Source organism: Desulfobacterales bacterium (assembly GCA_029211065.1).
Lineage (GTDB): Bacteria > Desulfobacterota > Desulfobacteria > Desulfobacterales > JARGFK01 > JARGFK01.
In genome coordinates, this window is record JARGFK010000016.1 from 1 (window position 1) to 57,671 (window position 57,671).

The 57,671-nt window shown below is 51.5% G+C and carries 49 protein-coding genes; 23 read left to right on the forward strand and 26 right to left on the reverse strand.

Going from position 1 to position 57,671, the window contains the following annotated elements; all coding sequences use genetic code 11:
* Positions 1 to 421: 421 nt before the first annotated feature.
* From P1P89_05365 to P1P89_05375, 3 genes are all read left to right on the forward strand, one after another.
* A complete protein-coding gene (locus P1P89_05365) occupies positions 422 to 946 on the forward strand; it encodes a pyruvate kinase alpha/beta domain-containing protein (GenBank protein MDF1590926.1) in 525 nt (174 codons plus the stop codon).
* Positions 947 to 987: 41 nt separating this feature from the next.
* On the forward strand, positions 988 to 2,175 hold the full coding sequence (locus P1P89_05370; protein MDF1590927.1) for an MFS transporter: 1,188 nt from the start codon (positions 988 to 990) through the stop codon (positions 2,173 to 2,175).
* 70 nt (positions 2,176 to 2,245) lie between these two features.
* Positions 2,246 to 3,892, forward strand: a complete 1,647-nt coding sequence (locus P1P89_05375; GenBank protein ID MDF1590928.1) for a UbiD family decarboxylase — start codon at positions 2,246 to 2,248, stop codon at positions 3,890 to 3,892.
* A gap of 151 nt (positions 3,893 to 4,043) precedes the next feature.
* Here the strand turns inward: P1P89_05375 and P1P89_05380 are convergent, their stop codons facing one another.
* Positions 4,044 to 4,733, reverse strand: coding sequence for a class II aldolase/adducin family protein (locus tag P1P89_05380; protein ID MDF1590929.1), 690 nt, complete (start codon positions 4,731 to 4,733; stop codon positions 4,044 to 4,046).
* Between the two features lie 421 nt (positions 4,734 to 5,154).
* Here P1P89_05380 and P1P89_05385 point away from each other — a divergent pair, with 421 nt between their 5' ends.
* The 13 genes from P1P89_05385 to P1P89_05445 all read left to right on the forward strand — a co-directional run bounded on the left by P1P89_05385 (position 5,155) and on the right by P1P89_05445 (position 21,144).
* Positions 5,155 to 6,699 (forward strand): UbiD family decarboxylase, encoded by a 1,545-nt coding sequence (locus P1P89_05385; protein MDF1590930.1) that lies wholly within the window; start codon positions 5,155 to 5,157, stop codon positions 6,697 to 6,699.
* 351 nt (positions 6,700 to 7,050) lie between these two features.
* On the forward strand, positions 7,051 to 8,304 hold the full coding sequence (locus P1P89_05390) for a CoA transferase (GenBank protein MDF1590931.1): 1,254 nt from the start codon (positions 7,051 to 7,053) through the stop codon (positions 8,302 to 8,304).
* A gap of 208 nt (positions 8,305 to 8,512) precedes the next feature.
* On the forward strand, positions 8,513 to 9,739 hold the full coding sequence (locus P1P89_05395; GenBank protein ID MDF1590932.1) for a CoA transferase: 1,227 nt from the start codon (positions 8,513 to 8,515) through the stop codon (positions 9,737 to 9,739).
* A gap of 159 nt (positions 9,740 to 9,898) precedes the next feature.
* A complete protein-coding gene (sucC, locus tag P1P89_05400) occupies positions 9,899 to 11,062 on the forward strand; it encodes an ADP-forming succinate--CoA ligase subunit beta (GenBank protein ID MDF1590933.1) in 1,164 nt (387 codons plus the stop codon).
* 263 nt (positions 11,063 to 11,325) lie between these two features.
* Positions 11,326 to 12,198 (forward strand): succinate--CoA ligase subunit alpha, encoded by an 873-nt coding sequence (sucD, locus tag P1P89_05405; GenBank protein ID MDF1590934.1) that lies wholly within the window; start codon positions 11,326 to 11,328, stop codon positions 12,196 to 12,198.
* A gap of 175 nt (positions 12,199 to 12,373) precedes the next feature.
* Positions 12,374 to 12,943: a UbiX family flavin prenyltransferase gene (locus tag P1P89_05410; GenBank protein MDF1590935.1), complete on the forward strand. Its 570-nt coding sequence runs from the start codon at positions 12,374 to 12,376 to the stop codon at positions 12,941 to 12,943.
* Between the two features lie 11 nt (positions 12,944 to 12,954).
* The gene (locus tag P1P89_05415; GenBank protein ID MDF1590936.1) at positions 12,955 to 14,415 is read left to right on the forward strand and encodes a UbiD family decarboxylase; all 1,461 of its coding nucleotides are present in this window, start codon (positions 12,955 to 12,957) and stop codon (positions 14,413 to 14,415) included.
* Between the two features lie 110 nt (positions 14,416 to 14,525).
* Positions 14,526 to 15,962 carry a UbiD family decarboxylase gene (locus P1P89_05420; GenBank protein ID MDF1590937.1) on the forward strand — a complete coding sequence of 479 codons (1,437 nt, stop codon included), beginning with the start codon at positions 14,526 to 14,528 and terminating at the stop codon, positions 15,960 to 15,962.
* A 200-nt stretch (positions 15,963 to 16,162) separates the two neighbouring features.
* Positions 16,163 to 16,732 carry a cupin domain-containing protein gene (locus tag P1P89_05425; GenBank protein MDF1590938.1) on the forward strand — a complete coding sequence of 190 codons (570 nt, stop codon included), beginning with the start codon at positions 16,163 to 16,165 and terminating at the stop codon, positions 16,730 to 16,732.
* A 33-nt stretch (positions 16,733 to 16,765) separates the two neighbouring features.
* On the forward strand, positions 16,766 to 17,317 hold the full coding sequence (locus P1P89_05430) for a cupin domain-containing protein (GenBank protein MDF1590939.1): 552 nt from the start codon (positions 16,766 to 16,768) through the stop codon (positions 17,315 to 17,317).
* Between the two features lie 174 nt (positions 17,318 to 17,491).
* A complete protein-coding gene (locus P1P89_05435) occupies positions 17,492 to 18,949 on the forward strand; it encodes a UbiD family decarboxylase (protein ID MDF1590940.1) in 1,458 nt (485 codons plus the stop codon).
* A gap of 345 nt (positions 18,950 to 19,294) precedes the next feature.
* Positions 19,295 to 20,392, forward strand: a complete 1,098-nt coding sequence (locus tag P1P89_05440; GenBank protein MDF1590941.1) for an ornithine cyclodeaminase family protein — start codon at positions 19,295 to 19,297, stop codon at positions 20,390 to 20,392.
* Positions 20,393 to 20,448: 56 nt separating this feature from the next.
* Positions 20,449 to 21,144 carry a class II aldolase/adducin family protein gene (locus P1P89_05445; protein ID MDF1590942.1) on the forward strand — a complete coding sequence of 232 codons (696 nt, stop codon included), beginning with the start codon at positions 20,449 to 20,451 and terminating at the stop codon, positions 21,142 to 21,144.
* Positions 21,145 to 21,222: 78 nt separating this feature from the next.
* On the opposite strand, the gene P1P89_05450 is transcribed toward P1P89_05445, so the two are convergent.
* The 9 genes from P1P89_05450 to P1P89_05490 form a co-directional block, all read right to left on the reverse strand.
* The gene (locus tag P1P89_05450) at positions 21,223 to 21,771 is read right to left on the reverse strand and encodes a tripartite tricarboxylate transporter TctB family protein (GenBank protein ID MDF1590943.1); all 549 of its coding nucleotides are present in this window, start codon (positions 21,769 to 21,771) and stop codon (positions 21,223 to 21,225) included.
* Between the two features lie 34 nt (positions 21,772 to 21,805).
* A complete protein-coding gene (locus P1P89_05455; protein ID MDF1590944.1) occupies positions 21,806 to 23,293 on the reverse strand; it encodes a tripartite tricarboxylate transporter permease in 1,488 nt (495 codons plus the stop codon).
* 102 nt (positions 23,294 to 23,395) lie between these two features.
* Positions 23,396 to 24,376: a tripartite tricarboxylate transporter substrate binding protein gene (locus tag P1P89_05460; protein MDF1590945.1), complete on the reverse strand. Its 981-nt coding sequence runs from the start codon at positions 24,374 to 24,376 to the stop codon at positions 23,396 to 23,398.
* A gap of 63 nt (positions 24,377 to 24,439) precedes the next feature.
* Positions 24,440 to 25,894: a UbiD family decarboxylase gene (locus P1P89_05465; protein ID MDF1590946.1), complete on the reverse strand. Its 1,455-nt coding sequence runs from the start codon at positions 25,892 to 25,894 to the stop codon at positions 24,440 to 24,442.
* Positions 25,894 to 26,367, reverse strand: coding sequence for a hypothetical protein (locus P1P89_05470; GenBank protein ID MDF1590947.1), 474 nt, complete (start codon positions 26,365 to 26,367; stop codon positions 25,894 to 25,896). The genes P1P89_05465 and P1P89_05470 overlap by 1 nt, the downstream gene beginning before the upstream one ends.
* A 337-nt stretch (positions 26,368 to 26,704) precedes the next feature.
* On the reverse strand, positions 26,705 to 27,133 hold the full coding sequence (locus P1P89_05475) for a hypothetical protein (GenBank protein MDF1590948.1): 429 nt from the start codon (positions 27,131 to 27,133) through the stop codon (positions 26,705 to 26,707).
* A gap of 720 nt (positions 27,134 to 27,853) precedes the next feature.
* Positions 27,854 to 29,632 (reverse strand): thiamine pyrophosphate-binding protein, encoded by a 1,779-nt coding sequence (locus tag P1P89_05480; GenBank protein MDF1590949.1) that lies wholly within the window; start codon positions 29,630 to 29,632, stop codon positions 27,854 to 27,856.
* 41 nt (positions 29,633 to 29,673) lie between these two features.
* Positions 29,674 to 30,285 carry a DUF1932 domain-containing protein gene (locus tag P1P89_05485; GenBank protein ID MDF1590950.1) on the reverse strand — a complete coding sequence of 204 codons (612 nt, stop codon included), beginning with the start codon at positions 30,283 to 30,285 and terminating at the stop codon, positions 29,674 to 29,676.
* Entirely contained in the window at positions 30,272 to 30,397 is a 126-nt protein-coding gene (locus P1P89_05490; GenBank protein MDF1590951.1) for a hypothetical protein, read from the reverse strand. The genes P1P89_05485 and P1P89_05490 overlap by 14 nt, the downstream gene beginning before the upstream one ends.
* 486 nt (positions 30,398 to 30,883) lie before the next feature.
* Here P1P89_05490 and P1P89_05495 point away from each other — a divergent pair, with 486 nt between their 5' ends.
* The 6 genes from P1P89_05495 (at position 30,884) to P1P89_05520 (ending at position 40,450) form a co-directional block, all read left to right on the forward strand.
* Positions 30,884 to 32,881, forward strand: a complete 1,998-nt coding sequence (locus P1P89_05495) for a tripartite tricarboxylate transporter permease (GenBank protein MDF1590952.1) — start codon at positions 30,884 to 30,886, stop codon at positions 32,879 to 32,881.
* Between the two features lie 61 nt (positions 32,882 to 32,942).
* Positions 32,943 to 33,941, forward strand: coding sequence for a tripartite tricarboxylate transporter substrate-binding protein (locus P1P89_05500; GenBank protein ID MDF1590953.1), 999 nt, complete (start codon positions 32,943 to 32,945; stop codon positions 33,939 to 33,941).
* A gap of 192 nt (positions 33,942 to 34,133) precedes the next feature.
* A complete protein-coding gene (locus P1P89_05505) occupies positions 34,134 to 35,786 on the forward strand; it encodes a thiamine pyrophosphate-binding protein (protein MDF1590954.1) in 1,653 nt (550 codons plus the stop codon).
* Positions 35,787 to 35,979: 193 nt separating this feature from the next.
* Complete coding sequence (locus tag P1P89_05510; GenBank protein MDF1590955.1) at positions 35,980 to 37,671, forward strand: thiamine pyrophosphate-binding protein; 1,692 nt, start codon at positions 35,980 to 35,982, stop codon at positions 37,669 to 37,671.
* Between the two features lie 339 nt (positions 37,672 to 38,010).
* A complete protein-coding gene (locus P1P89_05515) occupies positions 38,011 to 38,655 on the forward strand; it encodes a 4Fe-4S dicluster domain-containing protein (GenBank protein ID MDF1590956.1) in 645 nt (214 codons plus the stop codon).
* Position 38,656: 1 nt separating this feature from the next.
* The gene (locus tag P1P89_05520) at positions 38,657 to 40,450 is read left to right on the forward strand and encodes an aldehyde ferredoxin oxidoreductase N-terminal domain-containing protein (protein MDF1590957.1); all 1,794 of its coding nucleotides are present in this window, start codon (positions 38,657 to 38,659) and stop codon (positions 40,448 to 40,450) included.
* Positions 40,451 to 40,564: 114 nt separating this feature from the next.
* Here the strand turns inward: P1P89_05520 and P1P89_05525 are convergent, their stop codons facing one another.
* The 10 genes from P1P89_05525 to P1P89_05570 form a co-directional block, all read right to left on the reverse strand.
* Entirely contained in the window at positions 40,565 to 41,464 is a 900-nt protein-coding gene (locus P1P89_05525; GenBank protein MDF1590958.1) for an isocitrate lyase/PEP mutase family protein, read from the reverse strand.
* A gap of 52 nt (positions 41,465 to 41,516) precedes the next feature.
* Positions 41,517 to 42,131 carry a hypothetical protein gene (locus P1P89_05530; protein ID MDF1590959.1) on the reverse strand — a complete coding sequence of 205 codons (615 nt, stop codon included), beginning with the start codon at positions 42,129 to 42,131 and terminating at the stop codon, positions 41,517 to 41,519.
* Between the two features lie 101 nt (positions 42,132 to 42,232).
* The gene (locus P1P89_05535; protein MDF1590960.1) at positions 42,233 to 42,796 is read right to left on the reverse strand and encodes a flavodoxin family protein; all 564 of its coding nucleotides are present in this window, start codon (positions 42,794 to 42,796) and stop codon (positions 42,233 to 42,235) included.
* Positions 42,793 to 44,454, reverse strand: coding sequence for a thiamine pyrophosphate-binding protein (locus P1P89_05540; protein ID MDF1590961.1), 1,662 nt, complete (start codon positions 44,452 to 44,454; stop codon positions 42,793 to 42,795). Before P1P89_05540 ends, P1P89_05535 begins: the two co-directional genes overlap by 4 nt.
* Positions 44,455 to 44,474: 20 nt before the next feature.
* Positions 44,475 to 46,307 carry an aldehyde ferredoxin oxidoreductase family protein gene (locus tag P1P89_05545; protein MDF1590962.1) on the reverse strand — a complete coding sequence of 611 codons (1,833 nt, stop codon included), beginning with the start codon at positions 46,305 to 46,307 and terminating at the stop codon, positions 44,475 to 44,477.
* Positions 46,308 to 46,418: 111 nt separating this feature from the next.
* Positions 46,419 to 47,087: a class II aldolase/adducin family protein gene (locus tag P1P89_05550; GenBank protein MDF1590963.1), complete on the reverse strand. Its 669-nt coding sequence runs from the start codon at positions 47,085 to 47,087 to the stop codon at positions 46,419 to 46,421.
* A gap of 300 nt (positions 47,088 to 47,387) precedes the next feature.
* Positions 47,388 to 48,476 carry an ornithine cyclodeaminase family protein gene (locus P1P89_05555; GenBank protein MDF1590964.1) on the reverse strand — a complete coding sequence of 363 codons (1,089 nt, stop codon included), beginning with the start codon at positions 48,474 to 48,476 and terminating at the stop codon, positions 47,388 to 47,390.
* Between the two features lie 170 nt (positions 48,477 to 48,646).
* Entirely contained in the window at positions 48,647 to 49,114 is a 468-nt protein-coding gene (locus P1P89_05560) for a tripartite tricarboxylate transporter TctB family protein (protein ID MDF1590965.1), read from the reverse strand.
* A gap of 25 nt (positions 49,115 to 49,139) precedes the next feature.
* Positions 49,140 to 50,633 (reverse strand): tripartite tricarboxylate transporter permease, encoded by a 1,494-nt coding sequence (locus P1P89_05565; protein ID MDF1590966.1) that lies wholly within the window; start codon positions 50,631 to 50,633, stop codon positions 49,140 to 49,142.
* Positions 50,634 to 50,654: 21 nt separating this feature from the next.
* The gene (locus P1P89_05570) at positions 50,655 to 51,677 is read right to left on the reverse strand and encodes a tripartite tricarboxylate transporter substrate binding protein (GenBank protein ID MDF1590967.1); all 1,023 of its coding nucleotides are present in this window, start codon (positions 51,675 to 51,677) and stop codon (positions 50,655 to 50,657) included.
* Between the two features lie 510 nt (positions 51,678 to 52,187).
* Between P1P89_05570 and P1P89_05575 the strand changes: the two genes are divergently transcribed.
* Positions 52,188 to 53,486 (forward strand): CBS domain-containing protein, encoded by a 1,299-nt coding sequence (locus tag P1P89_05575; protein MDF1590968.1) that lies wholly within the window; start codon positions 52,188 to 52,190, stop codon positions 53,484 to 53,486.
* A 221-nt stretch (positions 53,487 to 53,707) separates the two neighbouring features.
* Here the strand turns inward: P1P89_05575 and P1P89_05580 are convergent, their stop codons facing one another.
* From P1P89_05580 to P1P89_05605, 6 genes are all read right to left on the reverse strand, one after another.
* The gene (locus P1P89_05580; protein ID MDF1590969.1) at positions 53,708 to 54,085 is read right to left on the reverse strand and encodes a cyclophilin-like fold protein; all 378 of its coding nucleotides are present in this window, start codon (positions 54,083 to 54,085) and stop codon (positions 53,708 to 53,710) included.
* A gap of 47 nt (positions 54,086 to 54,132) precedes the next feature.
* Positions 54,133 to 54,633 (reverse strand): alpha/beta fold hydrolase, encoded by a 501-nt coding sequence (locus P1P89_05585; protein MDF1590970.1) that lies wholly within the window; start codon positions 54,631 to 54,633, stop codon positions 54,133 to 54,135.
* A 40-nt stretch (positions 54,634 to 54,673) separates the two neighbouring features.
* The gene (locus P1P89_05590) at positions 54,674 to 54,889 is read right to left on the reverse strand and encodes a hypothetical protein (protein ID MDF1590971.1); all 216 of its coding nucleotides are present in this window, start codon (positions 54,887 to 54,889) and stop codon (positions 54,674 to 54,676) included.
* 159 nt (positions 54,890 to 55,048) lie between these two features.
* A complete protein-coding gene (locus P1P89_05595; GenBank protein MDF1590972.1) occupies positions 55,049 to 55,510 on the reverse strand; it encodes a hypothetical protein in 462 nt (153 codons plus the stop codon).
* Between the two features lie 253 nt (positions 55,511 to 55,763).
* A complete protein-coding gene (locus tag P1P89_05600) occupies positions 55,764 to 57,080 on the reverse strand; it encodes a TRAP transporter large permease subunit (protein MDF1590973.1) in 1,317 nt (438 codons plus the stop codon).
* Positions 57,077 to 57,628 (reverse strand): TRAP transporter small permease subunit, encoded by a 552-nt coding sequence (locus P1P89_05605; protein ID MDF1590974.1) that lies wholly within the window; start codon positions 57,626 to 57,628, stop codon positions 57,077 to 57,079. The genes P1P89_05600 and P1P89_05605 overlap by 4 nt, the downstream gene beginning before the upstream one ends.
* Positions 57,629 to 57,671: the final 43 nt, after the last annotated feature.

Genomic DNA, 57,671 nt, shown 5'->3' on the forward strand with positions numbered 1-57,671 from the left:
CTGGTTCAATGGAACTTGAACGGGATCGCTGCCGTGCGGTCATGCCTCGATAAGATGGTTATGGATCCCACGGGGGCTGTCTCCGGGCTGACAGGACAACGTTTGAAAAACTCCCCGACCCCTCGTTTAGTTAAGGATGCAAGGGGCCGAGGATTCAGGGTTCAAGTGAAGAGAAGAAAGCTATGAGGCTTGAATGCCGGGAATCTATAATGCTTGAAAGAATAAATAGAGATTGCAAGAAAAGGTGGAGAGCCTCCAAACCGTGATCACTTGAACCCTTGGCCCCTCGAATCCTTGACACCTTCAATCAATTAATTGGAAAAAGAACCGAAAAAAAACATAAATTTCAAGGAGCACACCATGGTTAAAAAAACAGACAGTTTATTTTGAACGCGGCGGGAGTGAAAATACCGAGGCCGTTATTGATATCGTATACGAACGATTGCAGGAAGGCGATATCAAAAGCGTCGTGGTGGCAAGTTCCCGGGGCGCCACCGGTCTAAAATTTGCAAAAAGAATGGCAGCAGAATCCAACCTGGTGGTTGTCTCTTCTCACCCCGGCCGGAGCAAACCGGGTGTGTGGGATTTCGATCGTGAAATTCTGAAGGAGCTGGAAGCGATGGGCTGTGCGGTAATCCGGCAAACCCATGTTCTATCAGGATTGGAGCGTAGCATCAGTCAGAAGTTTTCGGGTATTTCCCATACAGAACTGCTGGCCGATTGTCTGCGGACCCTTTTCGGCACCGGTATAAAAGTTGCCGTTGAATGCGCGATTATGGCGGCAGACGGGGGCGCGATTCCCATTGAAAATACCATCGCCGTAGGCGGAACCTCTGCAAAGGGGAGGGGATCTGATTGCGCCATTGTGTGTCTGCCGGCGCATGCCAGTAATTTCTTTGACTTCAGGGTATTGGAGTTGTTGGCCAAACCTTTTCGAAAAGATTGAACAGGGTAAAAGCAGCAGGGGAAAGCAAAAAGGAAACCGCTTTGAGAAAGAAAGCCCTTCCGATTTATATATTCAGCTTTTTCATGATTATGCCCCTGCATGCGGTTCTCCCCGTGCTTCCCCTCATCCGAGACGAGTTGCAGGCGTCTTATTCCGAAATTTCCTTTTTTGTCGCCAGCATCGGCATCATCCGCCTGGTGCTGGCCTTTCCCAGCGGATATCTGGTTGACCGGTTCGATAAAAAGAAAATGTTGCTCTTCAGCGGCGCTCTGAGCGTAACCGGACTCCTGCTGATGAGTTTTTCCCATTCAATTTACCAGCTCATATTGTCACGCATATTCATCGGTACCAGTTCTATCCTCTGTACCATCACCATCCTGGTGGTCTTGTCCGAACTGGCCGGCGCCAACAGCAAAGCCATGATGATGAGCATGAACAACGTGATCCATAATGCCGGCGGTATCATTGCACCGGTCTTTGCCGGATTTTTATCCGGGTTGCACAACTGGCGCCTCCCTTTTATCGTTAATGCCGCCTTTATCGGGCTGTCCATGGTCATGATCGTTCTGACGGTTCCATCTTTAAAATCGACTACTGCCAATACAATCAAAGAACCGGGCAGCAAAAAAAATAATTTATTGCCGCTTGGTTTTGGAGCGGAAATCCTCCGGCTTATTCCAGTTTTTGGTCTCAGCATTTTCGTGTTTTTTTATCGCAGCGGCCTACGGCACAACCTGATCCCGTTTTATGCCAAAGATGTGTTTCACATCAGCACGGAAGCGCTGGGCTTTTATATTTCCCTGACCGGAATGGTCGCAATGATCAGTATATTTGTTTCCGGCCATCTGGCGGACCGCTACGGACGCAAGGCGGTTCTCATGCCGGCTGTCATCGTATCTGCATTGGCGGCCGCTGCATTATTATTGCCCGAGGGGTTGAACCCCTTACTGATTGCCTGTATCCTGGTGGGAACCGGGGCGATCATCAACAGCATGCCGAATATTCTCATTACCGATATCGCCTCACCGGGTTCGGTGGGGAAACTGATCGGTATCAACCGTATTTTTGCCGATTCCGGCTACCTGGTCGGTTCAGTGTCTGTGGGGATGATTTTGGACAGTTTCGGGTTCAGCGTACCGGTATATGTCATAGCCGGGTTTGCCGCCGTTACACTGGTTATGATTGCTTTTTTTATTCACAATAAACCGGTAGACCTTGGTGCAAAATAATGTGGATTACCGCCAGCGGTAGAGACTGCAGGTACATTTTAGATTGCTTTGGTTCGAATAAGGAGGCGCGATGGCCACGAGAAGATATACAAATTTAGGCGAACACCTTCAGCTATTGGAGAAAAAAGGGCTCCTGGTGAGGGTCACCCGGGAGATCAATAAAGACACGGAACTGCATCCCCTGGTGAGGTGGCAGTTTCGCAGCAATCTTCCGGAATCCCAGCGGAAAGGGTTCCTTTTTGAGAATGTGGCCGACGCCAAAGGACGGCATTACGATTTCCCGGTGGCTGTGGGGGTGCTGGCCTCCAATCCGGAGATCTACGCGGCCGGGCTTCAGTGCCGCGTTGAGGAAATCGTCTCCAAATGGGAGAAAGCCATGCTAAACCCCATCGAGCCGGTTGTGGTGGACTCGGGCCCGGTGCAGGATGTGGTTTACCAGGGGGCGGCGCTGGATGCGGACGGCGGCGGCCTGGGGATGCTGCCGGTGCCGATTTCAACGCCGGGTTTTGATAATGCGCCCTATACCACCTGCTCCCATTGGATGACAAAAGACATTGATACCGGCATCCAAAATTCGGGCAACTACCGCGGTCAGATTAAAGGCCCCCGGAAAATCGGCTGTTACAATCAGCCCGGCCAGCACTTTACCCTGCACATGGAAAAGTATAAGGAAAAGGGGCTTCCCATGGATGCCGCCCTGGTTATCGGCGGACCGCCGGTGATGTCTTATGCCACCGTCCAGAAAGTTCCTTACGGCGTCAATGAAATGGCCATCGCCGGGGCCCTGGCCGGCGAACCGATTCATATGGTCCGTTGCAAGACCGTTGACCTGCTGGTACCGGCCGAGGCCGAGCTGGTCATTGAGGGAAAAGTCAATACCGAATTTTATGAACCGGAAGGCCCCTTCGGCGAATCCCATGGTCATATGCACCCGCGGGAGCTCAGCCCGTTCATGGCGGTCACCGCCATTACCCATAGAAAAAATATGGTCTATGTCTCCTTTATCAGTCAGGTGACGCCGAGTGAAAGCAGTGTGATAAAAAAGGTCGGTTACGATCCGATGTTCCTGCATTTTCTGCGGGATCAGGCCGGCATCAAGAATGTGGTTCGCGTCAAAATGCATGAAGACATGACCAACCTGCGCAAGGTCATATTTATCCAGATGCGCGCGCCTTCCGAGGCCGAGGCTTGGCGGGCGTTGATGCTGGCGGCCGGCTTTCATCAGGGGGTCGGCAAGATTTTGGTGGCGGTGGATGAGGACATCAACGTAGACGACACGGATGCTTTGCTCTGGGCGATCAGTTATCGCTGTACACCCCATAAGGATGTTCAGATTATCACGGGCCAGGAAAAAGGCCATGCCCCGCCATTTGATTATTTCAAGGGGATGACTCAGGACCAGGTCATTTTCCAGGAACGCGCCGATGACAGCTCCCTGCTGATCAATGCGGTGTTAAAAAAACCCTTTCCGCCGGTATCGCTTCCCAAAAGAGAATATATGGAGCGCGCCGCGCAAATATGGGAAGAACTCGGGCTGCCGAAAATCGAAAAAAAATACCCCTGGTACGGCTATTCCCTCGGGCAGTGGGATGAAGAACTGGAGGATGAAGCTGAACTGGCACTCAAGGGCGAGCACTATCAGACCGGCAGGAAGCTTGCCCAAAATAAGGTGAACATGTCATCCAAGAAAAGCCACATGATCAGCAGCTATAAGTAAAAATTCGGAGGGTTTTGGATTTGCGGCTACCGCCTTGAACCGAGACGTGCTTCTGATTTAGCGTCTTTGCACTTCATACGGCAGAGCCACTAAACGCTGACATGGCCATGAGGACCACTATAATAAACAAAGGAAGATAGGCTTCAAGGGTTCAAGGGTGTGCCAGCTTTCGAACATAGTAGCTCCAGAACTCCTGGATATTTTTTGAATAAAAAACCTGTTCGCCCTTGCCGGCCGATTCTTTGTCGGGGGCGGCGGTTAAAGATCCGATCTGCAATGCCGTGACCTGAAGCCGTGCCGCTCTTTCCAGCAGGGCGGCATAAACGGTTGCTTCTTCAATGGACGTTCCCGCTACGACCACACCGTGATTCTGCAAAAGAAGGGCGCGATGTTCAGCCAGGGCGTCCGCCACTTTTCCCCCAAGTTCAGACGAACGTATCAGCAGCGACGTTTCTTTAAAAACCGGAAGATTGTTGAACAGACTGCCCTCATGACTGATGGTTTGAATGGTGTGTCCGGCGGCCGATAAGGCGATGCAGTAGAAGGGGTGGGTGTGGATGATGCAATGGATATGGGGGTGTTTTTTATAAATTTCCGTATGAATAGGGAATTCCGAATGTTTGCGTCCTGCGCCGGCAAGCTGGTTGCCCTCGAAATCGATGATGATCATGTCTTGGGGGCCCATCTCTTCCAGGCCCAGATCGTGGGGGTTCATATGCAGGAATTCGTCGCCGGGACGCCGCGCGGTGATATGTCCCATGGTGAGGTTTCCATGTCCTGTCATTACCAGTATCTTGCAGGCCAGGGCCAGTTTTTGGGACAGTTCGCTATCAATTTGCATCTTGAATCTCCTTATAATCGATGGTTTGTCGGGCAATGAACGGGTTTAAATTCCTGTTATGCGAAGAGCTGTCTTTAGATAAACGTTTGTGCGGAAAAATAAAAGAATAAAAATTGCTTTTTAAGTCCGACTTTAGTATTTTTTCTTTCATTAAAACGAATCGGGATCGGACCTAATCCTGGCATTTCAAAATATTAAAAAACCGCCGACAGGCTGATATTTTCCTTGACATTTTAAAAGGGCTTTGGCAATAGTTACAAAATAGCTAATTTGTAGTTACATGCTGCATGGCCTTTTGGTTGTCAATTTCCATAAAAACCACTTCAATGTTCTTTTTTTAAAAAATACGTATCTGTTGGCAGGGACTTGAAAAACCCCCATTTTTTTATCACAAAATATGCAATTAGAGGAGGTCAATTCGATGGCAAATGAACATCTCAGAAGCTTAAGATCAACCCTTGATTGGTTGAAAAAAGACGGTCTGGTTTTGGAAACAGATCGAGAGGTTGATCCAAAATGCGAAATGACGGCTTTGCAGAAGCGCATGGACGGCGGCCCGCCCATGGTGTTCAACAAAGTCAAAGGGTATGATAATGCGCGACTGGCAACCAACGTGTTCGGCTCTGATAAAATTGTGGCCAAAATGTTCGGGTGCAAGGACCGCAAGGAATTGAAGTTTAAGATTCATGAAGGCATTCTCAATCCTTTGGAGCCGCGGATCGTTGCAGATGCACCCTGCCAGGAAGTTGTCATCGATAAGAATATTGACGTCTGGCCGGTCATTCCCATGATCCAGCATACGCTCAAAGACCCGGGTCGGACCCTGGGCGCCGGCAAAACCCTGGCCGGCCCCAAACAGTTCTGGGGCGGCTGGCATATTTCTTATAACCGCATGAGTTTCCGCGAAGATTTGCACTGGAAAGACAAATCCACTTTTCAGATTTCGCCGGGATCCCACACCGACCAGATTGCTACGCATTTCTATAAGAAGGAACCGATTCCGTTCAGCATCAATATCGGCATTCCGCCGGCCGCCACCCTGATGGCCGGGGCCGGCTTCATGTACACGATTATACCCAGGGGATTCAACGAGTTGGGAATAGGCGCGCGCATGCAGGGATTTCCGATGGATGTGGTGAAGTGCAAGACCATCGACGCCTATGCCCTTGCAGAAGCGGAATATGTCATCGAGGGCTACCTGGATACCACCAAGAAATTATGGGAAAGCCCGCTGGCTGAAAAAGATCAGATGCAGGGGGTCTATCCCTTCCATCCGGAATGGTCCGGTTATTTCGGAAAGGCCTATCGCACCTGGCAGTTCAATGTAACGGGCATCACCCACCGAAAGCAGAAACCGATTTACGACCCGCTGTGCGTCCACAGCTATGATGACCACAATATCGACGTGCTGGTCCGGGAAGCCTGTTTTTTTGAACTGGCCGAACGGGTCAGCCCCGGCTTCTGCATTGACACCCATATCCCCATGTGCATTCCGGACTGGGGCGGAGTCTTGTTTCAGGTTAAGAAGCGCCGGGCGCGCGATGAAGGCTATCCGCGCAATATTCTGGCGGCGGCGCTCTCCTGCTCCCTGGGCGCCAGGTTTGCCATGGTGGTCGATCCGGACATCAACTTGTATTCCATGGACGATATCATGTGGGCAATGTCCACCCGCGTGGATGCCCAGGACGACATCATGGTGGTGGCGCCGGGCGGCATGGGGCAGACCTTCCAGCCGGCCGAAAGAAGTTCGGCCGGTGAAAAGCAATGGACCCAGAGCAATATCCGCTTCTCGGGCGCCATCGGCATCGACGCAACGGTTCCCTATCAGTACCAGGATGCCTTTGAGCGCGCCAGCTACCCGATAGAGCTGGTTAAACTGAAAGACTGGTTTACCGATGAACAGATCGCACTGGCCCAGTCGTACCAGGAAGATTATGCCAAATGGTTCTCTGAGTCCGGCATTTAATCGTCCGGTTTGAAATGAAAAAGAATAAATCTACCGCGCATTTCGGTAAATCGAGACCTTTGAAAAATGCTCAATTTTGTTCAAGTTCAAGGAAGGCGAAAATTATAACCACAGGAATACATACAGTGTTTCGAGGATAAACATTTGAGTCTGACACCGAAATTGAGCGAAAGGGGGTGTTTAGCAAAGGTCTCGGCTGAGATGCGTGGCTTATCTTTGGTTATGGAACAATTTGTCTGCTCCGTCATAGCGGACTGAAGCACATTCCTGCAGCTCCTATTTAGTTTTACCTGAACGCTCTTTTTTCAGGGACTGTCCATTCAATTTTTTCAAAAAACAGAGGACAACCAAATGGAAGAAAAAAAGAAACTACTGGAAAATTGTCGGGTTCTCGATTTTACCAATCAGCTCGGGTTTTTATGCGGCAAGATTTTAGGCGATTTGGGTGCAGATGTCATTAAAGTCGAAAAACCCGGCGGAGATGAATCCAGAAATGCCGGCCCCTATTACAAAGACATACCGGATCCGGAAAAAAACCTCTACTGGTTTTCTTACAATCACAACAAGCGCGGGATTACCCTTGATATCGAGAAAAAAACCGGCCGGGAGATCTTAAAGAAGCTGATTGAGAATACCGATATCCTGATTGAGACCTTTGCACCGGGTTATCTGGCCAAGCTGGGCCTCGATTATGAAGATCTGTGCAAAATCAATCCCAAACTCGTGATGTGCTCCATTACCCCCTTCGGACGGACCGGACCTTACAAGGATTATGACGGATCTGATCTGATCTATATGGCCATGAGCGGCTTCATGTCCCTGGTGGGCGACCCGGATCGGCCGCCGGTCAGGGTGACCCTGCCGCAGTCTTATATGTGGACCGGTATGCATGCGGCCGCCGGCACCATGATGGCGTACTATTACCGCGGACTTAGCGGGGAGGGGCAGCATGTGGATGTGTCCGCCCAGGCCGGCGTCCTGTGGGCCTGTTCGATTGCGCCTTCCTTCTATGATTATAACAAAGAACTCCCCGGCCGAGCAGGGGTCTTCATCACGGGCCGGAGCATCACCGGCGCGAAAATGCGCGCCGTTGAACCCTGTAAGGACGGTTATGTGAATTATATTATTTACGGCGGACCGGCCGGCATCCGCACCAACATGCGGATGACGGAATGGATGGAAAGCAAGGGGGGGGCTCCTGATTATTTAAAAAATAAAGACTGGAAAAAATTCAACATCGCAACGGTCACCCAGGCGGAAATCGATCAGATCGAAGATGCCAACAATGAATTTCTCAAAGGGGTTACCAAAAAAGAATTTTTCGATACCTGCCTTGAAAAAGACATGCTGGGGTATCCGGTTACGACCTCCCAGGACACCATGGAAGACGAACAGCTTAAATCCAGGGGGCTCTGGAAAGAAATCGAGCATGAAGAGTTGGGGACTAAAATTACGTATCCCTCATTTTTTACGAAGTTTTCAACGCTGGCATGCGACCTCTGGCGCAAAGCCCCCTTAATCGGGGAACATAACGAGGAGATTTACGCTGAACTGGGCTATAGCCGTGAAGATGTATTGAACCTGATGCGGGCCAATGTGATCTAATTTATTCGCCTTCGCCTGAATACCCTGCTGCTTGCAGCAGGGATGAAAGGCGAGGTGAACCGCGCCGAAGCTCAACTGAGCGTAGGCGGGTTAAAGCTACGGCGCAATTCCGCTTTGATACCCCGCAGCTTGTCGAAGATCCCGGTTTATCGGGGCTGCGGGGAGCTTCATAAAAATCGCAGAAGAATAAACAGCAGGAGACGAAAGCATGAAAAAGGGTGTATTTGATGGAATAAAAGTTGCCGAGTTCGCCGCGATTGCCGCAGGGCCGCTGATTGGCAAGTTTATGGCCGATCACGGCGCCACGGTCGTCCATGTGGAATCCTATGCCAGACCGGATGGCTTCAGGTCCAATTATCCGCCTTACAAAGACAACAAACCAGGGTTGGACCGTTCCGGCTCCTTTGCCATCTGCAATAACAATAAGCTGGCGATTACCATTAACTTAAAGGCCCCCGGCGCCATCGACGTTGCCAGGAAACTGGTACAATGGGCGGACGTGGTAACCGAGAATTTCACACCGGGAACAATGGCAAAGCTGGGGCTGGGGTATGAAGACCTGAAAAAGGTCAAGCCGGATATCATCATGCTGAGCACCTGCAACCAGGGACAGACCGGGCCGCATGCCCAGCATCCGGGGTTTGGGTCGCACCTGTCGTCGCTGTGCGGCTTTACCTATGTGACCGGCTATAAGGATCGCGAGCCGTCTATTTTGTACGGACCCTATGTGGATCATATCGGGGTGGGATACGGCGTCATTGCGGTTACCGCCGCGCTGGAACACAAACGCCGCACCGGGGAAGGTCAGTTGATCGACTCGGCCCAGTACGAAGGCGGTGTGCAATTCATGATGCCGTCGCTGCTGGAGTATACCGTCAACAATCGGGTGATGGAACGCGACGGCAACCGACATGCCTTTGCGGCTCCCCACAATATCTTTCCCTGTAAAGGCGACGACCGCTGGTGCGTTATCAGCGTGTTCAGCGATGCGGAATGGAGCCGAATCTGCGGGGTCATCGGAAAAGAAGCGCTTATTTCCGACCCGCGCTTTGCAACCGTAACAGCCCGAAAACAGCATGAGGAAGAACTCGATCAGGAAATTGCCGAATGGACCTCGCGGCAGACGGCCGAGGAGGCCTTTACACAATTGCAGACCCATGGCGTCAAGGCCGGGGTTGTGCAGAACATCGCGGATCTGTTTACCGATCCGCAGCTGGCGCATCGGGGAATCTTCGCGCCTGTGGATCATCCGGTGGTGGGCCGGACCCATGCCGAGGGGCCGCCTTTTGCCCTGTCAAAAAGTCCATTCAAGATCGATCGGGCCTCCCCCTGTATCGGCGAACATAACCATCAGGTTTTCACAGAGTTTCTGGGGTATTCGGAAGAAGAATTTAAGAAATTTCATGAAAAGGGTATTATTGATACGCCTAAATAGCGCCTGAACGAAGGGTTATGTACATAAAATCCGAATATCGAAGCGCGAAACTCGAAACAAATTCGAATTTGAAATGACAAAATGACCAAAAGCCGAGGTTTTCGGTCAATAGCTAATGTTAAATAGGCCGGCTATATTGACACGAAAAAGGATGGATATATGAAGATACATGAATATCAGGCAAAAGAACTGTTTAGAAAGTTCAACATTGCCGTTCCCAAAGGGAGGGTTGCCTTCAGCCCTGCTGAAGCGGAGGCGGCGGCCCGGGAAATCGGCGCATGGCCGGTGGTGGTGAAGGCCCAGATCCACGCCGGCGGCCGGGGAAAGGGCGGCGGGGTCAAACTGGCCCATTCCCTTGCCGAGGTTGGAAAATTGGCTGGGGATATCATCGGGATGAATCTGGTGACCCATCAGACCGGCCCTGGGGGGAAAAAAGTTAAACAAGTTTTGGTGGAGCAGGGGCTCCATATTGATAAAGAGCTGTATCTCAGTGTCATACCGGATCGTTCATCCGCCCGAATTGTCGTGATGCTAAGTGAAGCCGGCGGGATGGATATTGAGACCGTGGCCGCTAAAACTCCGGAAAAAATCATTAAGATCAGCATTGATCCGCTGGTGGGCATTCAACCCCATCACTGCCGCCAGGCAGCATTCGGTCTGAAGTTTTCCCCGGCAGCCCAGAAGCAGTTTGTCCCGATGCTGAACGCCCTTTACCGGTTGTTTTTCAGCTACGATTGTTCGCTGGTTGAGATCAATCCGCTGGTATTGACCAAAGATGAAACCCTGATTGCCCTGGACGGCAAAATCAATTTTGATGACAACAGTCTGTTTCGACACAAAGATGTGCTGGCTTACCGGGATCTGGATGAAGAAGATCCCCTGGAGGTCGAGGCGTCCAAATTTAATATCAATTATATTAAAATGGATGGAAATGTCGGGAACATGGTCAACGGCGCCGGTCTGGCAATGGCGACCATGGATATTATCAAGCTTGCCGGGGCGGAACCGGCCAATTTCCTGGATGTCGGCGGCGGTGCCAGCGCCGAGATGGTGGCAAACGGTTTTCGCATCATTTTAAGCGATAAGAACGTAAAAGCCGTTTTGGTCAATATTTTTGGCGGCATCTTACGCTGCGACATTTTGAGCACCGGGGTTGTTGAGGCTGCCAAAAAAACGGGCATCCAGGTGCCGGTGGTGGTTCGGATGGAAGGCACCAATGTGGAAGAAGGGCGCAGAATCTTGGCCGAGTCCGGCCTGGACTTGATTTCCGCAAAAGATCTCAAGGATGCGGCCCAAAAGATTTCTGAAATCGTCCGGGCTTGAACGAGACTGAAGCGAAAGGGAAGGGATCTTTAACCGGTCGCAGCTGAAAGGGATCGACTGGGATTCTGGAATACAGGAATACTGGAATGATTGGGCAAACTGAAGACTGCTTTTTAAATTGATAAAATGCCATAAAACCCATTGTTCCAATATTCCATCCTTCCATCATTCCGATTAGTTAGTTAATGAGGTTCTTGAGTAATATCTGGCCGCAAAACAAACAAAAATTTTTCTAAGTGAACCATTCATCGAGGGCAGTTACCATGAGCATATTCGTAAATAATGAAACGCGTCTGGTTGTCCAGGGAATTACCGGCCGGGAAGGGCAGTTTCACGCCCGCCAGTGTATTCTCTACGGCACCCGGGTGGTGGCCGGCGTTACCCCCGGTAAAGGGGGCCAGCAGATGGACGATGTACCGGTCTTTAATACCGTTAAGGAAGCCGTTAAAGAAGCCGGTGCAAATTGCAGCATGATTTTTGTGCCGCCGGCATTTGCCGCCGATGCGATTTTTGAAGCGATTGATGCAGGGATTGATCTGGTGGTCGCCATCACAGAAGGGATTCCGGTATTGGATATGTTAAGGGTCAAGACGTATCTGCGGTCAACCCGGGCCCGCCTGATCGGTCCGAACGGACCGGGGATCATCACACCCGGGGAAGCCAAAGTCGGGATCATGCCGGGACCCATCCATAAACCCGGCGGCCCAATCGGGGTCATGTCGCGGTCCGGAACCTTGACCTATGAGGTCGTCTATCAACTGACCCAGAAGGGGATCGGCCAGACGACCTGTATCGGAATCGGCGGCGACCCGGTTGTGGGAACGGGGATGATCGATTGTCTGACGGCCTTTGAAAAAGATCTGGAAACCAAAGGGGTGGTCATGGTGGGTGAAATCGGCGGGACAGCAGAGGAAGAAGCCGCCCGGTTTATCAAAGATAATATGACCAAACCGGTGGTGAGCTTTATTGCCGGATTGACCGCTCCTCCCGGACGCCGCATGGGTCATGCCGGCGCCATCATCGACGGGGCCAGCGGAACCGCCCAGGGCAAGATCGCGGCGTTAAAGGCTGGCGGCGTCCATGTGTGCGAGGATCTGGGATCTTTTGGGGAATTTTGTGCCGGAGTATTTATATAACAGTTGCATGTGTTCATGGGGTGGCTGCGCAATGGAATGAGCGGTTCCAGGTTCACAGTTCACCGTTCAAGGTTGAAAGGAAGAATTCGCTGGACCCATGCGTGAACCGTGGAACCGTGAACCTGGAACTTTCAGCCGTAAACCCTGAACCTTTTTATCTATAGAAGGGAGTGGCATGGAAAGAATCGTAGTGGGAATGTCGGGCGCATCAGGCGCCATTCTGGGTATCCGGCTGCTGGAAGTGCTGGCGGAATCCGAGTTTGAAGTCCACCTGGTGATTTCCGGTTCAGCCAAAAGAACCATCAGTCTTGAAACGGACTGGCAGCTGAAAGATGTGGAGGCCTTGGCTGATAAGGTGCATGACTTCGACGACATTGGTGCGTCCATTGCCAGCGGATCTTTCAGAACCAGAGGCATGGCCATTGTACCATGCTCCATCAAGACGCTTTCGGCGCTTGCCAATTCATATAACACCAATCTGCTGATCCGTGCGGCGGATGTGACCCTGAAAGAGCGCCGCCGGCTGGTGGTGGTCCCGAGAGAAGCGCCGCTGCATGCCGGCCATCTGGATTTAATGGCAAAGGTCGAGCGGCTCAGGGGAATGATTATGCCGCCGTTTATGACGTTTTATCACCGTCCCAAAAACTTGGATGACATGATCAACCACTTGGTGGGTAAGGTTCTGGATTGTTTTCATATCGATAACAATTTGTTCCAGCGATGGGGAGAAAAAAACAAAAAATAGCAAGGAGACATATGAAGCACCAAATTCCCTATGAAGATCTGAGAGGCTGGCTTAAAGAAGCCCGCAAACTGAACGAAGTCAAAGATGTTGACGGCGCCAGCTGGCAGGAGGATATCGGCATGGCGACGGAATTGCTGCATCATTCAGATCCGGCGCCGGCTGCGTTGTTTGACAACATTCCCGACTATCCCCGGGGGCACCGCGTCCTGACCAATTTCTTCGGCGCCAGACGCATGAACATGACCCTCGGCTTTCCGATTGAATCGAGCCGGGTCGAACTATCCAACGCCTTTACGGAAGTCTATCAGTCCGTCAAGCCGATTCCCCATGAAGTCGTCAAAGACGGCCCGATACTGGAGAATATCCAGGAAGGCGATGGTGTCAATGTCCTCTCCTTTCCGACTCCCTTCTGGCACGAACAGGACGGCGGCCGTTACATCGGCACCGGGAGTTACGATATCACCCGGGATCCGGATGAAGGCTGGATCAACCTGGGAACCTATCGGGTGATGGTTCACGATGAAAAAAGTCTGGGTTTTTATATTTCACCGGGTAAACACGGCCGGGTACATCGGGACAAATTCATGGCCCTGAATGAGCCCATGCCGGTTGTCGTGGTGGTCGGCGGCGATCCGTTCCTTTATCTCATGGCCTGCAATGAAATCCCCTACGGTCTTTGCGAGTACGACCTGGCGGGGGGCTTCCGCGGCAAGCCCTATCCGGTCATAAAGGGCAGGGTGACCGGCTTGCCGATACCGGCCCATGCTGAAATCGCCCTGGAAGGCTTTATCGATCCGCGTAAAAGAAAACAGGAAGGTCCCTTCGGGGAATGGACCGGATATTATGCCAGCGGCGCCCGGGAAGAACCGGTCCTGGACGTCAAGGCGATTTATCACCGCAACAATCCCATTATTCTGGGCTGCCCCCCCAACCGGCCGCCGGATGAAATCGCCCGCTACCGGGCGGTGGTTCGCTCCGGACTGCTGAAGCAGCAGCTGCTCAACAGCGGCCTTTCCGGAATTAAAGCGGTCTGGGGTCATGAGGTGGGCAGTTCGCGCATGCTGCTGACTGTCGCCATTGAGCAGCGCTACGGCGGGCACGCCACCCAGGTGGGGCATGTCGCCTCACAATGCCATGTGGGGGCCTATGCCGGCAAGTATGTCATTGTGGTGGATGACGACATCGATCCATCCGATCTTGAGGCGGTGATGTGGGCCGTGGTTTCGCGGTCGGATCCGGCCACCTCCATTGATATCATTCATAATGCCTGGTCAACCCACCTGGACCCGAGAATTTCTCCGGAAGATAAGCATAAAGGGCAGCTGACCAACTCCCGGGCCATTATAGACGCAACCCGCCCATTTTCATGGAAAGATCAGTTTCCGCTGGTAAATATGCCCAGTCCTGAAACAGCCCGGAAGACGCGGGAAAAGTTTGGTTACCTGCTCGATGGATTCTGTAAAACGCCTTAATGCAGGCGTTCCGGCGGCAAGGCCGAAACGGAAGGCGGCGGTCAATTAAATGAAATCTTCGTCTATAAATTGAAACCGAAGAGAAAAGACTATAACAAGGAGACCCGAAGATGGCATATAAGGATTTGAGAGATTGGTTGAAAAAAGTTGAAAAAATGGACCAGTTGAAAAAGGTTGACGGCGCCAGTTGGGACCTGGAAATGGGCGCCATTACCGAGCTGATTTACCAGGAAGGCAAGGGAACCCCGCCGGCCGTATTATTCGACAAGGTTCCGGGGTACTCCAAAGGCTTTCGGGCGCTTTTCGGCATCACCTGTTCGGTGGAAAGAATGGCGCTGACGCTGAACCTGCCGTCGGCAAAAACCGGTGTCGACCTGGTTCAATCGTATCGCAACAAACTGAAGGATTTTAAACCCATCGCCCCCCGCATGGTGAAAGACGGCCCTATTTTTGAAAATATCGACCGGGGCGATGACGTCAATGTCCTCAAGTTTCCGGTACCGCTCCATCATGAACTGGACGGCGGCCGCTATATCGGCACGGGCTGCATGACCATGACCAAGGACCCGGATGAAGGCTGGGTCAATTTCGGCGCTTACCGGGTCATGGTGCATGATGAAAAGACGATCGGGTTTTACATTTCACCGGGCAAACACGGGAATCTCCAGCGCCAGAAATATTTTGATAAGAAAAAACCCTGCCCGGCGGTTGTGTGTGTCGGACAGGATCCGCTGTTATTCCTGGCTTCGGGAAACGAAGTTCCTTACGGCCTGTCTGAATACGATTATGCCGGCGGCTTTAAAGGGGAACCCATCGATTTGGTAAAAGCCGAATATACCGGATTTCCCATACCGGCGCATGCTGAAATCGTTCTGGAGGGTGAGGCGGTCCCCGGTGATGAAAAATTGGAAGGCCCCTTTGGTGAGTGGTCCGGATATTATGCCAGTGATGCCAGGATGGAACCGGTGATCCGGGTGAAGAACGTCTATTACCGCAACAACCCGATTCATACCTGCGCCCGCCCCGGAAGGCCGCCGTCGGATTATTCCTTCAGCAAATGCGTCGTCAAGTCGGCCATGATCTGGGATGAACTGGAAAAAGCCGGTGTTCCCAACGTAAAGGGCGTCTGGTGTCATGAGGCCGGCGGGGGCAGAATGTTTAATATCGTCTCCATTAAAAATTCCTATCCGGGGCACTCCCGTCAGGCCGGGCTGATTACCTCCCAGTGCCACGCCGGCGCCTATCTGGGAAGATATGTCGTTGTGGTGGATGACGATATCGACCCGTCCAATACCTTTGATGTTCTCTGGGCGATTGCATCCCGTTCCGAGCCGACGGAGTCCATTGAGATTATTCGCAGCTGCTGGAGCGGGCCGCTGGATCCCCGTATTCCCGAGGACCTGAAAGGGTTGAATTCAAGAGCGATTATCGATGCATGCCGTCCCTACCAGTGGCGCAAAAAATTTCCGGCAGTGGCGGAATCAAGCCCGGAACTCAAGGCCAAGACGTTAAAGAAATGGGGACCAACGATTTTCGGCGGAAAATAGCCCGATCCGTTCAAATGTTAATGGTGGGATGACGGGGTGCGGAAGAAAGGCCGAATGAGCGCTTGGGACGATTGTTTTCTGCAGGTCTATTGTCCCATCATTTTTTATTTTAACCCCAAAAAACGGATTGCCGGCTGCAGCCGGAGTACCCGGTCTGTGTCTGGAGTTTGTTAAATTTCATTTAAGAAAGGAGTGACAGAATGGCCGAACAGGACAGCAAGCAAGAGTTTAGTGAAGACTGGGCTCCCGGGCAAAATGTATATAAAAAACAGCGTCTGTATGTACGGGCAATCAGCGGATTTACATACAGCCTGGCGGAACAGCTCAAAAAACTGCGCAGTGTTCCCAGAGTCACCAAAGCAAAAGATCTGAAATTTGCGAAAGGACCGCAATATTTCAACTGTACCATATTGAGTCCTATCCATGAAATTGCCCAGTCGATTTTTGTCCATATGGTTGTCTTAACGCCCGGAGGAATTTCTCAGAAACACGGACATGTAAATGAAGCCATTTTTTATATCCTGGATGGCGAGGGCTCTGATGTTCACGACGGGAAACGGGCGGATTGGAAGGCCGGCGACATTGCCATTGTTCCCAATTCCACCGTGCATCAGCATTTCAATAGAAGCAAAGACAAACTGGCGCGCATGCTGGTCCTTAAAACCAAGCCATTTTATCATTTCATGAATATGCTTTTTCAGGAAGTCGTCGAACCGCAACCCAAGACACCGGTGCCCGGCTGCGAAGATTTCAAACCCAGTATCACCTAACCGATGATCATGTCACACCAGGGGAGGTTTCAGATGAGTTACGGCGAAAAAGAATACGCGACCATTCGAAAAGAGGTGGCGAATTATTATACGGAACGACTGGAGGAAGTAAAAAGGGAGAAGACTAAAGAAAAGAAAACCATCATCACCACGGACGAGATGCCCTGGGAACTCTGCCCCCAGGGGCATATCAAGCATCTGGTGAATGAAAAGATGGAAACCGCTTCCAATACGCTGGATATCTGTATGCAGCTGATTCCGGCTGGCAGCCGCTCGGGTAAACATTGTCACATGGCGGAAGAATACATGTTTATCCTTGAAGGCAGCGGCTATTCGCTGCACTGGGATGTCGATTTTGAACTGGGCGACGCCTACTACTGGAAAGCCCAGGAAACCCCGTCGAAATGGGAATGGGAACGGGGCGATTCGATATACATCCCCCCCAATACGGTCCATCAACACTTTAATTCAGATCCCAAAAACCCGGTGCGATTTATTTCAGCTGAAAGCCGCATGTTCAAGTACATGGGCCTGGATACGCTGGAGCAATTTGAAGACGCGCCGGAATTTAGCCGGAAAAAATAACAGTCAAGTCCTTCGATTCATAAATACGATACCGTATTTATTTGCTCAGGACTAAGTGCTGCCTTCGGCGATGAGCTACATACGGCTTGATCTCATGTCGAAGGCAGGCCGAGTGGCGTGAGCGTACCTGATAATACATCGTTGAAATTGCGAATCGAAGCACTAAGGAGTTTTATGAGCCGGAAAATTAAATACCAGGATTTGAGAGAATTTTTGTCCATCACTGATTCCCTGGGAGAGCTCAAAACCATCAGTCATCTCCACTGGGACAAGGAGATGGGCGCTCTTACGGAGATGGTCTATCGTGAAAAACCGGTGGATTCTCCGGCCCTGCTCTTTAACAAGGTGCCCGGATATCCGGATGAGTACAAATGCCTTTACGGCATGCTGGCATCGCCGCGCCGATTCGGGCTGGCAATGGGGCTTGACGTGAGCGGTGAAATTTCGCGGATGGATTTGCTGCAGGCCTATCGCGCCAGGATGAAGGAGATGTCTCCGATTCCGCCCCGGGTCGTCGGGACGGGTGCCGTCATGGAAAATGAACTGGAGGGGGATGCCATCGACCTGCTGAAGTTCCCCGTGCCGATTCATCATGAACTGGACGGCGGACGCTACATCGGCACTGCCTGCGGCGTCATCACCCGGGACCCGGATGAAGGCTGGGTGAACGTGGGAACGTACCGGGTTCAGGTGATCGACAAAGACCGGGCGACCGTTTATATTTCCCAGGGCAAGCAGGGCCGGATTCAACGGGACAAATATCTGAAAAGCGGCAAGCCCTGCCCGGTGATCGTGGTGGTGGGCATCGACCCCCTGCTGTATGTGGCCGCACGCTACCAGGTCCCGCTGAAACTGTCCGAGTTCGATTTTGCCGGCGGCATCAGCGGCGAACCCATTGACGTTATCGAGGGCAAATACACCGGCCTGCCGTTTCCTGCAAATGCTGAAATCATCATTGAAGGAGAGATCTCACCGGACGAAAAAGTTCCGGAAGGCCCCTTCGGGGAGTGGAATGGATATTACGCCGGATCCAAAAAAACGGAGCATGTCATGAAGGTGAAACGGATCCTGCACCGCAACGATCCCATCTTGACCTGCGCGGCATCCCAGCGGCCGCCCCATTCGCACCTGTTTGAACGCTGCTTTATCCGCTCCGCCGGCTTATGGGAAAAGCTGGAAAAAGCCGACTGCCCCAGCATTAAAGGCGTCTGGGTGCACGAAGCCGGATCGGGCCGGACCTTTAACGTCGTATCGATCAAACAGGAGTACTACGGCCATTCGCGCCAGGCCGCCCTGCTGGCTTCCCAGCTGCCGCCGGCCGGATATGTCAACCGCTTCACCGTGGTGGTGGATGAAGACATCGATCCTTCCTATCTTTATGATGTGATCTGGGCCATGGGCACCCGCTGCAACCCGGAAGTGGACATCGACATTCTGCGCAAAAACTGGAGCAGCCGGCTGGACCCCTTGACCTTCACCGACGCGCTCTATAATTCCAGAGCCATCATCGACGCCTGCATCCCTCTGGAGCATCGCGAGGATTTTCCCAAAATTGCGCAGACGTCGCCGGAATACAAAAAATTCATGTTGGAGAAGCACGGGAACCTGATCAAGGAAATCATAGGTAAATGAGGGGTCGGCGTTTTATGGCGAAGTCTAAGGGGCGAGCCGGTGTCCCCTCACCGTTTGTCGACAGTCCGCCCGGGGATAGCCCCCCGTGGGAGCCGTAATTGAAAGTTTCTGAGCCCTGTACACGCCCCCTAACCTTTGCGCTAAACCGCAACAGGCTGAGACGATCATCGTCGTCGTGGGAACTAATCTTTTGGGACTGGTTTAAAGGGACTCGAGCGGGATCGCTGCCGTGCGCTTAAGCTTCGATAAGATGGTTACGACTCCCACGGGGGGCTATCCCCGGGCGGACAAGACACGCTATGAAAAACTCCCCGACCCCTGAGGCAAATAAAATAGGCAGATGATATGACGCTATTTTTAAACAACGATGACGTCAAGCGTGTCCTGACAATGGATCTGACCATCCAGGCCCTGGAAGCGTCCTACGTGCGCATGATTCAGGGTGAGGCCGTCTGCCGGCCGCGGGTTGATGTCCAGATTCCCACCAGCGATCCGGACAAAACCTATCGCTGGGGGACCATGGAAGGCGGATCCGCCCAAGGGTATTTCGCCATCCGGATGAAATCGGACATTGCATATGAAAAAAAATACGGCGGCAGCGTCACCCTGGAAAAGTATTGCATGGAACCCGGAACCTTTTGCGGTTTGATATTTCTTTTTCGGGTTGAAACCGGCGAACCGCTGGCTCTCTTAAATGACGGGTATTTACAACATATGCGTGTGGGGGCGGATTCGGCATTGGGCGTCCGCTACATGGCCCGGGAAGATGCGGAAGTAGTCGGGATGTTCGGTTCCGGCGGCATGGCCAGAAGCCATATGGAATCGTTCCGCCTGGTCAGAAAAATAAAAAAACTCAAAGTGTACAGCCCCACCCGGGAGAACCGCGAGGCGTATGCCCGCGAGATGGAGCAGGCATACGGCATTGAAGCGTTAGCCCTGGACAATCCGGAAGATGTCTACACAGGCGTTGACATTCTTTGCAGCTGTACCGATGCCAGCGTACCTGTGGTTTTGGGAAAACATGTACGCAAAGGTACCCATATTACATCCATCGGCGGACGACCTGATGGGGACACGTTTAACAAGATCGACCGGTTTCTGCGATTCGGCAATGCGACGCCGCCCTTCGGCCGCGAAGAACCGGTTGTGGATGAATTTCTGCGGTATATCACCCCCCGGATGGGAGGCGGCATCAAAAGGGAGCATTCCCATGCCCGGGGGGTTGTTCGGGAAATGGCTCCAGAGCGGGTGATATACTTAAAGGATATTCTTGCAGGGGAAAAAGGTCGACGTACGCCGGACGACATCACCTATTCGGAACGGGGGAATCTGCAGGGTGCGCAGTTTTACGCGGTTGCCGGAAAAGTCTATGAGCTTGCCCGGCAACAGGGGTTGGGAAAAGAAATCCCCACGGAATGGTTTCTGCAGGATATCAGAGATTAAGTCGTTTACTCAAATCATTGCATTTAATAATGAATTCCGAAGAGGAGGTTGTATTGATGAGTGAGGACGCTTTGAAAGTTGAAGTTGCCACATGCGTGCGGTTGCTGGAATATTTGGGACTGATTGATTTCAGTGGACATGTCAGCGCCCGGATACCGGGAACCGACACCATTTTAATCAATGCCTGGGGGGGTAAAGCCAGCCCGGAAAAAGTAACCCCCAACGATATCATTAAAGCCGATCTGGACGGCAATCCATTAAAAGAAGGGGATATGCTGCCGTCTGAAAAGCACATCCACACCTCCATCTACCGGCACCGGCCGGACATCATGGCGGTGTCCCACATTCATCCGCCGGTGACGACGGCACTGAGCGCCGCCGGCATCGAATACGTTCCGGTGATGCACCACGGCGCTATTTTTAGTGCCGGCGTTTCGGTCTATGATGACTGCCGGCATGTGAATACCAAGGAAAAGGGGGATAGCGTGGCCGCCGCCCTGGGAACACTGCGGGCAACCCTTATCCGAGGGCACGGAGCGGTCGTGGTGGCGGAGAGCGTCAAGGGTGTTTTTTTCGGATCCGTTTATCTTGAAGACAATGCCAAGAAGCTGGCGGATGTGTATAAAATGGGCGCAAAGCCGATCGTGTTGCGCGCTGAAGAAAACGACGCCTGTGGCCGCATCTGGCGCGAGAATCAGTTTCACAAGATCTGGAATTACTATCAGGAAAAGTCTGGCGTTTCGTTTGAATGAGACGGAAAGACCGACACCTTTAATTGCCGGGTTGATAACATTGTGGGCGCGGACTATCAGCCCCACTGATGGAATCCGCTATAGATGCGCCTGCAGGATCAAATCAAATAATACATAAAAAGAGGCGTCGATACATAACGCCAGGATGATGGATTTTCGCCAGGTTTCTTTGGCCTCCAGTTTTGTTATCAAGATGATAAACACGCCGACCGCAATCAGGTAGTTGACCTGGGTGAGCAGAACGACAAAACCCACCAGCCACAGCACCAAACGCATTACCTGCAACCAATAACGAGCCGATTTTTCTATTTCGGATCCGGGTGCTTGGCTTGCTTTTTTAGCGTCAACTGCTCCTTTTTTGTTCTTTGCATCGTCTTCAGTTCCCAGGATTCCGCCCTGGACGACGAATCGCAATCGGGGTCTCAGTCCGGGTATCGCATCGGCCAGAAGCTGTAGGAAAATCATAATGGAACCGATGATGCCCAAGGCCAGCGGTATGGACCGCGCCCGGGGGTTATATTCAAATGACATAATTGCCATCAATAGGAAAAAAATCAAAACAATAAGATCAAAAAGAACGGTATCGCTGAGTACAAATTTGGTTTCTTGCTTCGTGTTTTCGGTCATTTTTTGAACCTTTTGGAAAAAATTTAAACGAACTTTAAGCCGATGCTTTCCGGTTTTTTAAATAGGCACTCAAATAGGGAAAGGCCAGCATGCCAACCGTAATGATAAAAAGTCCCAGTGAAATAGGGCGGACAAAAAAACCTTTAAAACCCCACAGCATGAGGGTCTGATGAAACGTTTTCTGCGCCAGGCGCCCCAATACAAGCGCAATCACCACCGCAATCTTGGAAAACCCAAACCGTTTCATCGCCAGGGAAATCACACCGAATACGATTGAGAGAACGACATCCTGAATCAGACCGTGGGTCAGATAAGACCCCATGAGCGCCAGCATAAAAATGATCGGCGCCAGCAGGGCATTCGGGAAATAGGTAATCCGGCATAAATATCCCGCTCCGAAAATTCCAACTAACGAAACTAAAATATTCCCCGCCACCAGAATGTATATCATGACCAAAATGGTTTCGGGGTTTTCCATCATCATGCGCGGTCCGGGCTCTAAACCCAAAACGATCAGGGCCCCCAGAAACACCGCCATTTCGATGCTGCCGGGGATGCCGAAGATCAAAGTCGGCACCAGGGCGCCGCCGTCTTTGGAATTGTTGCCGGCTTCGGGGGCAATCACCCCGCGGATATCACCTTTTCCGAAAGCTTCAGGATCTTTTGCAGACTGGACCGCATGGCCGTAAGCCAGGAAATTGGAGACGGCGCCGCCCACACCGGGAATGATGCCGATGACGGTGCCGATAATGGAACAGCGGATAAACAAACCGAAATTCTGAAATACCGACTTGATCCCTTCGCCGACGCCGCTTATTTTTCCCGTATAGGGCACCTTGGAGATTTGTCCGCCTTTGATCATCAATTCCATGGCTTCCCCGATGGCGAAGAGACCGATAAAAGCCGGGACGAGGCTGATGCCGTCCCACAGATAATCGGTGCCGAAAGTATAGCGCGCCGATCCGGTTACCGGATCATAGCCAAAGGTTGAAAAGGCCAATCCCAAAAAGGCGGCAATCACGCCTTTCCACAACGAGCCTTTGGACACAACGGCAATGACGCTCAGGCCCATGAGGGCAAGCATGAAGTATTCCGGAAAGGAAAACAAGAGGACAACCTGACGGCCTATCGGCAATAGCACGGTCAAGACTACCGCGCCGAAAATGGCGCCCAGGCATGACGCGGTAGCTGAAGCCCCGATCGCCATGCCGGCCTTTCCTTTCTGGGTCAAGGGGAACCCGTCAAAACAGGTTGCCGCGCTTTGCCCGGTACCCGGGGTGTTGATGAGAATGGCCGGGATGGAGCCGCCGAAGGGTACTGCGGCCATGGCGCCCACCATCAATACGACGGCGAAATTCACATCCATTCCGTAAGTAATGGGGAGGAGCAGCGCCAGGGCTTGGGGGCCTCCCAGTCCGGGCAATATGCCGAAGAGCATACCCAGCATGGTCCCTAAAACCAAATAAAGGGGGGCGGGCCAGGTCAACATGAGCTGTAACGCAGGTAGCGCAGACTCAAACACGTTTTATCTCCTGATTAAATCGTAAAGACCCGGACCAACACCGGTCTTGGTCCGGGTCCATCATGAAATTACCGAATCCAAAAACCTAAGCTTGAACTTGTTTTACTTAATATATTGTTCAAGTAAACTCTTATATTTTGCCACTTCTTCCACGCCCTGTTTTACCATGAGAGCCGTTTCTTCAGAAGTCATGGGTGAGGGGGTATGATTGGCTTTTATCATCTTTTGCTGGAATTCAGGATCGTTTACGGCTTTTGAAAAAGCATCTTCCCAGATTTTAAGTATGTCTTTGGGCAGATCGGGCGGTGCACCCACCGGGCGCGACATGGCAACAATATCGAGGAGATCTTTATAGCCGAGTTCTGCGACGGTCGGCACATCCGGCAGCAGGTCCAGACGTTTTTTGGAAAACACCCAGACAGGCGTCAGGTCCTGGGAATCGACAATAGATTTTTTCAAGGTCTCAATGGGATACTGAACCCAATCCACGTCACCGCGAATGGCTGCCAGAATCGCTTGGACGCTGCCGTCTGTGGGGATGGGTTTCATTTTAATCCCCATCCTTTCGGCGGCGATGATGGTCCCCAGTCCGGCCGTGGATGCAAGTCCCACGACACCGGATGTAACTTCGGGGGCATTTTGAAGTTCTTTGAGTGTTTTGTATTTTGAGGTTTTGGCAAGTGCGGTAACATAGACGACTTCACTGATATTGCCGATCCAGGTCACTTTATTTAAATCGAACTTTGCACTCCCTAAAACCTGACTGGTTGCATTGCCCGGCATGTTAAAGATACACACCGTATGGCCATCGGGTTTTGAGCGGTACATTTTGTTGATGCCGATACTCCATTCTCCCCCGGGAATGTTTTTAACGATGACATTCGGATGTCCGGGTAAATATTTTTCAAGGTAGGGGACCAACAGTCGCGTCGCTGTGTCAAATCCGCCACCAGGCGTAACCGGCACAATGAATGTTATGTTTTTGGAAGGAAATTTTGCTTCCGCATTATTTGCAGCAAAAAAGAAAGTTATAACCAGCAGAAGTAGACCAACCCTTATTAATATTTTATTTTTTTTATACATTACCCCTCCCTACTTTAATGTTGGTACAGGTATGAATTGAGAACGAATATCTTGCTAAAGCATTTATATGTCACTCCATTTTCCCTTAAAATGATGACTCCATTTATCAAACACTTTTTGTCGCAGGGCGTCACTGTTTAATGAGGTTGGTGGAAATTCATTAATCCATTCATATGGTTTGACCGCATAGATAATGCCGTGGGAATTGGTATAATCATCGGTCGGCTTACGGATGCGGGGATCCAGCGGGCCGCTCCAGGAACGTTTGATGATATCCATTTCCTTGGGATCCGAGCGGGTGCAGATGGCCCACATGACATCTTCCATATCGTAGGGATTGATATCCTCATCCACCACAACGACATACCGGCCGATGTAAGCGCCGGCCCGTGTCTGGGAGGCAATATGACCGGCTTCGGTGGCATGGCCCGGGTAGCTCTGTTTGATGGAGACCACCGTGAACAGGCGTGAACCGCCAAACGCCGGACACCACACCCCTCTGACCTCCGGGATGCCGGCCCGTTCGATTTCATTATAAACCAGCGCCGAGCGCCAGATGGCTCGCCAGAACCCCTGATCGCTGGCAAGGCCCTTGGATGGCGGTGAACCCAGAAGAATGGGGTTGTTGCGGTAATATAAAGCCTCAACCTTGATGAATGGCTCCTCCCGGCCTTTACTGGCATAGGTGCCGGTCCACTCACCGAACGGCCCTTCAAATTTGAGGTCCTTGGGATTTGCAATTCCCTCCAGGACGATTTCCGCATTTGCCGGAAACGGCAGGCCGGTGATTTTTCCTTTGATGACCTTAACCGGTTCCCCTCTGGCGGCACCCATATAGTCCAACTCATAAATGCCGGTGGGGATTTCACTGGCGGAGAGAATATAGTTCAGCGGATCGAACCCGACCACCATCACCACCGGACAGGGCTCGCCCCTCTGGAAGTATTTATCGCGGTGGATTCGACTGTGCTTGCCGGGTGAAATATAAAATCCGACATGCTGGCCGTCATGCTGCATGACCCGGTAGGTTCCCATATTGACGACGCCGGTGTCCGGATCCCGGGTGATGACGCCGACACCGGTGCCGATATACTTGCCGCCGTCATGTTCGTGCCACAGCGGGACCGGGAATTTATTCAGATCAACCTTTGCCCCTTCTTCAACATTTTCGAGAACCGGGCCTGTATCCACCACCTGATGGGGAAAATCCTTGGCGGCCAGCGCCCATTCGCCCGCTTTCGCCTTTAGGGTTTCAACTGTTTGCCGGATGCTGTTTTCAACCGGCAGGCCGAAAGTCAGGTTGACGGTTCGAATATTGGCCACCGAATTGGTTACAATTCGATACCCTTGCGGGTATCCCTTCACCTTGTCAAACAAGAGCGCCGGGCCCTGGTTACGGCCGTTAATTTGAACCATGGTTCCGATTTCCAGATTGGGATCGGCGCCTTCAACGACTTGCAACTCACCGATGTCGTCCACCAGTTTCAGCCATTCTCTCATGTCCTTAAACGCGATCATTATTTTTTATCCTTCTTATCGTCTTTTTTCGGCTTTTCGTAAAAATTCACCGGTGTGATTGCTATCGGGTTGTAGTCGCTGTCTGTGACCTGGATGGCATAGGCGCCTTTCTTAATCAGTTTTTTGCTGATATATCGTCCGGCATTCCATGTGGTTCCCCAGGTGCCGGTGGCGTCGGCTTTGGGCTCGGGTTCCAACTCCGATCCGATATCGGTGAGGACGCCGTCTGCATCGGTAATCAGAATGATGATTTCAGAACCCGGATCAAATCCGGTTCCCATCAGAATAACTTCGGACTTCTTGTCCATGGCAACGTTGGGCGTCGCCACCACCACTACCGGTTCCAGGTCGCCCTGATCCTCCGCCATTGCACTGGTGCTACCATCTTTAGCCTTCATCGCCGCACAACCGGCCAGGGAAATCAGGCTGATAACAAGAGAGAGCGACAGTAACTGAATCAGTGTTTTTTTCATGTGAGCCTCCTTAAGTGAATTTAAATAGACTGCATTTTTGATTGAAGATCAAAAAGTAGGCATACGAAATATCCAATGAAACGCCATCCATGTTTTCAGAACCTAAAAAAAGGAAGCAGTTGATTGACACGGCGATGCCTAAGTATTTTCGTAAAAATTACCGCCAATCTGTCAGACGCTTCCTTTTTTAGGTGATGGCCGGATACGATATCGAATAAAAAGGCCGAACTTATAATGTGCAGATTCGTAAAATCGTGAAAGTGTCCGCCATCGTCAGTGTCGTTGAGAAGCAGGCGCAACCCAATTTGTTATCCTGGTTGAACCCTGTTGGAATTTATTATTTCTTGTCCTTTTTTTCTACTTTCTGGAAAAAGACAACAGAGTGGGCGAGGGGATTGTAGTCCGCATCTGTAACGGTAATTTTGCATGGGCCGATCCCGATAACCTTTCTACTGACAAATCGTCCGGCATTCCAGGTGGTTGCCCAGGTGCCGGTGCTATCGGCCTTGGGTACCGGTTTCAGTGCATAACCGATGTCGGTCTGCAAGCCGTTTGCATCAGTGACAAGAATTGAAAGCTCCTCACCGGGCTTAAACCCCGAACCCATAATGACAACGCTGGCTTTTTTATCAGCTTTCACAAGGGGTGTTCCCATTGCCAGGACCGGCCCTGTATCACCCGCTATACAAATGGAACCGAGACCGCTGATACCGACTACACCAACAACAAAGAATACCGCAATCAAAAACCCAAAGCATTTTTTCATTTCACCCTCCTTGTTAAAAATTAAAAAATAGACGCTGTAACCCTGTTTTAGCCGATAAGGTTACGATGGGTAGTTTTAAAGCCCCATCTGAGACCTGACAGTCGTGCGTGTCAGCCTCGTAAAAAATGCTTACATACGCTCATTCGGCTTGCGCCACGTCCTCAGAGCCTGTCCGAGATTATGAAACAGCAACTAAATGCCCTATTGAAGCTAAAGCCGACGGCGGTGCCTAAAAGAACAAATCGACCGGTATTAGAATTTTATCTATAAACAGGCAGTGAATTCCTTCACTTGTCAAAATGACGTTGCTTTCAGGATAAGGAACACTATTTTCAGTTTTACTGCGCTTAAACCAAGTCTGTGACCAAATAACGCATGCTGGAAAAAATGTCAGTGATTGAAGTATTAAAAACTGTTGAAAACTCTCTCTTTAGAGCATGGTGAGAGGAAAGCCACCCGGTTGAATTATAAATTAGCTATATTGTGACTATAAAGAAGTGTCTGTTGCAATGTCAAGAAAAAACGTATTTTTTATATCGCGAGATGATGACACCCCGGATTCAAGGGCATGTCTTCGGGGCCGGTTAAAATCAATTATCAAATAATAAGTTGCATGTCAACTTCCGTACAGAGCGCAATTACCACATTGTACACAAAAATCCGCATCAACGGCCAACCGTATAACAAGACACCTATGAAACGACATCAGTCGCCCCACTGTCAACGTGGGGCTGAAATCACATCCACCAGGGCGGGCAATTTCTGATTTTTAACGACTGCCAGGGCTTTTTCAAGGGCCGGACGCAAATCTTCCGCTTTACGGATCGGACCGGCGGCATACAGGCCAAAGCCTTCGGCAACTTTTCTGAAATCCACGGCCGGGTTGTCCACATGGGTTCCAATACCGGCGTTTTCAACCGGTCGTGAGCGGAATTTTGCAATCTGGATGTTATGCTCTTCGGAATTATAAAAGGATTGATTATTGTGCATTACAATCAGGAGCGGTATTTTATGATGAGCGGCGGTATACAGCGCACTGGCGGTCATGAGCAGATCCCCGTCCGACTGAATATCGACGCAGATCTTACCGCTGCCGCGATAGGCCAGGGCAGCGCCGATGGCGGCGCTTAAACCATAACCGACACCGGCGCCGCCGCTGCCGCCGATATACTGATAGGGCCGGGTCCAGTCCCATATTTTTCGAGCCCATTTTCTGGCATCCCCGTTAACGAGGACCCAGTCTTCTTTTTTAATAACCGACCACAGCTCCTGGGCCAGAAACGCAGTCGAGATGGTATCCCCAGGGTTTTGCTGGGCAGCGGATGACCACTTTTTTCTGAGGGTGTCGTGGTGTTTTTTTATGGATTTAAAACGGGATGAAATGGAAGCGGCGGCATTGCTCTCTTTTTTTAACAATCGACGGCAAATTCTGGTCAGCTCCGGCAGCGCCAGTGAGGTATCCGCGCTGATGGGGATATCGACAGCCTGGAGGGCATGGTAATCATCCGTCCAGCTGTGTATCAGCATATCGTTCAGGGAAATATGAATAATGCGGGCCGACGGCTTGACGACATATTCACAGATACGGGTGGTGCGGTTCACCTGGACCAGCGATCCGTAAAGATCCTGCACATCCAGTGCAAGGATTACGTCGGCCTTCTGCAAATATTCCTTTGATCCCCCGGTGATGTCCAAGGGGTGCGTATTGGGGAAATTAAACCGGTTGCCCTTGTCGATAACCGGTATGGCCAATAGTTCCGCCAGTTCCACCAATGCCGGAACAGTCCGGGGGTTGCGGCCAAGATGGTCTGCTATGATGAGCGGCGCTTTGGCTTTGACCAGCAATCGGGCGGCCTGCTGCAACGATTCAAGGCTTGCCTGGAGCGGGGCGGGCGGGGCATACCGCTCTACATCGGGGATTCGGATGGTTTCGGTCAGTTCGTCCTCCTGGATGTCTGCGTCGTAGCAGATATAGACAGGGGCTTTCGGTTCTGTTGTGGCAATGCGATACCCGCGGATAAAGGAGTCCGGAACACTTTTGATGCTGAAGGGCTGATCATCCCACTTGACATAATCGCGAACCTGATTCCCCTGGACCAATGCGGTGTGGATCCAGTCGATGCGGGGACGGCGGCGGGTGGTGTCCATGGGGCCGGTTCCGCCCAGGACGATTACCGGCACCCGGTCGCACCAGGCGTTAAAAATGGCCATGCTGGCATGCTGCAGACCGACGATGTTATGGGTGATCGCCACCATCGGTTTGCCGGAAGCCTTGGCGTAGCCATGGGCTATCGCAACGGAATACTCTTCGTGGCAGCAGAAGATGACCTCCGGCTTTTTATTACCGCCGTAATTTAAAATTGAATCGTGAATCCCGCGAAAGGTTGCACCGGGGTTGAAGGCGGCGTATTCAATGTCAAAGGCCTTCATCAAATCCACAATCACATCAGAGCCGTACTGGGGGTTTCGTTTCACTCCTTTTGTTTGACCGGTTGCCATGTTCTTCAGATCCCCTTTCTTTTGTCAGATAGTCCAATTTTTCAGGTGCTGCTTTTCCTGAGCAGGCCCTTGTCAACAAAAAGGGTTAATGCATCCGCCAAGGTTCCCTTGCGGGTGCCGTCTGCAGTGGGAGTTGCTGACGCTATGGCTGCAATGGACTCCAGAACTTTTTTTGTTGCCGGCGACATCTCGGATGTGAACCCATAATGTCCAAACGTCCGTTCAAGCTCGGCCATTTCCTGGGCGCGACGGCCGGCATGAACCGGCAGGGCACTGATCCCCCGGCCGACTTTTTGAACGAGTCCCGGAAAACGTTCATCATAGCATTCGATCAATTGATCCAGCAGGTTTAAACGCTTTGCGCCCACCAGCAATTCCACCAGCAGCCCTTTGGTCAGGCCGGCATATATGATCTTGAAGGCGGAAGCCTGACCGATTTCCGGGCCAAGGGTCCTTACGGTAAAGCCGCATGCTTCCAGCAGTTCAATTTTTGCCGCATCCGGACCGGACACATACAGGACGGTATCCTGGCTTAATTTTGCCGAAGAGCCGATAATGCAGCCGTCGATGAAGGTCACCGGCAGGGATTTAAGCGTGACCTGGATTTCCTCGGCAGTCATCGGTGAAATGGCATTTGCGTCAAGAAAATACAAGCTTTTTTTTAATAGCAGAGAGTGCGGAAGCCAGTTCGGTTGCCACCTGCCGGGCGGCAGCGGGAACCACCAGCGAGACAATCAGGTCGGATGCAGCGACTATTGCCGTCATTGAAGAGACGGAAGTTACCTCGGCCCTGGCTGCCTGCTGCCTTGTTACCAAGCTTCGATTTTTATCAAATGAGAAGCTGTATTGTTGGCAAAGAAAATATGTTTTAATTTATTTTTATTGACAAATGATCTTGGGTTTCGTTATGAATAGTCACATTATAGCTGAAATGTAATTAATGCGTGGGAGTGTGGGCATTATGGTCATTCCAGAAAGGCTCTATAACCCGCCGTAATTTTTTTCAGATATTCTTTTTCATCTGCATTCAATCATTCTCGTTTTAGAGTTTCGTATATATATAGGGCGTTGTGTGGTGAGCCCGAAATTTAAAATCTGTGTTTTAAATTGTATTTCCGAGAAACTTTTCACTCCAGCGAATTAAGAAACGCCGATATTCATAGAACCCGTTTATTCGTTATGTCAGTTGCTGATAAAGAATTCATGCGGTGATGGGGCAAATAATTTTAACAGCGAAAGGGGACGAAGATAATGCTTGAAGCTATCTGGCAGGGATTGATGATGGCGACCAGCCTGAAAGTATTGGGTTTGATGCTGGTTGCGTGCTTCATCGGAAACTTTTTCGGCGCTGTGCCGGGTTTGGGCGGCAATCTGGCGCTGGCGCTCCTGATTCCATTTGTTTTCGGCTGGGAACCTTTTGCAGGCCTTGCTTTTCTCCTGTCAATGCACGCGGTTGTTCATACCGGCGGGTCCATCCCCGGTATCCTGTTTGCCATCCCCGGAACGGGGCCGACGGTTGCCACCATCGTGGATGGGTTTCCCATGACCAAGATGGGAAAAGGCGGGCAAGCCATGGGCGCCCAGTTGGCGGCATCCGGTCTGGGGGGTGTTATCGGTGCATTTGTTCTGGCCCTTTTGATTCCGGTGGTAAGGCCGATCGCCATTGCCTTTGGTTCCCCTGAAGTTCTGATGCTGATCGTTTTCGGCTTGACGTTTGTGGTCATTCTCAGTCGCGATTCCATACCCAAGGGGTTCATGTCGGCCATGCTGGGATTATTGCTGAGCACGGTGGGGTTGAACCCCCACACGGGCGTCGGCCGTTTCACATTCGACCAGCTATGGCTGTGGGACGGTCTGCATATTGTTACCGTTGTTTTGGGGTTGTTTGCGTTTGCCGAGATGATCGACCTGGGCGCCCGGGGTCGGGGCGGCCAGATCGCCAAAGGTGAAGTAAAAATGCCCTGGTATCAGCTCTGGGAGGGGACTGTCGCTGTTTTTACAAACTGGTGGTTGGCGCTGCGAACCGCCGTCATCGGCACCTTCATCGGTATTATTCCGGGTCTCGGGGGAGACGTGGCCACCTGGGTCTGTTACGGTCATGCCGTGCAAACCTGTAAAAACAATGAAAATTTCGGCAAGGGTGATATCCGCGGTGTCATTGCCGTGGAGACCGCCAATAATGCCAAGGAGGGTGGCGCTTTGCTGCCGACGATCGTCTTCGGCATTCCCGGCAGCAGCGGCATGGCATTGCTGCTGGGCGCTTTTCTGATACTCGGGATTACCCCCGGACCGCAGATGCTCACCGACCACCTGGACCTTGTCTGGGGGATGGTCTGGGTTCTGGTTATTTCCAATATTTTTGGTGCGCTTTCTCTTTATCCCATCAGTGGATGGATGGGCAAACTGGCTTATATCCGGGGCAGTCTGCTGATTCCGCCGATTATGGTTTTGGCCGGCATCGGCGCGTTCCTGATCCGGGGGCACTGGCAGGATTTTATTCTGGTTGCGTTTACCGGTCTGCTGGGTTTCAGTATGAAAAAATGGAAATACTCCCGGCCGCCCATGATTCTGGGCTTCATCCTGGGCCGCCTGGCCGAGGATTACCTGCACAAGTCTCTGGCCGCCTGGGGGTTTGCCTTTCTATTGCGGCCGGTGTGTTTGGGGCTGCTGATACTGTCGATTGCATCATTGGGTTATTCCATATGGCATCAGCATCGTGAAAAAAAGCTGAAAAAGAAAAAGATAAAAATCGTACCGGGGGAATTCTATTTCACCCTTTTCATCTTCCTTGTGTTTGTGATGGGCTTTTATTTGTCCACCAACTGGGGGGTCAAATCACGGCTGCTGCCCCAGGTGATCGTCATCATCGGCGGTGTGATTTCTCTGTGGCAGCTTATTAAAATGAAAACCATCGCAAAATCCCGGGAAGAAGCGGTTGAAGCCGAAGATGCCAAAACCGGAAAGGAAGTGCTGCCGGATACCAAGCAGAAATCCACCCCCCGCAGCGAATGGACGATGATTATGTGGGTCGGCATTTTCTTTACCCTGACCATCCTGCTGGGATTCTGGGTTTCAATTACGCTGTTTTCAGTGATGTTTCTTTATTTCTTTGGTCGTGAAAGCCTGAAAACGATTACTATTTTTACCATCAGCCTCTGGGTGGGAATTTATGTTGCGTTTGGCGTGGTTATGAAGGCGTCTTTATTTGGCGGCGTCCTGGGATATCTGATTGAAAACTTATCGGGTTGAAAGCCGTGGTATACGTTAGATATTCCATAAATCGATAACAACCATACAAAGAGGAGGAAACGTGAAAAAACAAGTATTTTTAATTTTACTTACAATCCTGATTGTATTTGTTTCGACAACCCAAGGTGATGCCAAACCCTTTTACGATGGCAAGGTGCTTAAAATTATCGTCGCCACCAAACCGGGGGGCGGCTATGACTATTGGGCCCGTCTGGTCGGCGCCTATATGGAAAAAAATCTACCCGGCAGCACGATCATCGTTAAAAACGTGCCGGGGGCCGGACATGTCATTGGAACCAATGCCCTCTACATGTCAAAACCGGACGGATTGACCATCGGCACCTTTAACCGGGCGGTGGGCCTGACCCAGTTGGTGGGGATGAAAGGGGTCAAGTTCGATTTTGCCAACTTCAGCTGGCTGGGCTCTCCCAATTCAGAAATCTACAGCTTCATGGTGCGTTCCGATATTTATAAAAATCTGGACGACGTTCTGAAGGCGGATAACGTTCGACTGGCGACGACCGGGCTGGGGGCCATATCCTATATCACCCCGCTCTTATTTTATCAGATGCTGGGACAGACGAATTATACGGTTGCCACCGGCTATTCCGGGGCCGAATCCGAGATGGCGCTTATGCGCAAGGAGATGGACGGCACCTGGGGGTCGTTTGAGAGCCTGAAGGCGGTGGTAGACGGCGGGTTCGGCACCTGCGTCGTGCTCATCGGCAAAAAACAACCGGCCGGCTTTGAAAAAGTTCCCCTGCTGAAGGAAATTATTAAAGACGAAAAAAACAAAACGGTGGTGGAACTGCTGAATGGGCTTAACATCGTCGGCAGACCGTTTGCAGCCCCGCCAAAGGTTCCGGCGGATCGTCTGAAGGTGTTGCAGGATGCCTTTTATAAGGCCTGCCATGATCCGGAATTCATTAAATCAGCGGCAAAATCAGAGAAAGAGGTTGGTTTCGTCGGACCCGATGATGTGGATGTCTGGGCCAAAAGCATGTTAAGCCTGCCGCCGGATGTGGTCAAACTGATCAAGAAAGCGTACGGGATCGATTAATTCATTTCCACCGGCAACATAAAATCTGTCTCATGTTGGTGGATGTTCGTAAGCTGAAAGTGAAAAACCGGTTAGCGGTTTTTCACTTTTATGCTGTTTATATGGAGGCCAACCACTACGCGACACCCAGTGGGAATGGAAAGAGAGAGATGCTCTGATCCAACCGTATACAACTGTGGATAGAAAGGACAAATGATGAAAATGACCGGCGCCGGAGCGGTGGTTGAGGTTCTCAAGGAAGAAGGAATCCAACATGTCTTTCATCTCCCCGGGTCCCAGATCATCGATATCCTGGATGAGATTTATCAGAGCCCGATCCGTCCCATCATGACCCGCCATGAACAGGGGGCGGCCTTTATGGCCGAAGGGTACGCCCGGGCAACCCGGGGGGTGGGTGTATGCATGTCAACGGTGGGACCGGGCGCCGTCAACCTGGTAGCCGGTGTTGCCGCCTCATACAAGGCCGGGACGCCTGTCATCGCCATTACCGGCGTGCATGACCAGAAAATGCTGGAAAAAGATTCCTTCCATGAGATCGACCAGGTCGGAGTCTTTAAGCCCATCACCAAATGGAGCGCATATGTTCCGCAAAGCGAAAAAATCCCGGAGATGATGCGCAAGGCGTTTCGCATCGCCTTAACCGGCCGCAAAGGGCCGGTTCACCTGGCAATACTGGATAATGCCTCAAAGGGAACTGTCAACTTTCCGCGCAGCCGTCCTTCCCGATATCGTACCCAGACGCCGCCGACCTGTCCGGAAGAGACCATCGATCAAATGGTCGGCCTGCTCCAAAAGGCGCGGTTTCCCTTTATCCTGGCCGGGGTGGATACGCTCTGGTCGAGAGCCGGCCATGATCTGGTGGAACTGGCTGAAGCTGCCGGGATTCCGGTGGGCACTTTGAGGGATTCCTGGGGGGCATTTCCGGCTTCACATCCGCTGGGGGTAGGCATGGTGGCCAGAAGCAGGGGCGAGGCCGGCAACCGGTGCATTCAACAGGCCGATTTGATCCTGGCGCTGGGGGTTAAGTTTGATTTTCAGTCCACCCGCTATTCATATGATATCATACCGCAAAAGGCTAAAATAATTCATGTCACGAACGATCCGGAAGAGGTCGGGCGCATCTATCCGGTTAAAATCGGGGCGGTCTGCGATCCGGGCCCGGTCATCAAAGCCCTTGTTAAAAAAGTGAAGGCCAGAAATATTCATTTTAATTTAATAGACACCATCAGCGAAATCAAAAAGACGGCCCGAAAAAAGCTGGATGCCGAAGTTGACCCTAAAGCAGTCCCGCTTCAGCCCCAGGCGATTGTCCGAACGCTCAGAAAGACATTGCCGCCGGACACGATCATTGTCATGGATGGCGGCAATTTTGCCAAGCACGTGCGCCGGCAGTTTGATATCGTCGAGATCGACACCTATCACTATCCAGATGATTTCGGCTCGGTCGGGGCCAGCTTTCCAATGGCCCTGGGGGTCAAGGTCGCCTGTCCGCAGCGGCCGGTGGCCTGCTTGAACGGCGACGGCGCCTTTCTGTTGAACTCCCAGGAGCTGGAAACCGCCGTACGGGAGAAGATCAACGTGCTCACGGTGGTATTCAACGATTTCGGCTTCGGCAACGTGCGGGCCTATCAGAAAACGAAATACGAATGCCGTTTCATGTGCGACCACGACAATCCGCCATTTGATAAAATGGCGCGGCTGTTTAAAGCAGATGGTGCGCACGTTGAAAGTCTGGATCAACTGGAACGGGCGGTCAAAAAAGGATTGCGCAGCAAAAAACCCTATATCATTGACGTGATGATGACACGGGAAGCATTGGAAAAACCGGGATTTGTAGGAGGCTGATTTTTCCTATAATGTGCGTTATAAAGTTTGGCAGACTCGAAAAAAATTCGAAATTTCGTCATGCCTGTGAAGACAGGCATCCAGCCACGCTTTAGCGTGGTGGAAACACTGGATTCCCGCATTCGCGGGAATGACGCTAAGGGACGAATTAAGACTTTTACGAAAGCATCAATTTTGGAAGGGGAGATGCGTCATGAGCGAAAAAGAGCCTAAAAACGGAGCCGAGATTATTGTGGATTGCCTCAAGGCCGATGGGGTCAGCCATGTTTTCGGCGTTATCGGCAGCAGTATTCTGGATTTTCTGGACGTCCTTTATCGCACCCCGGAGATTACCTATGTCCGCGCCCAGCATGAACAGGGAGCCGCTTTCATGGCCGACGGCTACGCCCGCGCAACCGGAAACCCCGGCGTCTGCACCGCCACCTGCGGTCCCGGCGTCACCAACATGGTGACCGGCATCGCCGGCGCCAACAACGAATCTTCACCGGTTATTGCGATCCTGGGGGATATCCATACCAAGCATTACGGTAAAGGGCCGGCAAATTTTCACGAAATCGATCAGGAGAATATGTTCCGACCGATTACGAAGATGAGCAAACGGATCGAAAGTGTCGAACGCATCGAAGAGTTCATGCGCATGGCCTTTCGCACCGCCCGGAGCGGCCGCAAGGGCCCCGTTTACCTGGGGATACCCCGAAACATTCAAAAAGAAAAAGCCACGAGTATGATGTGGCCGAAGGAAAGCTACCGATCGGAAGCAGTTGTTTTGGGCGATCCCAAAGCCATTGATCAGGCCTGTGATATGCTGCTGGCGGCAAAATCCGCCGTAATGCTGGTGGGCGGCGGCGCGCGCTGGTCCAGGGCTGAAAAGGAAATATTGAAGCTGGCCGAAGTTTTAGGAATTCCCATTACAGCCAGTCATAAGGGGTTTGTGACCGAAGACCATCCCTGGTCGGTGGGTGTGGTGGGGATGACCGGAAACCCGGTTGCGATGGATGTGATGCAGGATGCAGACGTCGTTCTGGGACTGGGTTGCACATTTAACCAGGTGACGACAGCCAGCTATACCCACCGCGTCATACCGGAAGGGGCCAAAATTATCCAGATCGATATCGATCCTTTGGAGATGGGCAGAAACTTTCCCATTGCACTGGGCATCGTGGGCGATTTAAAAGCCGTCTTGCAGGAAATGATAAAAAAGATCGACCCCAAAGCGTCTTCACAAAAAGAAGACCGTTTAAGTAAACTCCTGGCTGCCAAAGAAGCATTTGAGCAGCGGCTGTTGTCCGAAGGGGCTGAATCCGACGCAATGCCCATTAACCGGCTGCGCCTGATGCGGGATCTCGGCAAGGTTATCGACAAAAATGCCATTGTTTCAGCCGAGTCCGGTTCCACCCACGGCTGGTTTTACTACGGCTTTAAGAGCTATACGCCATTGCTGGAGCCTGGAGATTTGAGCTGTATGGGCAGCGGCTGGTGCATGGCCATGGGTGCCCATTTTGCGTTTCCGCAGCGGCAGGTGGTATCTTTTATCGGGGACGGCGCCTTCATGATGACCCTCAATGAACTGGCGACTGCGGTGGACCATAAGATCCCCATCGTGGTGGTGGTTGAACACAACGACGTCTACGGCAACGTGCGCCGCAAGCAGATTGAGCATTTTGACAAACGCTTTGCCGGCAGTGAGCTTTATATTCCGGACCTGGCCAAGGTTGCCCAGGCCTTTGGCGCACACGGCGAGCGGGTTGAAAAACCGCAGGAAATCATACCGGCCATGGAAAGGGCATTGTCATCAGGCAAACCCTCAGTCTTAGACGTTATTGTCGATAAATCATGGGACAGTCTGGAGCCGTCCGTAAAGCTTCGCGTCAAGGATCGGTACTGATTGGATCACCTCCAAAAGAGCGGGTGATCATATAGGATTCAAGGGTTCCGGTGAAATGAAAATACGCCGTTAAGCTGGAAGGCCGGGAAGCTGGAAAAAAGAAAGAAACTGAGACAGGGGTCGGCTTGTCTGCAATAATGAAGGCATGTCAGGACTTCAGAGAGATATCGGGGAGGTTGAAAGAATGCAGAAAGCCTCGAATCATTAAAAAAACCTTGAACCCCTGAACCCTGAATCCCTTTCTCCCAATACGTCTACCGAGGCTGGCTGCTGCGGAGCGTGGATTAATTGGGGAAGAATCTAAATAAACCTATCGCTACAAGACAGGGAGAGTGCGTTATGAGCAATGAGCAAAAGCAACAGGTAATAGGGGAGAAGAACGGGTGGGGGATTGAAAAAATACCATCCCCCCAGGGAGTCGCTTATATTTCCGCACGCTGGGATCTTTGCGTGGGGTGCGGCGCCTGTGAAGTGGCCTGCTCCATGTTTCACCATGGTGTCGTCAACCGGGAACTCTCCCGGATCAGGATTTACCGCTATCTGCTGCCGCTGCCTAAATCCGTCCAGAATGTCTGTTCCCAGTGTCCTGAAAAAGAAAGGGAATGTCAGAAGGCCTGTCCCGAGGACCCGCCGGTCATTCATTATGACCCCGAGCGCTTCCATATGGTCGTCGATGAAGACCGCTGCCTGGGATCCGGCTGCAGCCAGTGTCGGGATGCCTGCCCGGCCGATGTGCCGCGGTTTTATCCGCCGGAACAGGATGTGTCCATGGTATGCGACCTGTGTGAAAAAGACGGCCGGCGGCGGCCGCAGTGCGTCGAGATTTGTCCCACCCAGGCGCTGGAGTTTGTTTCACCCAAAATTCCGCACCATCTGGAACGGATTCATCCGGATGTGAAAGCGGCCAGCCTGGCCAATCGGCTCTATCCGCTGCCAAAGGACCGTGTCATTCGAATGCCTGAAGAAATCTGGGGAGGCAAATAAAATGGGAGAAAAGAAATTTAAACTGCTGGAAGTGGATTTGACCAATGAAAAAACGCGAACGGTGGATGTCACCGAAGAGATGCGCCGGTTTGTGGGCGGGCGCTCACTGGGCGCCAAACTTTTGTGGGACCGGATTCCACCCAAGGCGGACCCCCTGAGCACGGAGAATGTCCTTTATTTCGGAATCGGACCCATGACGGGATTATTGGGGTCGGTTACCAATGTCAGCGCCAAGTCGCCGTTGACGCATTTGAGGGGCCAGTCCAATATGAATGGCCATTTCGGTCTGGAACTCATCTATGCCGGTTACAATGCCGGTGTCCTTTTTACCGGTAAAGCTTCCAAACCGGTATATCTGTATGTGAAAGACGACCATGTCGAAATTCGGGACGCATCCCATCTGTCAGGAAAATCCGGCCTTGAAACCCAGTACCAGCTTACGGAAGAACTGAAAGAAGAAATCGACGACCAGAACATCCGGATTGCGGCCATCGGTCCGGCCGGTGAGAATATGGTGCGAAATGCGGATATCTGTCACGATTTTTATCACCATGCCGCCCGGCTGGGGATGGGGACCGTGATGGGATCCAAGAAGCTGAAAGCCGTCGCCGTAAAAGGGACCCGGGCGCCGGGGTATGCTCACCCGGAGAACGTTCTTGAGATCTTGAAAAAATGGCTCCACGCCGGCCGGTTGTATCGGATTCAGAATCGGCGTTGGGGGCACACCCAGTCCATGTCCGGCCGCTATTATAAAACGATCGAAGGTATTAAGAATAAGCAGAAGGGCTGGGATGAAATGTGCGACAACTTTAATCCCGTTCTGCTGGAGCAGCGCTACAAGATCTGGGGGGATGCCTGTCACGGTTGTCCGGTGGCCTGTAAAGTGCCGTATTTTATGATGGGGCCGCCCCTGGGACCATTTGCCGGCGAGCTGCGTCATGACAATGCCGGCGGGTGGAGCGCCAATGTCATGATCCCCGGCTATGAACTCCAGGGGTATCTGTGCTCCTATGTGGATTACCTGGGATTGGACGGCGAGGATGTCTCCGGCGTCGTTGCCTGGATGATGGAATGCTATGAAAAAGGGCTGGTCACCAAAGAAGATCTGGGCGGGATTGACCTGACCTGGGGAAATGTGGAAGCCATCTGTGCGCTGTTAAAGAAGATTGCCCATCGCGAGGGTATCGGCGATGCCCTGGCCGACGGCCTTAAATTTGCACCGGCCAAGATCGGGAAGGGAACTGAAAAATACGCCATTACCGGCAAAGGTGTTGCAATTACGTCCTATGAACCCCGGGGCAGCATGAAGGACGCACTGGATCTGGCCGGAACGGCCGTGGGTGAGATCCACGGTTCCAGGGGGGCGCCGGAACGGGTCATGTTTGATTCTTTGACCGGCTGTTCCTTCTGGCGCAAGACCATCAAGGATATTTACGGGAGTATTGCCGACTGGGCCATCCAAGGACTCCATGCCACCTGCGACTGGCAGCTGAGCCAGGAGGACTGGCGGCTGCTGGAGCTGCGGGGGGCCACCATGGAAAGGTGTTATTCCATTCGCGAAGGCCATTATATCCCGGAGCGGGACGATATCATGCCGGAACGGTTTTTCCAGGAGACCATCTACAATAAATACAATGAACCCAAAAAGCTCGACAAGAAAGAGTTTTTTGAGAAGCGAAAAGGGCTTTATCATTCCTACGGTCTGCAGGATGACGGCACGCCGTCTCCGGAGTTTCTGGAACAGCTCGGGCTGGGGTTTGCCATTCCGGAAATGGAGGAAGCGTTAAAGAAATAGGACCTGTATACCGCTTTCAATAATAAAATTCCGAAACAATGATTTGCGATATAAGCGGTTGTAGAAAAAAACATTGGGATAACGGAATGTTTTTTTTGACAACCGCTATAATTGTTATTTTTTTCCCCACTTTTTCTTTTCAACCGTATCTTCCTCCACGGCATAATGCGCTTCCAGGCCGCACAGATCTTCGATTTCTTGACGCGTTTGAATCCATTCGTCCGGCGTCAGCCCGCTGTAATCCCCGGTACGTTTGATTTCCGTCAATGCCTGTTTCAGATAATAGCAGGAAATGCCGATATGGATCTGGGCATCGATGCAGCCCATGTAACCCATCGCCTGGAGCTGCTTCAGGTTGTACAGCGGTCGGCCGTCGCGGTTGCCGCGACTCTGGACCCAGATCAGTGGGAGTTTGGATTTTTTGGGGGCGGCTACCGCCTCCTTGTGATTACGCGGAAAAACTAGGCCCAGGTCTGCGCCGACGGCAGCCGCCTTGTTGATGCGCTTGATCGCTTTGCCCAGACCTTCGAACCGGCAGGTATCGGAACGGGCGATAATGATAAAATTTTTGTCGATGGCGTCGCGGGCGCGGCAGGCCAGTTTAATTTTATCGACGAATTCTTTGACCGAAACCGTATGGGCCACATATTTGTGATAATGCGCGCGTTTGGGGTAAAGCTGATCCTCGATATGGATTCCGGCGACGCCTGCAGCGATAAACTCCTTGACCGTCCGCATGGCGTGAAGGGGCTCGCCGAAGCCGGCTCCCGCGTCGCAGACCAGAGGAATCGTGCAAGCATTGGCGATGCGCTTGGCAAATTCGACCTGCTCGGTCATGGTGAGCAAGGGTTCGGTCACGGTCAACGAGCTGCCGGTGGCATACCCGCCGGTATAGACGGCTTTGAAACCGATTTGTTCCGCAATCCGCCCGCCCATGGGATCGATGACAGCAGGCATGTATATGAATTTTCCTTTCTTCAGAATCGTTCGCAAGCGCGATGCAGGAATGGGCATTTTTTTCCTTCCAATCGTTTCATGTATTTGTAATGGCTGCTAAACGTAAGGTTTATGTATTCAGCGTTGGCTCAAAAAACAGCTCTTCGGGGGACAGCGCCCGCTCCAAAAGTCCCTGATCACCGGCGTAGTCGATAAAGCGCGTCAGGTTGGCCCGGTTCTTTTTAAAGCCGTTGGGCCAGGGATCGGTACCCAGCAGGCGGCGTTCTTCTTCGAACAGATGCCGGCCCCAGGCCATAAGCGACCAGTTGGGGTCGGCATAATATTCCCTGCAAATTCGTTTGGCGGATTCAAAAGCCTCCATCATGTCCATTGCGGCTTCCGGGTATTTTTCCAAAATTTCATCCTTGAACGCAAGAATGTGCATGATGGGGTAAAACCCGTTTTTTTGAAAATATTTCAGCTCTTCCCGTTTCGGGTTCGGGAATAATCGTTTGATTTGATCGCTGCCACCCGAGACTTCTTTGGGCGGGTGGGGCATGATAAGGGCATCGAATTCACCTTTCCGAAGCATGCGCCCATGGCGATCGGCGCCGTCTTTTAAGGGTACCGACTGACCCACCTGCAACACCGCTAAATCAAAATCTTTAAGCTGAACGGACCCGTCAAAAAAGGGGATATGACGGTCATAGTGTGACAGGGCCAGGGTTAGTTTTGGTTTGGACATCACTGTTTTTCCTTAAGAAATATCAAGTAGTATTTTTAAAATAAAATCCCCCCAACACCCTTTTCCAAACGTGAAAAATGAAGGATTACCGGAAGTGGTCATTATTTTCGTATAGAAACCATTACCTCGTGCATCCGCTTTCCTAAATCCCCTGCTTCTTTGAAGGCGCGGGCATCTTTATGGATATCCCCGGGGGCCCGGGCGTAACCGGTGACATACCCGGCCACAAGAATCTGCTGGTCGAGAAACACGTCGTTGATGATGCGGACCGCGCTGATGCCGCCGCGGCGGTTGGCGACGGCGACGCTTCCCCCCACTTTGTTTTTCAGCCGCTTGTGATGCCACAGGCTAAAGGTGCGATCCAGAAATACCTGGGCATTGCCGCTGATGCTGTGCCCCATGTGCACGGGGCTGCCGATGACGATGCCGTCGGCTTGCAGCAGTCCGGCATAGATGGATTGCATGTCGTCATGGATGTGGCATTCACCCGTTTCCGCACAGCGCCAGCAGGCATCGCAGGGCGAAATGTCGTGATCCGCGATTTTGACAAATTCGGTGGCGGCCCCGTTATCGACGGCCGCGGCCAGAACCGCACGAACAAGAATGTCCGAATTGCTTTCCATGCGGGGACTGCAGCCGATGCCGATCACCTTGAATGGTTTCATTGCTCGATCCAGACATCCAGAACCGATGGTTTTCCGGAATTCAGCGCCTTTTTCAAAGCCGTTTTAATCTGGGAGGGCTTTTTCACGGTATAACCGGCAACCCCGAATGATTCTGCCATTTGGGCCAGGTCGGGAACGGGGTTATCAATGTTCGATCCGATAAAAAGGTTTTTCTCCAGGGCTTTTCCTTTAAAACGAATGGCGCCGTCTTTTACCGCCTTATACTGTCGGTTGTTGCACACGATTGTGATAACAGGAATCTTATACCGGGCTGCGGTCCACAACGCCGGGTTGGTCATGATAAAGCCGCCGTCGCCCACAAAGGCGATGACCTGCCGGCGGGGGAGGGCCAGCTTGACTCCCAGGGCCGCCGGCAGTCCCCAGCCCAGATAGCCTGCGGGGGACCGAAAGTATGTGCCCGGGTGTTTAAATTGATAGTGTTTTAAGAGGGGGCGTGAGGAGCGGATGGTGTCGTCGACGATAATGGCATCCGGATCTGCTGCGTCCTGGATCTCCCGCACAAGCTGTGCTACCCGGATGGGGGTTTTGCCCCAGATGGATTCAACTTCCTTTACCCGGATGGCTTCCCTTTTTGCCCAGTCCGTCTTCATCTGATTGAAACGTTCTCGGAAAACAGCGATCCTTTGAGCTGACGCCGAAGCCTTTATTTGACTGATCAGGATTGCAAGACCCTCCTTTGCGTCGGAAAGGATAGGGGCTTCCACAGGGTAGAGTTTTCCGATGACAGCCGGATTTGAATGCATATGAACAGTTTTGATTTTCTGTAAGACCGCATCGTTTTCTGAGTAGGCTGTTTGAACAAAAATTTCACACCCCACGCCGAGGATGAGGTCAGCAGTTTTGATGGTTGCGGATTGGGCCTCAAAACCTCCCCGGTAAAGGGGATGGTCGAGGGGAAAGTTCAAGTAGGCCATAGACTGGCGTCCTTCCGCCAGGACAGGGATTCCCAGTAATTCGGCCAATTCAACAGCCTGGGGCAACGCATCGGTTTGTGCAATTTCATTTCCCGCGATCATGACCGGTTTTTTGGCGGCAAGGAGCAGCTTGATCGCCTTTTTAATGTCTTCAGGGTTGGGACACAGCCGGGGTTGAGAGTCAAACCGCTGGGAAGGGGGGATTTTAGCATTCATTTTCAAAGCCAGAAAATCCTCGGGTATGGATAAAAAAACCGGACCCGTGGGAGGCGTGGTGGTTATTTTAAATGCCCGGGTAATGTCATCGGCAATGTTTTCCGGCCTTAACACCTGCCAGCTCCATTTCGTAAATTGTCGCGTCATGGCGCATATGTCATCAACTTCGGAAAAAACCCCCCGGCCGAGAATGCGACTGTCCTTATTCGCAATGGTCAGGACCATGGGAATGCCGTCGATATGGGCGCCGCAAAGCCCGCCGATGGCGTTGGAAAGTCCCAGGGCGGTGTGGACATTGACAAATCCAACGCCGCCGCCTGCGCGGGCGTAACCGTCTGCCATGGCGACTGCGACACTTTCATGCAGCGTCAGTATATATTCGATCTCGGGCGTTTCCACCAGCGCGTCTAAAATGGCCACCTCGGTAGTTCCCGGATTTCCAAAAATATATTTGACACCTTCATTTTTCAGAGATGCCAATAAGATTTCAGCACCGGTTTTTTGCATTTTATAATTCCTTCCACTGGTCAGATATCGATGTTTAATTTGTCCATCAACCTTTTTTGGGGAATGCCGGTATCCATCTCCCACCCCAAAGCAGCATAAGCGTCATCTTTGAGCTTTTCCATTGGAACCATGCTTCCCTTGTTGGGTCCTTCCGGCAGGGGTTCTTTCAGCAGTCGCTCCGGAAGTGTGTCATCTTTTCGCCTTAACCCTTCACGCGTGTTGAAAAGACGCTCCACTGTCAGAATTCGCCAACCGATCCGGCTTAATTCCTGGTTGTCGATGTCGACGCCTGTCAGGGCGTGGATCAGGTCGGGATATAAGGGTACGGTAATTTTACGCGGAAAGCAGCAGAGCACCAGCGAATCTCCGATAATGCGATCGATGGCTGCTTTTTTGATCTCCACTCCTTTGCCCGTTATGTTTTTATGGGTGCCGGCAGCAGCTTCCGAACGGGCCGGCAGGCCAAAGGCATGGTGGTCGCCTCCTTTCGGATTAATGGCAAACGCCAGTGCCTGGCCGTAAAAGCCCCTGGGTTCATAGCCGCCCATTTCAAGCCCCTTGCAATGCATGGCAAATGCGGCTGACCCGGCAATCTGTTCCGCAAGGCGTCTGGTGCCTTCTCCCCACATGTATCCGGCGCCGTCACGCATGACAATCTTTTCTAAAGTTCGAATTGCAGCATCATCATCACCAAAGTCAAGGGAAATGCCGTCTGTGTGAGTGGTGTTGACGAGGCCCTTTTCAAAGCATTCCATCAGGAAGCTGATGGTAAGGCCTGCGGAGATGGTGTCGACACCGTTTTCATCGCATATCTGACCGGCGGCAACAATCGCGTCGAATTTATCGATGCCGCAGTTGGATCCGAATGCATACATGGTTTCATATTCGGGACCGTCGGCCTGGGCGCCTTTATAGGGGCCATCATTGATCCGGATAAAATGCGAGCAAGGATTGGGGCAAAAAGGCCCGCAGGCGATATTTTTTCGCGGCCATTTATCCTTGTTAAGGGTCGGGGCGATATCGGCCAGTTTTTTTTCTTCAAATGATCCGCTTTGCCAGTTCCGGGTGGGTAGCATGCCGTTCCGATTCATCCAGGGCATATCCTCGCCGGTACCAAAGGAATGGCGGCGTTGGGCCCATTCCCGATTGTCGTCCAGGCCCTTTCTGGCTTTTTGTAGAAGCGTTTTAAATTTTACAGAATCGATCGGTGGGATTTTCCGGCTTCCGGAAATAATGATCCCTTTCAATTTCTTGGCGCCCATGACACATCCGGCCCCGCCGCGGCCAAAGGCCCGATAGGTTTTACCGTCATTCATGACGGACGCATATTTAATAAGTTTTTCACCCCCCGGGCCGATGGCGGCGGTAGCGGCTGTGCGGTTTCCGCTTTCCTTCAGCATGATATTCTGAGATGCGAGTGTTTTTTCTCCCCAGAGGTGCATTGCACTTATGAATTCAACCTGATCATCAACAATATTGAGATAAACGGGATCCTGCGATTGTCCCTTTATCATGATGGCCATATACCCGGCCTTGCGAATGGTGTGTCCCAATTTGCCGCTGCTGACCGAGTAAAGATAAAGATGGGTAAGCGGAGATTTGGTGGTGAGCACGACTTTCGGGCTAAAGGGCGTCGGCAGCCCTTGTGAAATCCCCACAGTGAAAATTAATGGATTTTCCGGAGACAGCGGATCCACTCCGGCCGCAGTATGTTGATACAACAGGTAAGCGCCAAGGCCCCGGCCCCCCAGGTAATCCGTTAAAACGTTTTCCGGGATAGGGTGGATTTGAAATTTCCTTCTGGTTAAATCAATTGTGAGAATATTGCCGGCGGGAAATAGCGGATCGGGCATAACGGATCATCCTAATTGAAGAAAAAAAGTAAAACCCTTTTAAAACACGTTGCAACATCAGGACCGGATTGTATCCCTTGTGATGAACAAATTGCGTTGGGAAAGGATCAGTCAAGGCAATTTGCTTAAATAATAATCCCAAACCTTGTTGATGATGCTTCCTTTTAGCAGGGCAGCCTGACCTTCTTCCTGTTCTTCGTCTGAAAGGGGTTCCGGATCCCCGGCATGATATGCTTCCAGGAGTCGCTGGGCGTTTTTTTCGAAATAAATACTCAAAAAGAAGAGCGCCTTCACACTTTCGGCAACGACCACAGATCCATGCCCGCGGATGATTACCACCTTGGCCTTTCCCAGCGCCATTGCCAGGCTGTCACCACGGGAGGCGGTGTTGACATGCCGGGCATCTTCGTAGATGGGGATGCCGTCGGCGAACAGGGTGCCTTGAAAAATGGCCGGGAAAATCGGCTGCCGGGCAATGCTGAGGCTGATCACCGCCGGGGAGTGCAGGTGAGCGACGGCATGGATGTCTTTTCTGGCCTGATAAATGGATGAATGTATGTGGGTTTCGGACGGCAGCCGGACACCCGCCTGGACTGCAGTGGCGTCCATATTTGCTTCTACGATATCGTCGGGCCCAACTTCCAGCCGGCTTTTTCCGTGAGAATTAATCAGAAATAAATCTTCATTGACACGGCAACTGACATGACCGCTGAAATCGATCAGGTGATTTGCCTCCAGCAGGCGACAGCAGCGTGCGACTTGGGATTTTAACTCATTCATATTTTAGTACTTTTTTAGAAAACCTGGTTTTCGAAGTCGTGTTATAGGGATAAACGGATTTAAAAAAACAAATTTCAAGCACCAAATCACAAATAAATCTCAAATTTCAATATTCAATAAACAAAATGTTTCGGAACGAACCATTGTTTGGATTTTCGGAATTTGGACATTGGAAATTATTTGATATTTATTATTTGTCATTTGAGATTTTCAAAAAGTGAATGCAATTATAGCAAATAAAAAATATTTAAGTGTTATATGTTAGATATAATAACAAAAGGTTATAAACTTTTATGAATGTTATGGATGAACATCTTCCAGGAACATTTCGCTGTCTAATTTCTGCCCGAGGTCCTGGGCGGAAGCCAGTTCGAAGACCTTTGCCCCCACTGCGGCAAACTGGGCGGCCACCCCGATATTGTTGATAAACGCGGTAATCTGTTTATCGTCGGTGCGACCGGGGACTATGCCGTTTACCAGCTGACCGAGGGTTGGGTAGGAGCCCCAGTCGAACTTGTCGTATGTCCAGGGATGATCGCGCACCTCCATATTGAGTTCCTGTTCCCGCTTTGAAAACAGGGTGGAGGTATAGTTATGCTCCGGGCTGTTCAGATTGATGAATAGGACATCGCAGCGCCGGTAGGCTTCCATTTCGATCTCCGACCGCTGCAGGCAGCTCAGGTGGACGCCTTCGGACAAAAGCCGTGCGGGGAGAAAGGGCTGCCGGGAGTTGGTGGCGGTAACGATGATATCGACGTCTTCGGCGGCATCATTCGGGCTATCAGCCGACTGCACCGGTATTTCAAGGAGGGTTTCCATTTCCTTTGAAAACCGTGCACGGTTTTCGCGGGTCGGGCTGAACACCTTGATATGCTGAATATCTCTGACTTCAGCCAGGGCTGTCAGCTGGGTAACCGCCTGCCAACCGGAACCGAAAATACCGACCCGGGCAGCGTCTTTTCTGGCAAGGTGCCTGGCGGCAAGCCCATTGGTGCCGCCGACCCGCATGCGCGACAGATAACCGTCCTGTATGATCGCCAGGAGCTCTCCGGTAATGGAGCTGAAAAGTAAAATCAACCCCAGCCACTTGCCGTTTTGAACCGGCAGCTTTACCCGCCGCCGCAGGTTGCCGAAAAGCGGCCAGGTGCACACGTCCGAGCTGAAGCGAAGCGCCGCCACCTTAAAAGCAGGGGAGGCGCCCCCCATTGTTTTGAGATAGTGGGCCGCCAGATCATTTTGTTCATTGGCAAGGGGCACATGCAGGTCCTGACGCGGAAACGTCACCGACTCACCCCGGCCCAGTTCACCGTAGACAACATCCAGTGCGTCGATGGTATCCTTCATGGTCAGGACCTGATCTACATCGGAATTGGACAGCATTAAAACCATCAGAATATCTCCATAAAATAGGGCTTTATAACTTTTGAATAGGTTTGTGGAATTGGTCCGTTCGTATTTTATAAAAGGCTCACGCCTAAAATCCCAAAAGATGCATCATTTCCTATTTCGAGCTTAACAGTGTCATAAACACCCGAACCGGAAGAGTCAACCGGTTCGTCTTAAAGCGTTGTTCTGAGGCCAACGTAAAACACCAGGTAAACTGCCAGGACAAATGAAGCGGCAATAATCGTACTGATTTTCCAGGAACGTTTGGCAAAAAACCTGAGAAACGCCAAAAGAAAAATCGGTATCGCTATCATAAAGCCCAAAAAATTGATTCCCAAGGCCAGGACAATGATCCATGCCCAGACTTCAAGGATTTTGCGGCCTTCACCCGGCAGCGGCGCCTTCTGGTGTTTAAGCGGCTTTTTAGCGGAGGCTTCAGGGTCTGCATCCTGCTTTTTGCCTGCACGTTTAGACTTTACGATTGAATTGGCAAGATGAATAACCGAAAAGGCCAAACCCGGGATGGAGAGGGTTAATGGAACGATTCTCGGCCGTTTGGCATACCCCCAGCCCAGGATAACAAACATGGCGAAGATGATTACCAGTAATGTCGCAAAGCCAATTTCTTCAGCTTTTTTCATCGGAAACTCCACTTCCTGTTGATGTTCATCCGGCGAGATTTTCACTCCGGCGCCGCAGAACCGGTTTTAAAAATGACCAACCGATCACGATGACAGACAAAACGACCAAAACCATTGCAATCGGACGGTAAATAAAATCACCGCCGAAAATCCGGATGGATAAAAACAGGTTTTGCTCGACAATCCGGCCCAGAACCAGGCCCAGCAAAAGAGCGGCCCGGGAAAAGTTCAATCGTTTCATCTCGAAACCGATGATCCCCAGAACAATGGCAACAACAATATCACCCATGCTGTTGGTGGTCATATAGGCGCCGATAAAGCAAACCGAAATAATGATCGGCGCCAGCACGGATCCTTCCAGAAAGGTGATTTTTGCCAGACGCTTGGCCAGCAGCATCATGATGGCGGCCCCGCCGACATTGGCAATGGCAAGGGTCCACACCATGGCAAAGGTAAGATCCAGCTTTTCATCCAGCAGCGCCGCGCCGGGCGTAATCCCGACGATCAGGAGCGCACCCAGCAGAATGGCCATGGAACCGCTGCCGGGAATACCGAAGGCAATGGTGGGAACCAGCGCGCCGCCCTCCTTGGCGTTGTTGGCGGCCTCCGGTGCGATGACGCCGCCGATATTGCCTTTGCCGTATTCAACTTCCCCTTTTTTTGCGGTTTGTGCGGCCTGCCCGTAGGCCAGAAAGCAGGCCACGTCCCCACCCAGACCGGGGATAATGCCGATGATGACACCCAGGATGCAGGAGCGTACAAACAGGCCCCAGTGTCTGAAAACATCCATAACGCCGGTCCAGGGGCCGGTTAACGTGGCTTGTTTTTCAGGTTTGGCAATGGAACCGCCCTTTACCAGCAGATCCACCATTTCAGCGATGGCAAACAGCCCGATGACCGAGGGAACCAGCTTGATTCCATCCCACAGATAGATGAGATCAAAGGTGTAGCGTTTGGTGCCGACAATGAGTTCTTCTCCGATTAAAGAGATCATCAGGCCCAGCAACCCGGCGATGACCCCCTTCAGGGGTTCATCGCCGCTTAAAGTTGCCAGAAAGACCACCCCCAGGATTGCCAGCATGAAAAATTCAGGCGGACCGAAAACGAGCACGACCGGTCGCAACACCGGGATTATACAGGCCAGCACCACCGTCCCGAACACGCCCCCTAGGGCGGAGGCGGCCAGGGCCGCGCCGATGGCGCGTCCGGCCTCGCCTTTTTGGGCAAGGGGAAACCCATCGATGAGGGTGGCGGCATTGGGGCCGGCGCCGGGGACTCCGAAGAGGATGGCCGAAACCGAACCGCCGGTGACCACAACCGAGTGGGTGCCCAACAGGAATGCGACGGCGCTGACCTCATCCAGGCTGAAAGAAAACGGAAGAACCAGCGCCAGGGTAACCGGTCCGCCGATCCCCGGAGTGAACCCCATGAACAGGCCGAAGAGCACACCTATACTCATATAGCCGATGGCAGGCCAGGAAAATACCAGTACCAGACCGTCCCACAAAGCTTCTATCATAAAAAATCCTCTCTTCTTTGATTATTTCATGGTCTGTTTCAACTCATTTACAAACAGGGGAGGCGCTTCCGTAAAACTACGCTCGATGAATTGGAGGACTTTTTCTCCAGACAACCAGGAGACCGGGCGGTCCATTTTTTCAGCTTTTTGGACAAGGTCGGGGTCTGTGAGGGTTTTTTTAAACGCTTCGCGCATAAAGGCAACCCGGTCGGCCGGGGCCCCCGGTGTCATCATCATGGCGCGGGAAACGTTCATGATGCCGATATAAGTGTCGGCAATTTTTTTGCCTTCAGTGGACATGGGAAAATCATATATCAGCGGGACGTTTTCAAGGCCTTTTACTTTCTCATCGGCGATTACCAGCAACGGTTTAAAGTCGCCGGCTTCAATTTTTTTGATTTTACTGCTGACCGAAGATGCCGTCCCGACCAGCTCTCCCCGGATAACCGACAGGTCGGCATCCGAAGTGCCGCTGAAGCCGGTGACAATGTCGAAGTGTTTAATATCGTATACCAGCTTCAGTACCAGAAGGTCCAGGTAGGTTGAACCGACCGTGCCGGTGGAGGCTAATTTGATGGTTTCCTTGGATTGCAGAATATCATTCCAACTGGTGTATTGCGATTTGGTGCCCACCACAAAGACCTGGGGTTCATCGTTGAGACGCGCCATCCAATTGAACTTCATGAGGTCAAAATCAATTCCTTTGGCGCCGGCGATTTGTGCCGGAATGGAGCCGGTCATGTTCAGGATGCCGATGGTGCGGCCGTCCGGTTTTGCGCGATAAACCAAATTGGCGCCGACCACGCCGCCGCCGCCCGGTTTATTTTTTATGACGATGGTGCAGCCCGTATATTTTTCAAGATGCGGGGCCATGAAGCGTGCGTAAAAATCATAACCGCCACCGGCACTGTATGGGACAATGAATGTAACCGTTTTACCTTTATAAAAAGTTGCGGCATCCTGGGATAATGCAGGGGTTTGGCTGCCAAAAACAATACCACCGACGACAAGGATACAGACTAAAACCAAGCTTAAACGTTTCATTATCTCAAGTCTCCTTTCTTTTTGACCTGTAAACAAGATTACCATGGAAATGGTTTGGGTTGACCCTGATGGGGGGCAACGTATATGGCTTCTTGCTGAGACGAGTTTTCGCAGCAAGTTTTAAAAAGCCCCTGTTTTGCATATTTCTTGTCAGGGGCAGGATTTATTTCTAAGCGGCGGATGGATCCTTAACATTACAAAGTGTGCCGGTATAGAAAATCGGGCAGGGTGCTGATATATTTTAGCTATATTATAACTATTAAAATTGCCGCGGCGAAAAGTCAAGAAAAATCACCGCGCATTGTTATTTTAACAAAGTTTTGTATTTACGCGTCATTTACGTCAAAGAATTAATTTGCCCTTGCGCTTTAACATAAATTTTTGTAAATTTATGGCATAACTCTGGTCGGAATGTTTTCCACATAAGCTTTAAAAATATTTCCCTTTATCCGGTCTTTCCGCAAGCGCTTTGATACATCCGGGCAGCCGGATTTCAATTCGATCGTTATCATGAGAATTGTCACAACCCACAAAAACACCGACTTTGACGGGTTGGCTTCACTTGTGGCTGCAACCCTTCTTTATCCGGGAGCTGTGGCCGTACTGCCTAAAATCATCAATCCGAATATCAAGGCTTTTCTCTCGATCCATAAAGATTTGTTCAGTATCCACAGCATCGCTGAGTGTAATATGGATGCAGTGGACAGCCTGGTCATTGTCGACACCAACAGTTGGGGACGTCTGGACGGTTTTCAGAAGCTCCGTCAAGATGATGATCTTGAAATTATACTGTGGGATCATCATGCCGGTGAGGGGGATATCCAGGCAAGTTGGGAGTGCCGCGAAGCGGTTGGCGCTAACATCACGCTGATGCTGCGAAATATAAAAAAGGAAAAAATGCAGTTGACGCCGATGCAGGCCACTCTTTTCCTGGCAGGACTGTATGAAGATACCGGCAACCTGTCCTTTCCGTCCGTAACAGCGGAAGATGCCTATGCGGCTGCTTACCTGCTGGAAACCGGTGCGGATCTGCATGTGCTGGGATCGCTGCTGAGGCCCGTGTATGGCCAGAAACAGAAAAATATCTTGTTCCAAATGCTGCAAACAGCAGAGCGCATCAAGGTAAACGGTTTTACCATCAGCATCAATAAACTGGAGATTGAAGGCCATGTCGGCCGCCTGTCGGTCGTTGTCAACATGTATCGTGAAATCGTTAATGTGGATGCTGCTTTCGGCATCTTTTCCGACAAGGATCGGCATCGAAGCATCGTGATCGGCCGAAGCAATATCGAACTTTTGGATATGGGCGGGATCATGAGGGAGCTGGGCGGCGGCGGACATCCCGGCGCCGGATCGGCCATGTTGAAATCCATTGAGCCCGACGCTGTTGCGCGAATAATAAAGGATTCGATCCAGGGGCACCAGCAAACGGCTATCAAAATAAGCGATTTAATGTCTTTTCCGGTACTGTCGGTCTCATCGGAAACCAGTATGCGGGAGGTGGCATTGATTTTGCGTGAAAAGGGTTGTACGGGCGTACCGGTTGTGGATGCGGGCAGACTGGCGGGAATTATTTCCCGGCGTGATTTTCGGAAAATAAGAAAAGATGATCAGTTGACCGCACCGGTTAAGGCATTTATGAGTAAAAAAATTATTACGACGGAACCTGCCAATAACCCGATGGAGGCGATCCGCCTGATGGTAAAACACGATATCGGCCGGCTTCCGGTGTTGGAAAACGGGCGCATCATCGGCATTATTACCCGTTCCGATGCCATGCGCTACTTCTATGATCTGTTGCCGGATTAAGCGTTGGAATGGATGAATAGTCTCCCGCAGAGACGCAGAGGCGCAGTGAATGGTCGAAAATGTCGATACCTGCAACTGACGGGAGCACGCATGGCTTTCTGCTTAACTTCGGCGAAGCCCTGATGAAGGCCGGGTACTGCCCGATGTGGCAACGGCCTGGAAGAATGATATCCCCTGCGTCTCAGCGTCTCTGCGGGAGCATCACAACACCTGATCTTTTCTCAGCCTTCCGCTTTGCTTACCTTTACCATCGCGTCATGGGGCACTTTTTTGAAAATGGTCGCGTCTCCCTCCACTGATCCAAACACATTGACCGCGCTGGCGGCGCGGATCTCATCGGCGCGGCTGGCGGGGGTTCGACCGAAAAAAATACAAAACGCCTTCCCGGGGGGCCAGTAGGCCAACTCTCCCTTGTTGACGACATCACTGGCACCATCCGCTTCTTTTATCTCAACCGGGATGCCAAAGTAGATTTCATCACCCCAGGTGTTAGCACGGGATTCCAGGGGTAACGCCTTCCAAACGGCATCGGCGGTGGGATTTTCCTTCAGCACGGCCGTTGCGGTGATTTCACCTGCGGAAATAAGAATTTTACGCATGCTGCCTCCATTTATGGATAATTTACACCTGATGTTAAAAGTTGCGTTCAAATCCGCTCAATTGCATCAAGCATCAAGTCCAGGGACCGATGTAAATTGTGATCGTCGTCAACTTCATGCAGCTGAATCCGCTGGGGGGCCGGCGAGCGTTGAACCAAAGCGCGAATCGAGGCAATCGGGATGACCTCATCCCTAATCCCTGCGATAATAACGGTTGGAATTGACGCCGGCACATAGAGTGATTCAAGCATCAGTTTCTGCTCTTTCGTAAAAATACTTTCATCGCGGCAGCCCACGGCAGGCGCCAGCAGAACCAGGGCGGCAATCAACTCGGGATGCATCAACGCGAACATCAGGGCCGTCAACCCGCCCAGGGAAGAACCGATGACGATCGTCGGCTCTTCAATGACCCGTTCAACAATCCGGGTCCTTGCATCTATATCCGGCGGCAGAGAAGGGATCAAACTGTCGGGATAATGGGTTTTGAGAAGCCGGGATTTGGTTCCCTGGGGGCTGCTGTCAAGTCCATGTAGAAAACATAACCGCATCTAAAACAGCATTGCTGCAAAGCGCAAAGTCCAGCGGGATCTAATCATTGGGGAACGTATTTTCAAACCCTTTGATGAGACCATAAATGACAAAACCGATTGTTGCCCCCACCAGCGCAAAAACAATATAAGAAATTACATTGGGCCATAAGACATACATGCGATCCAGTGTAAGGCCAAATATGCTAAGGGCGATGACAACGGCGACAATTGAAATGACAAACCATTTATAAGAATCTAATCCTAAAAACGACATATTACTATTACTCCTATAAAATTGGTTTCTTGAAATAAATTTCATTACTATATATACTTTTATAAAGACTTTTAATCAACAGATTTTTATGATTTTTATAGAATTTTAGTTTCTATTTTTTACCCGGAGGGGCATCCTCGGCTTTTGCAACAACAGGGTTTACAATCCCTTGAACTTCATTTCAGGGTTGCTCTTTCGGATGACTGTTAAAACTTTTTGCAGCGATTCATCGGTAATGCGGGTAAAGAGATATGCTTTTTCGCGATCCAGCCGGAATCGGATAAAACCGAAGGGAATAATTGCAAAGCGGGGTCCCTCCGCCATGCTGATGTCTCCGGCGTTGACGGTTATCTTTCTGCGAAAACTGGTCAGTTCAATCGTTCCGTCCGGATCTACCGTGATTTTATATGAGATTCCCAGAGAGAAGTACCAAGTATAAGCCAGAACAAAAGCGATCATCAGGAGCTGACCGAGCGACCAACCCGTTTTGAGCGCCTTTGAACCCAACAGAAAGACACAGACGACGGTCCATGCCGCCAGCAGGAGATAAAAAAGACCCGGGTAAAGAACAGGGGGTTCATAAATAAGATCTTTATTTTTAGCGGGTTCTTTCTTTTTCATTTCGTGGCGTGAATCATAAAATGAGACCCTTGAAAAATGCTCAATTTTGTTCAATTTCAAGGAAGGCGATAATTTTAACCACCCCGACAAAAACATCGTCGGGACAGGCATCCATACACGGTGTATTTCGAGGATTAAAATTTGAGCCTGACGCCGAAATTGGGCAAAAGGGGGCGTTTTGCGATGGTCTCAAAAAAGCAGGCGCTCCTGTAAAGAGCGCCTGCCGGTATCCTACACATGACAGCGGTTAATGTTAACCTCTGTATAACAACCGCGGCAGGATGAGAATGATTTCCGGAAACATCATGACCAGGGCGACCCCAATAATCTGGAGGCCGATAAATGGCGCCGATGATTTCCATATATCGGTGGTCGAAATTTCCGGCGGCGCCACGCCTTTAAGATAAAACAAAGCGTAGCCGAATGGCGGCGACAGGAACGAAACCTGAAGATTCACCGCAAACAGAACACCGAACCAAATCGGATCAAACCCCAGTTGTCGGACGATGGGTCCAAAGATGGGAACGCACAGCATGATGATCCCGACCCAGTCGATAAAGGCTCCAAGGAAAATCAGGATAATCTGCATGACGATAATGATACCCCAGGGGCCGAGTCCGGAGCCTAGCAGCAGGTCGGAAACAAACCGGCCGCCGCCGACCATCACATAGAGACCCACAAAAATGTTGGCGCCGAAAATGGTCCACATCACCATGGCGGTCGATTTCAAAGTGGCTTCGGCCGCTTCCACGACACCCTTCCATGTGAGTTTGCGCTGTAAGGCCGTCAGCAGAATCGCGCCGGCGGCGCCCACGCCGGCCGCCTCCGTGGGCGCGGCGATACCGGTAAAAATAGTGCCCAGAACAAGGAAGACCAGAATGGCGGGGGCGACGATACGGCCCATCAGTCTGAGTTTGGCTCTCAATGGAATCTGATCTTCTTTGGGTACAGGCGGCCCCAAAGTTGGGTTAATGTAACAGCGGACGGTGACATAGGTTATAAACAGTCCGGCGAGCATTAGCCCCGGTAAGATCGCGCCGGCATACAGTTGACCAATAGACGAATTATCCACCAGCCCGTAAACAATCAGCATGACGCTGGGCGGTATCAGGATGCCCAACGTTCCTCCCGCCAGGATGGAACCGCAGGCAATAAACTTATCATAGTTGCGTTTCAGCATCTGCGGCAGGGCGATAACGCCCATGGTTACTTCACTGGCGCCAATAACCCCAACCATGGCGGCCAGCATGGTGCATGCCAGAATCGTTGCCGTAGCCACGCCGCCTTTTAAAAAGCCGAACCACTGATACACCAGTTCATACAGTTCCTCGATGATGCCGGAGCGTTCAAGGACACAGGCCATGAAGATAAAGAGCGGTATCGCCGCCAGCAGATACTGCACCATCAGGCCGAATATCCGGGTGGAAACGAGATTTACGGCGGACGGACCCTGTAGGAAAGCTGTAAAAAGAATACCCACCGAACCGCAGGCAAAGGCTACCGGAAGTCCCAATGCCAGCAGGAAGAAAAGGGAGCCAAACATGGTTATGGTAATCAGTTCAATGCTCATCGCGTCATTTCCCTCCCGGTGATCGCTTTGTGTAAATCCCGAATAAACCAGACAATGCCCTGCAGGAGCAGCATGAAGGCGCCGAAAGGCATCATAAATTTAACCGGATAAAAGGGCGGGGCCCAGTCCGTCAGAGACAGTTCCCCGATGACTTGGAACCCAAACAGGGTCCCACCTCCGTGCATGGTTTGTGAGCTCCAGTAAAACGTCCAGCAGGTATACAGCAGTACAAAGTTGAAAATAAAGTAGAAGATGGATGTGAACATATCCAGAAAGGCCTTGGTGCGTTCCTTACGGGTGGAATAAAATACATCCACCCGAACGTGGGCGCGATGATAATGGGCATAGCCGGCCGCCATCATGTACTGGATGCCGAACAGCAGCGTCATGGTCTCATGGCCCCAGTTGGTCGGCAGCCCGAAAACATAGCGCATGATCACTTCAAAGGTAATAACGGCCACGGCCAGCAGGGTCACCCCGACATTTAATTTGCCGATAAAGACGTTGGTCTTTTCAACCGCCGTCATGAATTTTTTAAGCGAGTTCATTCGATTTCCTCACAGAATACCGCTTCGGTTCACTATCGCTTTC

What these genes read in the sequence shown, in the direction of transcription:
- sucD (MDF1590934.1), top strand. Translation starts at nt 11,326, where the DNA reads ATGAGCATATTCGTAAATAATGAAACGCGTCTGGTTGTCCAGGGAATT.
- P1P89_05590 (MDF1590971.1), bottom strand. Translation starts at nt 54,889, where the DNA reads ATGTCGTTTTTAGGATTAGATTCTTATAAATGGTTTGTCATTTCAATT.
- P1P89_05490 (MDF1590951.1), bottom strand. Translation starts at nt 30,397, where the DNA reads ATGACGGCAATAGTCGCTGCATCCGACCTGATTGTCTCGCTGGTGGTT.
- P1P89_05390 (MDF1590931.1), top strand. Translation starts at nt 7,051, where the DNA reads ATGGAAGAAAAAAAGAAACTACTGGAAAATTGTCGGGTTCTCGATTTT.
- P1P89_05425 (MDF1590938.1), top strand. Translation starts at nt 16,163, where the DNA reads ATGGCCGAACAGGACAGCAAGCAAGAGTTTAGTGAAGACTGGGCTCCC.
- P1P89_05495 (MDF1590952.1), top strand. Translation starts at nt 30,884, where the DNA reads ATGCTTGAAGCTATCTGGCAGGGATTGATGATGGCGACCAGCCTGAAA.
- P1P89_05580 (MDF1590969.1), bottom strand. Translation starts at nt 54,085, where the DNA reads ATGCGTAAAATTCTTATTTCCGCAGGTGAAATCACCGCAACGGCCGTG.
- P1P89_05530 (MDF1590959.1), bottom strand. Translation starts at nt 42,131, where the DNA reads ATGTCCAAACCAAAACTAACCCTGGCCCTGTCACACTATGACCGTCAT.
- P1P89_05410 (MDF1590935.1), top strand. Translation starts at nt 12,374, where the DNA reads ATGGAAAGAATCGTAGTGGGAATGTCGGGCGCATCAGGCGCCATTCTG.
- P1P89_05435 (MDF1590940.1), top strand. Translation starts at nt 17,492, where the DNA reads ATGAGCCGGAAAATTAAATACCAGGATTTGAGAGAATTTTTGTCCATC.
- P1P89_05560 (MDF1590965.1), bottom strand. Translation starts at nt 49,114, where the DNA reads ATGAAAAAAGCTGAAGAAATTGGCTTTGCGACATTACTGGTAATCATC.
- P1P89_05545 (MDF1590962.1), bottom strand. Translation starts at nt 46,307, where the DNA reads ATGCCCGATCCGCTATTTCCCGCCGGCAATATTCTCACAATTGATTTA.
- P1P89_05465 (MDF1590946.1), bottom strand. Translation starts at nt 25,894, where the DNA reads ATGATCGCGTTTAAGGACATGAGAGAATGGCTGAAACTGGTGGACGAC.
- P1P89_05535 (MDF1590960.1), bottom strand. Translation starts at nt 42,796, where the DNA reads ATGAAACCATTCAAGGTGATCGGCATCGGCTGCAGTCCCCGCATGGAA.
- P1P89_05600 (MDF1590973.1), bottom strand. Translation starts at nt 57,080, where the DNA reads ATGAGCATTGAACTGATTACCATAACCATGTTTGGCTCCCTTTTCTTC.
- P1P89_05470 (MDF1590947.1), bottom strand. Translation starts at nt 26,367, where the DNA reads ATGAAAAAAACACTGATTCAGTTACTGTCGCTCTCTCTTGTTATCAGC.
- sucC (MDF1590933.1), top strand. Translation starts at nt 9,899, where the DNA reads ATGAAGATACATGAATATCAGGCAAAAGAACTGTTTAGAAAGTTCAAC.
- P1P89_05380 (MDF1590929.1), bottom strand. Translation starts at nt 4,733, where the DNA reads ATGCAAATTGATAGCGAACTGTCCCAAAAACTGGCCCTGGCCTGCAAG.
- P1P89_05445 (MDF1590942.1), top strand. Translation starts at nt 20,449, where the DNA reads ATGAGTGAGGACGCTTTGAAAGTTGAAGTTGCCACATGCGTGCGGTTG.
- P1P89_05460 (MDF1590945.1), bottom strand. Translation starts at nt 24,376, where the DNA reads ATGTATAAAAAAAATAAAATATTAATAAGGGTTGGTCTACTTCTGCTG.
- P1P89_05440 (MDF1590941.1), top strand. Translation starts at nt 19,295, where the DNA reads ATGACGCTATTTTTAAACAACGATGACGTCAAGCGTGTCCTGACAATG.
- P1P89_05415 (MDF1590936.1), top strand. Translation starts at nt 12,955, where the DNA reads ATGAAGCACCAAATTCCCTATGAAGATCTGAGAGGCTGGCTTAAAGAA.
- P1P89_05605 (MDF1590974.1), bottom strand. Translation starts at nt 57,628, where the DNA reads ATGAACTCGCTTAAAAAATTCATGACGGCGGTTGAAAAGACCAACGTC.
- P1P89_05595 (MDF1590972.1), bottom strand. Translation starts at nt 55,510, where the DNA reads ATGAAAAAGAAAGAACCCGCTAAAAATAAAGATCTTATTTATGAACCC.
- P1P89_05515 (MDF1590956.1), top strand. Translation starts at nt 38,011, where the DNA reads ATGAGCAATGAGCAAAAGCAACAGGTAATAGGGGAGAAGAACGGGTGG.
- P1P89_05570 (MDF1590967.1), bottom strand. Translation starts at nt 51,677, where the DNA reads ATGAAACGTTTAAGCTTGGTTTTAGTCTGTATCCTTGTCGTCGGTGGT.
- P1P89_05540 (MDF1590961.1), bottom strand. Translation starts at nt 44,454, where the DNA reads ATGCAAAAAACCGGTGCTGAAATCTTATTGGCATCTCTGAAAAATGAA.
- P1P89_05395 (MDF1590932.1), top strand. Translation starts at nt 8,513, where the DNA reads ATGAAAAAGGGTGTATTTGATGGAATAAAAGTTGCCGAGTTCGCCGCG.
- P1P89_05550 (MDF1590963.1), bottom strand. Translation starts at nt 47,087, where the DNA reads ATGAATGAGTTAAAATCCCAAGTCGCACGCTGCTGTCGCCTGCTGGAG.
- P1P89_05385 (MDF1590930.1), top strand. Translation starts at nt 5,155, where the DNA reads ATGGCAAATGAACATCTCAGAAGCTTAAGATCAACCCTTGATTGGTTG.
- P1P89_05475 (MDF1590948.1), bottom strand. Translation starts at nt 27,133, where the DNA reads ATGAAAAAATGCTTTGGGTTTTTGATTGCGGTATTCTTTGTTGTTGGT.
- P1P89_05565 (MDF1590966.1), bottom strand. Translation starts at nt 50,633, where the DNA reads ATGATAGAAGCTTTGTGGGACGGTCTGGTACTGGTATTTTCCTGGCCT.
- P1P89_05525 (MDF1590958.1), bottom strand. Translation starts at nt 41,464, where the DNA reads ATGCCCATTCCTGCATCGCGCTTGCGAACGATTCTGAAGAAAGGAAAA.
- P1P89_05430 (MDF1590939.1), top strand. Translation starts at nt 16,766, where the DNA reads ATGAGTTACGGCGAAAAAGAATACGCGACCATTCGAAAAGAGGTGGCG.
- P1P89_05450 (MDF1590943.1), bottom strand. Translation starts at nt 21,771, where the DNA reads ATGACCGAAAACACGAAGCAAGAAACCAAATTTGTACTCAGCGATACC.
- P1P89_05575 (MDF1590968.1), top strand. Translation starts at nt 52,188, where the DNA reads ATGAGAATTGTCACAACCCACAAAAACACCGACTTTGACGGGTTGGCT.
- P1P89_05520 (MDF1590957.1), top strand. Translation starts at nt 38,657, where the DNA reads ATGGGAGAAAAGAAATTTAAACTGCTGGAAGTGGATTTGACCAATGAA.
- P1P89_05505 (MDF1590954.1), top strand. Translation starts at nt 34,134, where the DNA reads ATGATGAAAATGACCGGCGCCGGAGCGGTGGTTGAGGTTCTCAAGGAA.
- P1P89_05585 (MDF1590970.1), bottom strand. Translation starts at nt 54,633, where the DNA reads ATGCGGTTATGTTTTCTACATGGACTTGACAGCAGCCCCCAGGGAACC.
- P1P89_05375 (MDF1590928.1), top strand. Translation starts at nt 2,246, where the DNA reads ATGGCCACGAGAAGATATACAAATTTAGGCGAACACCTTCAGCTATTG.
- P1P89_05555 (MDF1590964.1), bottom strand. Translation starts at nt 48,476, where the DNA reads ATGGTTTTAATGCTGTCCAATTCCGATGTAGATCAGGTCCTGACCATG.
- P1P89_05510 (MDF1590955.1), top strand. Translation starts at nt 35,980, where the DNA reads ATGAGCGAAAAAGAGCCTAAAAACGGAGCCGAGATTATTGTGGATTGC.
- P1P89_05420 (MDF1590937.1), top strand. Translation starts at nt 14,526, where the DNA reads ATGGCATATAAGGATTTGAGAGATTGGTTGAAAAAAGTTGAAAAAATG.
- P1P89_05480 (MDF1590949.1), bottom strand. Translation starts at nt 29,632, where the DNA reads ATGGCAACCGGTCAAACAAAAGGAGTGAAACGAAACCCCCAGTACGGC.